Source organism: Micromonospora sp. NPDC047548 (assembly GCF_040642975.1).
In the GTDB taxonomy this organism is placed as follows: Bacteria; Actinomycetota; Actinomycetes; order Mycobacteriales; family Micromonosporaceae; genus Micromonospora.
The window spans coordinates 1-46,505 of the sequence record NZ_JBEYTI010000043.1; the positions used below are offsets into that span (position 1 = coordinate 1).

The following is a 46,505-nucleotide window of genomic DNA, read 5'->3' on the forward strand; positions in this document are numbered from 1 at the left end:
CCGCCGCCAGAGTCCGACGGCGCCCGATCCTCGGCGGGCTGATCAACGAATATTCGCAGGCAGCGTAGCCGAACCGGCTTTACGAGCCCCACAGGTGGCCGCCAACCGCTTCGACCAACCGGTAACATCGTGCACGCGAAAAGTGCCTCTCGACATGGCTTCCTTCTGACTTCGACACTCAGATTCGCCCAGATCAGAGACACTTCTCTATGTCTGCATGAGACGTAGCGCGTCAAGATCCTGAAACGTCAAGGCATGGCCCGCCCCCTCACCCGACACCAACACACCTGAAACCCTTATTTACCAGGCTCTAACGACGCCGCAGGCTTCGCGTCATGCTACGGACCGCTCGGTCGCTCCCCCTGAGGCGACAGACAGGGACCGAGCCGCCGGCCTGCTACCGGGCCTCCTGGCAGCTACTCGGATCGGACTCACACCGGCAGGCGATGACGAGCTTGCGACTCCAGATGAGCTACGCACTCACCTCCAGGTCCGCTGGGCGCACGAAGGGCCGAGGTTAACGAGGGTTCAGGTTTGGCCCTGAACATCTTCCATTTTTCATCCACGGCAGGTTATATAGACGGGCATGGTTCTGGATCTCGCCACGTGTCGTTTCTGTTTGGAGGAAGTTGTGAAGAGACCGATCGCGGTGGCCAGCGTCGCGTTCCTCGCGGGCGCGTTGCTGACCGGTGCCGCTACGTCGGCGTCGGCGGCGCCGCCGGCCGAGCCAGGCCCTGCTAACGCCCTCAGCCGGGCTGAGCAGGCGTTGCAGTCGAACATGGGTGTGGTGCGGGCGTCGAACGCCGACCGGTTCGCTGTCTACAGCTCGCGGGTCGATGCTGATGGGGCGGCGCATGTGCGTTACACGCGTACGTACCAGGGTCTGCGAGTGCGTGGTGGTGATGTCGTGGTCCACACCGGCGCGGATGGCACGTTCACCGGCAGCTCGGTGGGGTTGTCCGCTCCGTTGACGTTGGGCACCACGGCGAAGGTGTCGGCGGGCACGGCGAAGAACGCCGCGAAGGCGAAGTTCTCCGGCAAGGTGGCCGAGGTTGGCGCACCGGAACTGTTTGTTGAGGCGTCGAACGGCTTCGGCCAGTTGGCGTGGGAGACGGTGGTGTCGGGCATGGCGCCGGACCGTCAGACCCCGTCCCGGCTGCACGTCATCTCCGACGCGCTGACCGGCAAGTTCATCGGTTCGTACGACGAGATCGAGGCGGTGAACGGCACCGGCAACTCGGTGTACGCCGGCACGGTCACCGTCTCGACGACCCAGTCGAGCAGTACGTACCAGATGATCGACCCGACGCACGGCAACAACAACACGTGCAACATGAACAACGGCACCACGACGTGTACGACGTTCACCGACGCGGACAACGTGTGGGGCAACGGGTCACAGTCGAACAATCAGTCAGCCGCGGTGGATGCGCACTATGGTGCGGCGTTGACGTTCGACTACTTCACGAACACCCACAGCCGTAACGGCATCTTCGGCAATGGTCAGGGCGTCCCGTCGCGGGTGCACTACGGCAGCAACTACGTCAACGCGTTCTGGGACGGCTCCCAGATGACCTACGGCGACGGTTCGGGTAACTCCAACCCGTTGGTCTCCATCGACGTGGCCGGACACGAGATGAGCCACGGTGTCACCGAGAACGTCGTGCCCGGCGGTCTGACCTACTCCGGTGAGTCCGGCGGGCTCAACGAGGCGACCAGCGACATCTTCGGCAACATGGTCGAGTTCTTCGCGAACAACACCAGTGACCCCGGCGACTACGACGTCGGCGAAGAGATCAACATCAACGGTGACGGGACCCCGCTGCGGTACATGTACAACCCGTCGCTGGACGGCGCGTCGCACTCCTGCTGGTCGACCAGCACGAAGAACGTCGACGTGCACTACTCCTCCGGTGTGGCCAACCACTTCTACTTCATGCTCGCCGAAGGCAGCGGCACCACGGCGTACGGCACCTCCCCGGTCTGTGGGTCGGCGCCGGCGGTCACCGGCATCGGCCGGGCCAAGGCGGAGAAGATCTGGTTCCGCGCCCTGGACAGCTACTTCACCTCCAACACCTCCTACGTCAACACCACCAACCCGAGCAACACCGCCCGCGCGTACGCCCTGACCGCGGCCACCGACCTGTACGGCCTGTGCTCGACCGAGTACAAGGCCGTCCAGGCCGCCTGGACCGCCGTCAACGTCGCGGGCAATGACACAAGCTGCGCGGCCAACGACTTCACCGTGTCGGTTTCGCCGTCCGCGGCATCGGTGGACCCGGGCAACTCGGCCACCGCGACCGTGTCGACCGCCCTGATTCGAGGCTCGGCGCAGACCGTGGCGCTCTCCGCTTCCGGCCTGCCGTCCGGTGCCACCGCCAGCTTCAACCCGTCGTCGGTCACCTCGAACGGTGGCTCGTCGACCATGACGATCAGCACGGCGGCGTCGACCCCGAGTGGCATGTACACGGTCACCATCACCGGTACGGGCACCGAGGCGACACGCACCACGACGTTCACCCTGACCGTCAACGGCCTGCCCGGCTGCTCCGGCAGCAACGCCACCGATGTTGCGATCCCGGACAACACCACCGTGGAAAGCAGCATCATCATCTCCGGGTGCGCCGGCAACGCCTCGGCCACCAGCACCGTTGAGGTGCACATCGTGCACACCTACATCGGTGACCTCGTGGTGAACCTGGTAGCGCCGGACGGCAGCACCTACCTGCTGCACAACCGCGCTGGTGGCAGCACCGACAACATCGACCAGACCTACACGGTCAACCTGTCCACCGAAGCCGCGAACGGTGCGTGGCGGCTGCGGGTGCAGGACGCCGCCGGCGGTGACACCGGCTACATCAACTCCTGGACCCTCAACCTGGGCGGCGGTGGCGTACCCGGATGCACCGGCACCAACGGCACCGACGTGAGCATCCCCGACAACACCACGGTGGAAAGCGCCATCACCATCGCCGGCTGCACCGGCAACGCGTCGTCCACCAGCACCGTCGAGGTGCACATCGTGCACACCCGCATCGGTGACCTTGTGGTGACCCTGGTTGCCCCGGACGGCAGCACGTACCTGCTGCACAACCGCACTGGCGGCAGCGCCGACAACATCGACCAGACCTACACGGTCAACCTCTCCTCGGAAACCCGTAACGGCACCTGGAAACTGCGGGTACAGGACGCAGCCCGCAAGGACACTGGCTACATCAACTCCTGGACCCTGAACCTGTAACAGCACCTCGGTGCCCCGGTGCGTGTCACTCGCGCACCGGGGCACCGAGCCGTAAGGGCTTGAGACCGAGCTTCATGCCTTTCATGGGTGGCTTCGATTGCCAAGGGGTGCGGCTCCCTTGGAGGGAACGTCTGATGTGGTTTGACGTGCGCTGTTTGCGTTGCGCCGTACGCTGAAGGGCTCCTTCTGACTATGTTCTTGGTTGTCTACGCCGAGAACGAGAAAGAAGGAGCCCGATGTCATCCTACGTGCCGGTGGACGAGATGGTGTTGTTCGGGGCGTCACGGCAGCGTTTCGACGAGACGGTGTCGTGGTTGGCCGGGCCGCAGGCCGGTGGGCTGTCGCACGCCGATCTGGAGCAGCGGTTGCAGGATGTCGGGCGTGAGCTGCTACGGCAGCTCCTGCAAGATCACCTGGATTTGCGGGCGGCCCGTGAACGGCGGGTGGTCGAGGTCGTCGGGGACGATCTGGTCACGCGGCAGTATGCCGAGCCGGGACACGCTCGCGGGCTGGCTACGGTGTTCGGGAAGGTGACCGTGACGCGGATCGCGTACCGGGCCAAGGGTGTGGCCAACCTGGTCCCGGCTGACGGGGTGCTGAACCTGCCGGTCGGGTTGCATTCGCATGGGCTGCGCCGGCTGGCCGCGCTCGAGACGGCGCGGGGATCGTTCGAGCAGGCCACAGCGGCGATCCGGCGGGCGAGCGGGGTTGGGGTGGGCAAGCGTCAGGTCCAGGCGCTGGCCGAGACGGCCGCCCTGGACATCGACAACTTCTACGCCGCGCGTCGGCCTGCCGACTGCCCGGACGGCGACATCGTCGTGCTGACCTGCGACGCGAAGGGGATCGTGATGCGCCCGGACGCGTTACGGGCCGCGACGGCCAAGAGGGCCGCATCCAGCAGCCGGAAGCTGGCTACCCGCTTGTCGCGGGGAGAGAAGCTGGGCCGTAAACGCATGGCCGAGGTCGTGGCCGTCTACCACTGCACACCCGCACCGCGCACCCCCGCCGACGTGATCGGCGCACCCAGCGCCGCCGAGCGCCGCGACAGTCGTGGCGGCCCGAAGGCCGCAAGCAAGTGGCTGCACGCGTCGGTCACCACCGACACCGCCGGGCAGATCACCGCCATGTTCGACGAGGCGACCCGCCGCGACCCGCACGGCACGCACCCGTGGGTCGTCCTCGTCGACGGCAACGCCCACCAGATCGAGACCATCCGCGCCCACGCCAAAGCCCGCGATCAGCCCGTGACGATCGTCATCGACTTCGTACACGTCCTCGAATACCTGTGGAAAGCCGCCTGGTGCTTCCACACCGAGGGCGACCCGGCCATCGAGACGTGGGTCGCCGCGCAGGCCCGGCTGATCCTGGCCGGACGGGCCCACCGCGTCGCCGGCACAATCCAACGCAAGATCACAGCAGCGGGGCTGGACCCCGGCCGGCGCAAAGGCGCCGAGGCGTGCGTGACCTACCTGCTCAACAAGGCACGCTACCTGCGCTACCACGAAACACTCGCGGCCGGCTGGCCGATCGCCACCGGCGTCATCGAAGGCGCCTGCCGCCACCTCGTCAAAGACAGAATGGACATCACCGGCGCACGCTGGGGACTCAACGGCGCCGCGGCCGTCCTCAAACTACGCGCACTGATCAGCAACGGCGACTTCAACGACTACTGGACCCACCACCTCGACCAGGAACAACACCGAGTCCACGCCAGCCGCTACGCCAACGCAGCCATCCCCAGTTGATCAATCCCTCCAGGGGAGCCGCACCCGTGTCCAATAGCGATGAGCGGCGCATACTCTGGTGATGTCGATCCGGCGACACGACGTCACGCCCACCCATCCCGCCGTTATAGGCAGCCGTGGCGTGTCCGGCAGGCAGGCCGTGGCCGCAGGGGCAGACCAGTCGGAGGCGGCGTGGCGGCCGGCGACAGTGGCTGGCGGGTTGGTCGACCTGCCGGAGCACCGGCGCGATGCGCTGCTCTGGCACTTCGCCTACGAGAGGATGTACTGCGGCCTGGACTACGACGCTGTCGATGAGCTGGTCCGAGAGCAGTCACCCGTCCCGTGCCTGAGCCAGGCACCCGGTCCGGAGCGGGAGAAGAACATCACCGCGGCGCTCGGCAGCGACGGCCGCTACCACCTCTGCCACGGGCCCGTACCCGTTTGCGGGAGCAGGCCGTGCCGCGGCAACGGCTCCGGCGTCTATCGCCATCAGGAAGAGGTCCGCTGGTGGCTGAGCGCCGCCGGGTACCACATCAGCATTCCACCCGGCGCCGCCGCTGTACGGCAGGTGCGGGTCGTACGGTGGCTGGTGGAGTTGGTGGAGGTCGGCATCGATCCGGCGTTGGTGCGGGGGCGGCAGCGCTGTCGAGAGCGGGCGGACTGGCCCGGCTACCAGGGGCCCGACACGCCCCTCGGAAGGGTGCGCGCCGCCCTCGTCGCGGCGGCCGGCCCCTGGTGTCACGCCTGCGACTGTCGGGTCGGCACCTCGATCGATCACGACCACCTCACGAACCAAGTCCGTGGCCTGCTGTGCCTGCCCTGCAACAACCAGATCGAGCACTGCATGCACGCGGCTGGCTGCCGGTTCGCCGACTACCTCAACGACCCACCAGCCCGCCAACTGGGGCTTGCCTACCCGCACCCAGACAGGATCCGACACACCACCCTGGATGCCCTGCGCGTCGCATACCTCGGGTTTGACCCCCGACACGGCCAAGGCCGCCGACGGAGCCGACACGAGCCCTTCCGCGTCGCCGAACACCCTCCGACGCCCCCAAATCCGGCCTGATACACCTGGTCAACACCAGGGCGTAGAGGAGAGCGCATGGTCCGGTTCTGACGCCCACCCACCGGCCACGCTAATGGCCACCCGGGCTGAGCCTGCCGTCGATCACTCCCGCCCTGACAGGAACACCTACCGGCCGCCGCATACGTGATGACCTGCGGCGTTGCCGTCTGCCTCGGATCCGATCGGCAAAGCCGATGGTGTCCACCAGCTAGCCGGTCGCGAGCCCAGGAGACGAATCCTCTCCGCTGTCTTCGAGCGCCTCGCTGCCCGATGCGACAGCTAGGTCCATCACCCGCCTGTCGGGTTGCCCAGCCTCCGCCGGGTCTGCGCGTATCCGGCTATGCATCGGCACGTCGAGGAGCGCACTACCGCGTTCTGCGGTTGTCGGGCTCGCCGGTCGCGGGCGAGGCGGTCGGGCAAGCGTACGGGCGATCATGCTGGCCGGGGCACCCTCGGCGTCGGGTCCAACGATCTGCAGCAACGCGCGGCGGAGGTCGCGCACAAGGTCGTCGTCGGCGGTCGCGGGGCGCCAACGGGGAACAGCTCGGTAGACCAGGGAACCGACGGGACGCTGCATGACAGCAGCCCCTCTCACCAGCAGCTTCCGCCGCTGCACCGCCACGCGCAGGCCCCGGTGCAGGGTGGCGGCCAGCAGCAACACCTCACTGCCCAGCCGCGCCATCGCCCTCGCTTCCTGCCGCACGCCGTCGTGCACGGCGGGGTCCAGCAGCGAACGGGCCCACCGCAGGCACTCCCCCAACTCGGCGACGGCATCTTCGGCCGGTCCCACCGCCGGCGTGGCGCGCAGGCCCAGACCAGCCGCCCGGTGTCGTGATCGACGACGATGGTCAGGTACTTGTGGCCCCGCCGGAACGAGATCTCGTCGATTCCGATGCGTCGCAGCCCGGCGAACCGGTCGGCGGCACCGCCGCCATCGGCCCACACCCGGGCCACGATCGACCCGACGGTCTTCCACGCCACGCGCATCAGCTGGACCACCGCGGTCTTCGCGCAGGCGGTGGCCAGCCACGCCACCGTGTCGTCGAAGACCCGGGTGTGCCCGGCGTCGTGGCGTGCCCACGGCACCGCCGCGACCACGATCCCGTGCTCGGGGCAGGCCACCCGCGGCGCGTCGGCCTCGATCACCGCCCGCAGCACACCCAGGTCGAGGGCCCGCCACCGCCGACGCCCCCGACCGGCGTCACAGCCGGCGCACCGGCGCCCACAACGCCCACACCGGCCCCGGGTGCCCTTCGACGGCCGCGCGTGCACCACGATCCGCACCACCCCGGCCCCGTCCCCGTCCCGGTCGAGGTGTTCCTCCTGCTCAACCCGCTCGACCACGGTGGTCTTGTCGACCCCCAGCAGACACTGCCATAGACTTGCAGAACGCACGCCGTTTCCCGATCTTCAGACTTCGGACCTCAGAGACCCGAAATCCTAGACCGGAGACGGCGTGCACGTGTTTCAGCAGGTCAACCCTGCCCACACATCAGTACGAAGAGCCACTTTTCCCTTCGAGGCGGCCCGCTGTAGGGCCATGGGGTCTCAGAAGAGATCCCGACGCGAGGACATGTCGAGCTTACGAAGCAGGCTGCGTACGTGCGTCTTCACCGTCGTCACCTCGACCGTCAGCTGGGCGGCGATCTGCTTGTTGGTCAAGCGATCCAGCATCAGGGCGAGGACCTCACGCTCCCGGTCGGTGAGCTGCGGGTGGGTGAGCAGGCTCGAGTTGGCCGGGGCGGCGCAGGGCGCGGGGCTCGGCCCCGGCAGCCAGATACGACGGCCGCGATGGATTGAGCGGATCGCGGTGAGCAGACCCTCGATCGACGCGTTCTTGCCTACGAGCCCGTCGGCACCGGCGAGCATCGCGGCTTCGACGTCCTTCGGCTCCGTGAACGAGGTGTAGATCAGCACCTTGGCGCTGGTTGTCGCGGACAACTCACGACACAACTCGATCCCGGCCAGCCGATCCCCCAGCCTGACGGGAAGCACGATCAGGTCCGGCTGGGTCCGGAGGGCCGCCGCTGTCGCAGAGGCGACATCCGTGGCTTGCCCGACCACAGTCAGGTCCGGCTCAGCCGACAGGACCACGGCCAGCCCGAAAAGAATCATCGGGTGGTCATCGACCGAGAGAATCCTGATCTGCGAAGCCATGCCGTACATTGTCCTGCTCGACAGGCGGCGGCGAAAACCATCCCCGAGGGATGGGGCGTCCTCCGCCGAATCCCGGCAGGCTCGCTGATGATGAGAGAGAAATACGACGTCATCGTGGTGGGCGCCGGCGTCGTCGGCACGACGGTGGCCTACGAACTCGGGAGCAGCGGGGCCCATGTTCTGCTCGTTGATGCGGCGAGCGACATCGGCGGTGGCTGCTCCTACGCGAACGCCGGCATCATCGCCCCGTCGCACGTCGGTCCCCTGGCGACGACCTCGCTCCTTCTCGAGGGAGCGCGTCAGATCTTCGCCCGTCCGCCGGCCGTCCGTGTCCGGCCGCAGCCTTCCCTCGGGGGGTGGCTCGCACAACTCGTCGCTTCCGCGCGACCGTCCCGAGTCCGGGTGGCGACACGGCGGCTGCAGGAGCTGGCTGCCACCAGCGCCCAGCTGCACGAGGACTACGCCAAACGGGGAATCAATCCCAGCTACCGCAGGACCGGGGCTATCGACGTGTGGATGCGCACCCCCGCCCCGGATGGTGCGATGTCCCCGCAGCAGGCACGGCAGGCGGTGCCGGCCCTTGGCGCCCTCACCGGCGCACTGCTCGACCCGGACGAGTCCGTCATCGACAGCCGCGCCTACCTGCGCGGCCTGCTCGACGCGGCACGATGCCACAACATCGAAGTCCGCTTCGGACAGCGCGTGCGTACACTGCTCACCCAGCGGCGCAACATCGTCGGCATCCGCTGCGAGGCAGGCGACTTCGCCGCAGGTGTAGTGGTGCTCGCGGCCGGTCTCGGCATCGCTCCGCTCGCCGCCCAGGCCGGCGTCCGTGTACCGTTGCGCGGCGGGCGCGGCTACGTCATCGACCTCGCGGTCTCTGGCCACGTGCCGACCATGCCGGTGCGACTGAAAGAGCGGCGTATCGTCATCACGCCGTTCGGTGACCGACTGCGGGTCTGCGGCCTGATGGAGTTCGGCGCGGAACGCCGCCCGCTCGACCCTCGCACGGCCGACGCCATGGTTGCGGTTGCCGCCGAGGCGCTGCCGGGTGTACACATCGACGATCGAATCGACACCTGGTGCGGCGAGCGTCCATGCACCCCCGACGGGCTGCCAGTCATCGGGGCGAGCACCCGCGCTCCGGGGCTCGTCGTCGCCGGCGGCCACGGCATGTGGGGCCTCATCCTGGCACCGGTCACGGCCCAGCTGCTGACCCAAGGTCTGCAGGGCTACCTACCGGCCACGTCCGGACCACTGGCCGATCCTCTGCTCTCCCCGGACCGTTTTGGCCCCATGCGCCGCGGCGTGGGCCGCCCGGGTGCGGAAGAACTGCTGCCCCAGTCGCACCGATTCTGACCCGGATCCGTGGATAGGAATACGACCACGGCGTGGCGCAGACGAACGGCACCTTGCCAGCAGGGACAATTGGGGTTGTTGAAGCACTAATCGGCCGCTGTGGGAAGGGCACCCGTTTGGTGGAGAAGATACCTGTTTTGGCCGGGCAGGTGTGTGGGCGCTCCGGACGTGTCGTTGACCCCGGTCTCGGATGGCGGTGGTGGCCGAGTTGGTCGGTCGGTTGGGTGTGACCGCCGCGTTGGACGATGCGGTCGGTTCGATCAAGCAGCGGGATCGGGGTCTGTCCGCGGGCTGGTTTCTGGTGGCGGTGGCGCAGGCGCAGATGTTCGGCGCCGATTTCTGGTCCGGGTTGGACTGCCGCCGCGCGGATGCGGCTGGGGAGGAGCTGTTGGCGGTGGCGACGCCGGCGTCCTGCCTGCCAGGGGGTATCAGCGCAGCGAATCCGCACCCATTTGTCTAAAATGATCGGTCCTCAAAGAGTCCAGCGCCGAGCGCGACAGCATCGACGCGTACGGCTACCCAGGCGATTCACAGCGGAAGCCACCGAGATCGGCTCGATAGACCGCCCGAGTCAAGGGTTCAAGCAGCGGCTTGCACGACACGATATCGAGCTACAGCAATCAAAAATGGACTTCCCACAAGCCTGCTACCTGCGGAAACCCTTCACGCTGTTGGGACGACGGGATTTGAACCGACGACCCCTTGACCCATCGTCACGGTCGGGATGGCTTCGAGGAGCTGCTTCGTGTACGGGTGCTCGGAACGCTCGATGACGTCCTCCGTCGTACCGTGCTCGACGAGCCGGCCGGACTTCATGACCGCGATCGAGTCGGCCATGTAGCGGACCACGGCGAGGTTGTGCGAGATGAACAGGATCCCGACGCCGGTCCGGGTCTGGATCTCCTTGAGCAGGTTGAGCACGGCACCCTGGACCGAGACGTCGAGCGCCGACGTGATCTCGTCGGCGATCAGGACCTCGGGCTCGGCGGCGAGGGCGCGCGCGATGGCGACGCGCTGCCGCTGTCCGCCGGAGAGCTGCCGGGGGCGCTTGTGGACGTCGCCAGGATCGAGCCGGACCATCTCGAGCAGCTCGGTGACCCGGGCCGGCCGCTCCCGCCGCCCGCTCGCCCGGGGCAGGCCCTCGGCGATCGACGCGCCGACGCTCATCCGCGGGTTGAGGGACGCGTACGGGTCCTGGAACACGTACTGCAACGGCGGGCTGCCGTGTGCGTCGAGCGCCGCCCCCTTCCAGAGGATCGTGCCCGAGGTGAGCGGGGCGAGGCCGACCGCCGCCCGGGCGAGGGTCGACTTACCGGACCCCGACTCGCCGACGAGCCCGACAATCGAGCCGGCCGCCACGGTCAGGCTGACCTCGTCGACGGCCGTCACGGCGCCCTGACCGTGGCCGTACCGGACGACTATGTCGCGGAGCTCGAGCATGTCACGCCTCGCTTTCCAGGGCCGGCAGCAGCGGATGCCAGCAGGCGACGGCGCCGCCACCGCCCGAGTCGGCCAGTTCGGGACGCGCCTGCCGGCATCGGTCGTCCGCCCGGCCGCACCGGGGCGCGAACGCGCAGCCCAGCGGCAGGTCGGAGGCGTGCGGCGGGCGGCCGGGAATGTTCGCGAGCGGCCGCGACCGGTCCGTCGACATGTCCGGGATGCTCGCGATCAACGCGCGGGTGTACGGATGCGCGGCCTCGGCGAGCCCGCTGACCGGCAGTTCCTCGACCACCCGGCCGGCGTACATGACCAGGACCCGGGACGCGTTCTCAGCCACCACCGCGATGTCGTGGCTGATCAGCAGGACGGCGGCGCCGGTCTCCCGGGAGATGCGCCGCAGCAGGCCGAGCACCTCCTTCTGGACGGTCACGTCGAGCGCGGTGGTCGGCTCGTCGGCGACGATCAGCGCAGGCTGGGCCATGAGGCCCATCGCGATCGACGCGCGCTGGCGCATGCCGCCGGAGAACGCCATCGGGTACTGCTTCGCCCGCGCCTCCGGGTCGGTGATCAGTACTGCGCTGAGGCGGTCGACGGCTCGCCGCCACGCGTCCCGGCGGCCGAGGCGTTCGTGGGTCTCCGCGACCTCGGCGAGCTGGCGTCCGACCTTGAGCGTCGGGTTCAGCGACGACATCGGGTCCTGGAACACCATCGCGAGCGAGGTGCCGAGCAGCCGCTCGCGGTCGCGGGGGCGCATCCGCCGCAGCTCGTTGCCCTTGATCCGGTGCACGTCGGCCTCGGCGACGTTCGGGTACGAGGTGAGCTGTGCGGCCGCCATCGCGGTGAGGCTCTTGCCCGATCCCGACTCGCCGACCAGCCCGACGATCTCGCCGCGGCGAAGGCGCATGCTGACGTCGACGACTGGGGAGAACGGCGCGGTCTCGCCGGGCACGGTGACGGTCAGGCGCTCGAGCCGGAGCACCTCGTCACCCGGTGGCGGCGTCTCGGCCGGGGCCGGATCCCGGCGCGGGGACCTGAGGGACGGGATCCGGAGGTGACCGTGCTGGCTGCCGCCGAGGACCTGGGTCAGCAGCTCGCCGGCGAGGACGAACGCGAGACCCGCGACGACGATCATGATGGACGGCGCGAGCGCGGCCGCCGGGTTGGTGTAGATGGCCGGCAGCCCGTCGGCGAGCATGCGTCCCCAGTCGTACTGGGGCGGTTGCACGCCGAAGCCGATGTAGGACAGCGCCGAGATGCTGAGCAGCGCCGCCCCGACCTGGCTGGTCGCGTTGACGACGAGGGGTTCCGAGATGTTCGGGACGACGTGGCGGGTCAGGATCCGCCACCGCGGGACCCGGAGCAGTCGCGCGGCGGAGACGTAGTCGGCGTTCGCGACGCCGCTGGCGGTGGTGTGGGTCAGCCGCGCGAACGAGGGCGCGAAGGCGATCGCCATCGACAGCACGGCGCCGCGCGCCCCCACTCCGAAGATCATGGCGAGGAACAGGGCGAGCAGCAGCCCGGGAAAGGCGACCATCAGGTTCAGGCCGGCGACCACCGCTCGGCCGGCGCGCCGGCCGAGCACGACGGGGACGGTGCCGATGATCAGGCCGCAGGCCACGCCAATGCCGACGACGAGCAGGGCGAGGACGAGGGACAGCCGGGTGGCCACCAGTGTCCGCGCGAGGACGTCGCGTCCGAGGGCGTCCGTGCCGAACGGGTGCGCCACCGACGGTCCCGCCTGGAGCGCGCCGCCCGCAATCTCCGTGGCCCGGTCGCCGAGCAGCAGCGGCGCCACGACGGCGGTCGCGACCAGGAGCAGCAGCAGGACGACCGTGACCACGCCGAGCGGTGACAACAGGTGATGGCGGGTACGCGACCAGGACACGTCAGCTCTCCTTGATCGTCGAGCGCGGGTCGATGACGGCGATCGCGATGTCGACCGCGAGGTTGATCAGCAGGATGCCGGCGCCGAAGAAGAGCGCGACCGCTTGGACGACCGGGTAGTCCTTGGCGAGCACCGAGTGCACGAGCTCGGCGCCGACGCCGGGCCAGGCGAACACGTTCTCGACGAGCACGGTGCCAGCCACCATCGACGCGAGGATCATGCCGGAGACGGTCAGCGTCGGGGTCAGCGTGTTCGGCAGCGCGTGCCGCAGGTAGATCAGCCGCGCCGGGAGGCGCTTAGCGCGGGCCGCCCGGATGTAGTCCTCGCCGAGCACCCGCTGGGTCTCGGCGCGGACGATCCGCGCCAGGTAGGCGGCCGGCCCCACGACGAGGGCGGTCACCGGCAGCACGAACGACGCGGGACCGGACAAGCCCGCGACCGGCAGCGCCTCGAGGGAGACGGCGAAGACGAACACGAGTCCGACCGCCACCAGGTAATCCGGCACGGACAGCGCGAGCCCGGTCACGCCGCCGAAGCCGAAGTGCAGGCCGCGGCCCCGGCCGTCCCGGGTGGCGATACCGAGGAGCAGGCCCACCGGTATCGCCACCGCGAGGCAGACCACGAACGCGGTCAGGCCGAGCTGGAGGGTCGCGGGCACCAGTTGCGCCATCTTCTCCCCCACCGGCGTCTGGGTCTCCAGGGACGTGCCGAGGTCGAGGTGGAGCAGGTTCCAGAGGTAGTCCAGATACTGCCGCCACAGCGGGTCGTTGAGCCCGAGACGCTCCCGGGTGGCCGCGATGGTCTCCGGCGGCGCCATCAGGCCCAGGGCTCCGCGTACCGGGTCGCCCGGCAGCGCGTGGACCATGGCGAACGACGCGGTGACGACGACCGCCAGCGAGACGACGAACCTCCCCAGCCGCCGGATCAGGAAGACCGGCCACGGGTGCCTGGTGCGGAACGACAACCTCACAGAACCTCCCATCCTCCCCGCCGGACCTAGCGCAGAACCCGGAGCGAGGTGGGCTCCAGCACGCGGGCGACGACGTCGAACTTGGCCCCGTTGCCCCAGTAGAGGTAGGGCGAGACGGAGATCGGGGTGATGTCCGCGTCCTTGATCAGGGCGCCCTCGCCCGCGTTCCAGTCGGCGCAGCCGCCGGTGCCGGACTTCGCCTGCGCCGCCTTGATCGAGCTGTCGTAGACGTCGTTGTGCATCGAGCCGTAGTTGATGCCGCCCTGCGCGGGGGTGGCGCCGGAGAAGAACGGCACGAGCGTGGCCGGGTTGGACACGCCGAGGCCGATGAGGGTCGCGGTCCACGGGCCCTTGCCGCCGAAGACGACATCGGACCGCGCGTTGAACGACTGTCCCTTGAGGTCCACCTTGACGCCCAGCGCCGTCCACTTCTGGCCGATGTACTCGGCCGTCGCCGCGGTCGTGGTGTCCTCGTTGTCGTAGACGAACGCGACCTCGAGCGGCTTGCCGTCCTTGGCCCGGGCGCCGCCACCGGCGGCCGGCCAGCCGGCCTGGTCGAGCAGCGCGGCCGCGGCGGCCGCGTCGTACGCCGGCTTGTTCGGGGTGACGGTATCACCGCTGCAGATCTTTGGGTCGGTCAGCAGCCCGTTGGCCGCCTGTCCGAGGCCGCCGGTGGAGACCTGGGCCAGTTCCTTCATGTCGAGGGCGCCGACGAGCGCGCGCCGGACGTTGACGTCGGCGGTCGGCAGACCGGCGGCCTGGTTGAAGGTGAGCTCGTCGCCGATGATGCTGCCGCCGTCCGAGAACACCTTGGCGGCCTTGAGCCGCTGGGTGTCGGCACCGGACAGGTACGAGATGTTGACGCCCTTGCTCAGCAGGAGGTTGGCCGTCGTAGTCGCGCTCGTCACGAGCTTGAAGGTCACCTTCGCCGGCATGCCCTTCTCGGCGGTCGAGGCGCCGTTCGGCCCCCAGGCGTACCCGTCGCGACGGGTGTACGTGTACTGATTGCCGGCCCGCACGTCGGAGAGGACGAACGGACCAGAGCCGGCGGAGGCGGCCTTCAGGGAGTCGCGGTTCTTGATGGCGCTCGAGCAGACCAGCGGCAGCTCGGCCAGGTTCTGGAAGAAGAAGGGCGCGCCCTCCTTGAGCTTGACCGCGACGGTGCCAGCGGCGTTGTCGGCCGTTGCCGTGGCGTCAGCGGGAACGGCGGCGCCGCGCATGGGCGAGCCGTTGCCTTCGGCGGCCACGTAGTTGATGTTGTCGGCCACCGTCTGCGCGTCCATCGGCGAGCCGTCCGAGCAGGTGACGCCTTCGCGGACGGTCAGCGTGTAGGAGGTGCCCTCGCCGGTCCACGACTTGACGACGCTGGGCGCCACCTCGCCGGAGTCCAGCAGCTTGACGGGCGTGTCGTAGGCGAAGACGGCCATCATCTTGTTGACGCCGTTGACCGAGCGCTGCGGGTCGAGCGCACCGGGGTCGCTGTCGATCGCGATGGTGAGCGAGCCGCCGTCGGCATAGTCGTCGCCGGACGAGCTGCCGGTGCTACCCCCGTTGGAGCAGGCAGCCAGCGCGACCGTGGAACACAATACGGCAACCGAGACGCGAAAAGGGCGATTTCGGACCATTGGCGTGTGACTTCCTCTGCGGCCGGCGGGACGAGCCAGCTCGGCGCCGGGTGATTTAACCCACGATTGAAGCCACGGCGCGGCGGCGATTCTTGTCCAAGCCCACAAAGGTGCCTGTGCTCGATCGTGGCCAGACCCAAGCGCCACGGTCGCCCCTCACTTTAACGTCGTCCGTCAGACCGTACGCGACCAGGTGAAGCATTGGTCAATTTGACGGAGGGGTCCGGGTTGGTGGACATCGGAGGCCTCGGCAAGCGGTACCAGGAGCTCCGGTACCGCACGGCGCCCACCTGGGCGCACCTGATCGGTGAGTACTCGGTGGCAGGGCACTTCGAGGACGTCAGCGCGATGGCCGAGGCGGCCGAGCTCGGCGAGCTGCGCGAGGTGGCGCATGCCGCCGCCGCGCTCGCCCGTACGCCGGACGGCACACCCGCCTCGCTCGACGGCGCGGTCCTCGCCTGGCATGCCGCGACCAGCACCGACGTGCTTGAACTCCGGTTCGCCGAGCTCGACGTCGACCCGCTCTTCGGGCCGGTGGCCCAGTTCCCGGGCCGGGTCGCCAAGCTGGCGCTTCCGTCCGCCGAGGTGGCCGGCGCCATGCCGGAGAAGTACCGCGGCTTCGCGCGCAATCTCCGCGACAGGCTGGAGCGTCTCGCTGCGGGCCGCGCGGCCGGCCGTACCCCGGTCGCCTTCGCCGTGGCAGACACCGTGGACGGGGTGCGGAAGTGGCTTCATACCCCGCTCGACGACGACCCGCTGCTGGCCGTCGACCGCGCCGCGCGCACGGATCACCTGCGCGCGGTGGTCGGCGAGGTGGTGCGCCCCGCGCTGGCCGACTATGCCGACGCGTTGACGCGGGAGGTCGCGCCGTCCGCGCGGCCCGACGAGCGGTGCGGGCTGTGCTGGCTCGACGACGGCGACCGCGTTTACGCCACCCTGGTCCGCTCGCACACCACCACCGACCTCTACCCCGACCGTATCCACGAGCTCGGGCTCGCCCAGGTCGCGGCCCTGGACGAGGAGTACGCCGCCCTCGGCCGGGAGGTCTTCGGCACCTCAGACGTGCCCGCCGTCATGGCCCGGATGCGCGGCGACCCGGCCCTGCACTTCGACGACGCCGCCGGCCTCGTACGCGCCGCGGAGGTCGCCCTGGCACGGGCGACCGACCGCGCCCGGGGCTGGTTCGGGCGGCTGCCGCGCGCCACGTGCGCGGTCGAGGCGGCGACGAGCGGATCGCTCGGCCAGTACATGCTTCCGCCGAAGGACGGCTCGCGGGGCGGGACGTTCGTCGTCAACGTCTCCGATCCGCGTGCCTGGGCCCGGTACGAGGTCGAGGCCCTCGCCTTCCACGAGGGCGTGCCCGGGCACCACCTGCAGATGGGCCTCGCCGCCGAGCTCACCGAGCTGCCGGAGTTCCGCCGCACCACCACGGTCACCGGCTTCCTCGAGGGCTGGGGCCTGTACGCCGAACGGCTCGCCGACGAGATGGGCCTCTACAGCAGCCCGCTGGACCGGCTGGGCATGCTGTCGTTCGACTCGCTGCGGGCCTGCCGCCTGGTCATCGACACCGGCCTGCACGCCAAGGGCTGGAGCCGGCAGCGGGCCAAGCGCTTCCTCGCCGACCACTCCCCGCTGAGCCCGGGGCACGTCGACGCGGAGGTCGACCGGTACATCGTGACGCCGGGCCAGTCCCTGGCCTACCTGGTCGGCCGGCTCGAGATCGTTCGGATCCGGCGGGAGGCGGCGCGCCGGCAGGGTGCCGGCTTCGACCTGGCCCGGTTCCACGACGTGGTGCTCGGCGCCGGGCAGCTACCACTGCCCATGCTGGAGGCGCACGTCGCCGCGGCACTACCAGGCGTCGTCGGGTAGCGCGCCGGGCGGGCGGCGGCGATGCCAGTCGCTGACCGCCTGCACGGCTTCGCCCACCACGAGCAGTGCCCGGTCGGCGCCGCGCCGGCCGACCAGCTGTGCGCCGACCGGCAGCCCGGCCGGCGAGGGCGACACCGGCAGGCCGAGGACGGGCAGGCCGGTGAGCGACCAGCAGCCGGTGAGCTGGTTGATCCGCCGGCTGACGAGGGTGAGGTCGCCGTCCCCGGCGACGGGCGCGACGAAGGGTGTGGCCGGCACGGCGATGACGTCGGCCTCGGCGAGCATCTCGTCGACCCGGGCCCGCCAGGCGAAGGCCACCGCGAGCGCGTTCTCGATCTCCTCGGTGGTGACCCGGCGGCCCGCCTCGATCCGCCCCATGATCCCGGCGGAGACGCGGGCGTCGTGCCAGTACGGCCGGAGGTGGCGGATCGCCTCGGAGTTCTGCAGCGAGGCCATCGCCTGGTGCACCCGATCGACGTCGCGCAGGGCCACCCGCCGGACCTTCGCGCCGTGCGCGCCCAGCAGGTCGAGCAGGTCGCGGAAGCCGGCGGCGACCGCGGGCTCCAGGTCGTCGAGAAAGTACTGCTCGGGTACGGCCACGGTCAGGCTGGACAGGTCGCGCGGCGGAAGCGGCCGCGACCCCGTGCCGGCCATGACCTCCAGGGCGACGCGGGCCTCGGCCGCACTGCGCGCGAGCGGCCCGACGACGTCCATGCTGGGGCTCAGCGGCGTGACGCCCAGCGTCGGCACCAGCCCGTGGCTCGGGCGCAGCGTGGTCACCCCGCAGAACGCGGCCGGGTTGCGCAGTGAGCCGCCGGTGTCCGTGCCGATCGCGAGCCGGACCAGGCCCGCGGCGACCGCGACGGCCGACCCGCCGCTCGAGCCGCCGGGGATCCGGTCCGGGTCCCACGGGTTGCGGCAGCCGCCCCACGTATCGTTCTGCGTGGTCGCGCCGAAGCTGATCTCCTCGAGGTTCGCCTTGGCGACGATCCGCGCGCCGGCGGCCCGCAGCCGGCGCACCACCTCCGCGTCAGTCACCGCCGCGGGCGGATGCGGGCCGCGGAGCCCGTCGGTGCGCACCGTCCCGGCGACGTCGATGTTGTCCTTGACCGCGACGGTCCAGCCCGCCATCGGGCCTTTCTTCTCGGCCGCGATGCCGTCCTCGACCAGCTGGGTGAAAGCGTTCAGCCGGGCGGCGAGCGCCACCACGGCGGCGGGAGCGCCGGTCACCGCTCCCCGCCGAAGGCGCCGCCCCGCGCAAGGTCGGCCAGTTCCGCGGCGCTCATGCCGAGCTCCTCCCGGAGGATCTGGTTGTGGTGCTCGCCGAGGCCCGGCGCGCGGTCCGGCGCCGGGTTCTCCCACCAGCCGCGTCCCGCCGTGCGCACGTGCCGCACCGTACCGAAGCTGGGGTGGTCGGTGTCGACGACCAGGCCACGCTCCGCGGCCTGCGGCTCCTCGAATGCCTCGCGCAGCCCGTTGACCGGGCCGCACGGCACGCCCGCCGCCGACAGCAGGCCGACCCAGTGGTCGGTGCAGTGCCGGGACAGGGCGGAGTCCAGCACCGCGTCCAGCTCGGCCTGGTGCGCCTGGCGACCGGCGAGCGTCGCGAACCGGGGATCGGCGGCGACCTCGGAGACGCCCAGCACCTCGGTCAGGCGCTCGAAGAACACCGGCTTGACGCAGGCGAGCATCAACCAGCCGTCCGCGGTGGGGTAGGCGCCGAACGGCACCACCGAGGGGTGCGCCGACCGGGCCTTGCGGTGGGTCTCGTGCCCCCGGGTGAGGAACCAGGTCGCCGGGTAGGAGAGCATTGCCATCGCCGTGTCGAAGAGGCTGACGTCGCACTCGCCGCCGACGCCGTCGCGCCGGGCGACGTGGATCCCGGCCAGCAGCGACATCGCCGCGATGACTCCGCCGCAGTAGTCGACCAGCGAAAGGCCGCTCTTGGTCGGCGGTCCGGCCGGGTCGCCGGTCAGGTCCATCCACGCGGCGTGGCCCTGGACGACGTAGTCGTACGCCGGCTCCGCCCGCCGTGGCCCGGTCATCCCGTAACCGGACAGCGAGCAGACCACCAGCCGCGGATTGAGGTGGCTCAGGTCGGCGTACCGGAGGCCGAGCTTGTCCGGCACGTCCCCGCGCAGGTTGTACATGAGCGCGTCGGCGCCCTCGACGAGGCGGTGCAGCACCGCCATCCCGGCTGGAACCGAGAGGTCGAGGCAGATGCTGCGCTTGTTCCGGTTGAAGCTCTGGAAGAAGAGGCTGTCGTCGTCCTCGGCGAACGGCGGGACGTGCCGCCCGATGTCGCCGCCCGTGCGCGCGTCCTCGATCTTGATCACGTCGGCGCCGAGCTCGGCGAGGTGCAGCGATCCGAACGGGCCGGCGCCGTACTGCTCGACGGCGATGATCCTGATGTCACTGAGTCCGGTCACGTCTGCTCCTGTGCTCGATGACCGCGTGGGTGCGCGCCATCTCGTTCCTGGTCACCATCACTGCCTCGTCGACGCCCATGCCGGGCCGGGCCAGCAGCACGTCCGCGCCCGCGCCCATCGCGACATGGGTGGCGACGCGGGCCGACAGTTCGGTCTCGGTGCACGACCCCCCGAGGTACGCCGCGACGCCCGCGGCCCGGCAGGCGAGGACGGACCGCACGGCGTCGTCGAGGCTGCCGACGTCGGGCATCTTGATCTGGATCATGTCGGCCGCCCGCGCGTCGAGAAAGGCCAGCACGTCCTCGTGGGTGTTGCACCACTCGTCGGCGACGATCTGGACGCCGGCTCCGTGTTTGCGCAGGCGCAGGAGGACGTCGATCTGGGCCTCCCGCGACGCCGCGCGCACCGGCTGCTCGACGCGCAGCGGGAACGGCGCGCACTTCTCGGCCAGCCGGGCGAGGAAGCCGGCCACCTCGGCCGTGGAAGGGAAGATGTCGCCGAGGGTGCCGTAGCAGTCGATGTGGATCACCGGCTGATAGTCGTCATCCGGGCGCCGCGCCAGCACCCGGTCGCGTACCCAGCCGACATAGTCCAGCAGCAGGTGGCCGCCGGGCCCGACGAGCTGATCGGCGTTGTTGATCAGCCCGTGCGGCAGGCTCTCGACCCGGCGCAGCACCATCCGGTCGACCGCGCCCCGCCGGTCCTCGCCGGACTGGGCGAGCAGCGGGACCGGACCGATCGGATCGGCGCCGCCGTACTCGGCGGCGACCACCTCGGCCATCGTGCGCCGGGTGGCGTGCGCGGCCGCATCGAGCAGGGCCTGGCTGACCCCGTACGCGACCGCACGTGGCAGCCCGAGCGGCGCGATCAGGGCCGAGGTCTCCCGGAACGAGTCCACGGTCGCGTCCAGCAGGACGTCGCGCAGCACCGGCAGCCAGCGGTCGCGGGCCGCCTCCGCCAGCAGGACGGGCTCGCGTCCGGAGCCGCCGGCGTACTGCACCGACACCCCGACCCCGGTGGCCACGCGGTCGTCGTCGAGGAAGAGCAGAACCTGCAGCGACTCGCTGGGCTGGCGGATCGCGCGGTAACCCGGGGTGAGCGCCGGGCCGTCGTAGAAGTAGCCGTCGCGTACCGCCCCGGCCTTGATCGCCGCCTGGTCGTCGTTGCTGTAGGTGCCGATGCCGGGCACCGCCAGGATCCCTGAGACGCGCATCAGCCGGCGTACCTCGTCACCCAGTCCACGACCCGGGTGTTGTAGTCGTGCCGGAACCGGGGCGGGCTGTTGAACAGCATGTTGTGCGACGCCCCCGGGTAGATCACGATCTCGGTCTCCACGCCGAGCTCGCGCAGCGCCGTGTGCCACTGCCTGGCCTGGTCGAGCGGGCAGCGGACGTCCGCACCGCCGTGCAGGAGCAGCGTGGGGGTGCGTACGTCGGTCACGTGGGTGATGGGCGACATCGCCGCGTAGTTCTCGGCGTCCGCCCAGAACGCGCCGCCCCACTCGCTGGTCGACAGTGCGCGCCGGTTGTCGGTCGTGCCGGCGGCGCTGCGCAGATCGCTGATGACGCCCCCGCCGACGGCCGCGGCGAACCGGTCGCTGCGGCTGGTGAGGTAGCAGGTCATGTAGCCGCCGTAGCTGAAACCGGTCACCGCGATGCGGTTGTTGTCGACGAGCCCCTCGGCGACGAGCTCGTCGAGGGGCTCGAGGAAGTCCGCGGCGTCCGAGGTGCCCCACCGGCCACTCACGGCGCGGGCGAACTCCTCGCCGTAGCCGTCGCTTCCCCGCGGGTTGAGCAGCAGTACGGTCCAGCCGCGCGCGACGAGCTCGTGGTGGTAGAGGTGCACGCCGTCCGCGGCGCCGTTCCAGGCGTTGTGCGGGCCGCCATGGATGTCCAGCAGCAGCGGCTGCGGGCCGCTGGCGTCCGGGTCGCGCATGACCCATCCGGTGACGGCCGTCCCGTCGGAGATGGTGAACGTATGCTCGACGCGCGGGGCGAGACGGCGGTCGCCGAGCCCCTCTCGATGGTTGGTCAGCTGGGTCGACTTGCCGGTCGTGAGTTCCAGGAGGTAGATCTCGCCGAACGTGTCCGGCCCACTGCCGAGGAACGCGACCAGTGTGCCGGCCACGCTCAGGCTCGAGACGTTCTGGTCGGGCGCCGCGAGCAACGCGGTGGGGGTGCCGCCGGTCTCGGGCATGGTGTATGGCACGACGTAGCCGCCCTCGCGCACGCAGAACAGGACCGTCCCGAGCTCCGGCACCACACGCGGCGTCGAGCCGGGATAACCGGGCGCGCCGTACATGACCTGCCGGTCCATCTGCTCGGTGAGGTGCCGGGTCGTGCCGTCCGCCGGATCGACGAGGAGCAGGCCGGTGAAGCGCGCGGGCCCCTCCGGGTGGCCGCAGACCAGCAGCCGGGTGCCGTCGCCGGTCCAGGCGAGCGGCCCGGCGCTGCCGGATTCCGGGCCCGCCGGCCGGGGGACCCGTCCGGGGTCGCCGAGGTCGATGACGTACGCGGCGGATTGCCGGGTGAGGTCGGCGTCCGCGGACATGGCGGCGGAGAAGGCGATCCGGGTGCCGTCCGCCGACCAGGCCGCCCCGGATGCGCTCCACTCGCCGGTGGTGATCTGCTCGCATCCGCCCGTGTCGACGTCGGCGACGTGGATGTGCTGCCGCGGGGCGCTCAGCACGCCGGCGCCGTCGGCGTAGTAGTCGAGGCGACGGCTCACGACCGGGGCGCCCCCCGCCCACGTGCCCTCGGACTCCGGGGGATCGGCCGGCGCGGTGAACAGCAGCCGCGAGCCGTCCGGGCTGAACGCCGGGGCGCCCGCTCCGCCGGGCCGGCGGGTGAGCTGCCGCGCCTCGCACGTCCCGACGTCGAGCAGCCAGATCTGGGGCCGGCCGTCGGTGGTGCGCAGGAAGGCGAGCAGCCGGCCGTCCGGCGACCAGGCCGGGGCGGAGTCGCCGGCGCCGTCGGTCAGGCGGCGTGGGTTCCCGCCGCCGGTGGGCACCAGCCACAGGGTCTGCTCGACGCGGTCCGCGTCGAGGTCGTCGGTCTGGACGACGTAGGCGACCGCGCTGCCGTCCGGGCTGATCGCCGGTTGCTTGGGTACGTCGATCCGCCGGATGTCGTCGACAGTCAGATAGCGGTTCACACCGGACCTCTCGTCGGTTGCCTCGATGCCGGACACCGCTGATCGTGGGGCTTGCGGCGGTGCCGGACACCGCTGATCGTCACAAGTCCGGGGGCGGCGGCGCTGGTGTGGCGGCACGAAATCGCGCGCGCCGGGTAGCGCCGCACGACGAGGCTGCCGGTCAGGAGCGCAGGAAGAGCCGGAACTGGAGCATCAGCGACAGCCGCTCGTCGCGGTCGTCCAGGTTCATCCCGGAGACCTCCGCGACCCGCTTCAGGCGGTAGCGGAACGTGTTGGGGTGGACGTGCAGCGACGCCGACGCGGCGATGTTGTCGCCGAAGTGGTCCAGCCACGCGCGCAGTGTCGGCACCAGGTACCCGTGGCGCTCGTCCTGCTCGACAAGGCGGGCGAGCGGTCCGCTGAGGCCCATCCCCCGCGCCGACACCAGGTCGGTCATCTCCATCATGAGCAGCTCGTACGCGTGCCCGACCGTCGAGCAGACGCGGTCGCCCTGCTGCACGCCGCGGGCCAGCCGCAGCGCGCGGTCGGCCTCCTCCCGGGCCCGCGGAAGGGCGTAGGCGTCGGGCGCGACGGCGCTGACCCCGATCACCGCGGCGGACCGCCGCCCGACCCGGGCGAGGAAGTCCTTCGCCATCCGCTGGCCGCGGTCCGAGTTCGGGTCGGTGGCCGGGGGCAGCGGAACGATCCCGTACACGATGTCGCCGACCAGCGCGGCGGAGGCGCCCGGCTGGCTGGTGCCGAGGTGCATGTCGAACGCGTCACCGATGCGCAGCAGCTCGGCCGCGCGGTCGCCGCGCAGGCGTGCGGGCTCGTCCTCGCCGTCGGGGAGCGCGACCGCGAGCACCAGCATCGGGCGGCGGGGCAGGCCCAGCCGGGCCGCGACCTCCTCCGCCTCCGGGCCGCCGGCCAGGACCTGGGCGGTAAGGTCCGAACGCATTCGGCGCTCCACGTTGGCGTTCGCGCGGTGGCTCAGCAGGTGCACGGCGACCGTGCCCTGCAGCTCGCGGAAGGCCCGCATCCGCTCGTCCGAGAGCAGACCGGGGACCGCGGCCCACACCGAGCCCAGGATCTCGTCGCCGGCCCGGACACCCAGCACGACGCGGGGCATCGTGAAACCGCCGTACCCGCTCTCGGGCGGATCGACGAAGAGCGGCTCCTGGGTGCGGTACAGCTGGCGGAAGATGCCGCGCTCGGTGAGATCCTGCGTGGCCCAGGGCGTGACCTGCCGGTTGAGGATCGCGCCGATGCGCGACTGGTCCGCCTCCTCCTGCCGGATCGAGAAGGCGAGCACCCGGGAGTCCCGGTCCTCGATCGTGACCGGCGCGTCGAGGATCTCGGCGATGGCGTTCGCCAGGGCGAACAGGTCGCCGGTCGGGACGCCGCCGAGCGGTGCCGCGAGCGCGGGGCCGGACGAGCCGCTCACCAGCGGCGTGAGGGTCGCGGCGAGCTGGATCCAGGAGTTCTCGTTGCCGAGCGCGAGCACCGGCGCGCCGGTCCGCGGGCCGGCCAGCGAGGCGACGGCGCTCTCGTGGACGATGAGCGCGCCGCCCTGGCGTGCCACCCGCTCACTGAGGGCGGTGAGCTGCTCACCAGCCTGGACCCCGACGGCGAGAACCAGGGGGCGCCGCGACCAGGCGACCTGGTCGGCCGGGTCGAAGATCACCAGGCCGTCGACGATCCGGTCGAGGTCCTGGCCGTCGAACGCCGGGCGGAGCAGGGTGTGGCCGGCGTCCTCCAGGATCCGGGCCAGCGTGGTAGACGATCCGTCTACCACGACGGACGCTTCCGGCTGTTCAGGGCGGCCCACAGCCATGATCCTAACCGCGGCTGGTCGGCCCGATCCTGTTCCGCGGCACCATCGGCCTACTCCATCTGGTGCGGCAGCACCATCTCTACGGGCTTCGGGGTCACTTTTGCTGGGACGGTGGGGTCACGTTCCGGGCAGGTGTTGGGTCACTCGCCCCTGGGTGTCTGCCAGGGCTTTCGCGGTCACCTTGCGGGTGTGTGGTCTGGCTTCCGCGCTTGTCGGTCGCGGTGGGTGGGTGCTCGGTCGGGCCAGCCTTCGTGGCGGGTCGCGCGAGCGCACCGTGCCGGTTGCCGTCAGCAGCTTGCTGTGGGTGGTGGGCCCGCAAGCCCGCGCCGCCCGCACCCACCTCGCCCCCGCCGCACCCCGACCCCACCCGGCGCGCCGCCGCACCCACACCGCCGCACCCCGCACCGCCGCTAGAGTCGATCTTCGTGAGCGGCCGTTCGCTGTGGACAGTAACTCCCCGTCTCTTGAGATGGGCGGTAGCGGTCGCCGCTGATACATGGCTACATATCCGATATGCGCCTTGCTGGAATCTCAACTGATGGAGGTTCTGTCCGTAGTCCAGGAACGTGGCCAACTTGCGGGAAACCGTCTGTGATCCGGGACTGACTGCCACGATGCGAGAGCGTCCGCGGGCGGACACAAGCCTAGCCGCGTTGCGGGCGAACGCGGCTAGGCAAAGGTGCGGAGGCCCTGGGAGGGCCGGGTCCTAGTAGACCTCCAACTGGAAGCGTCTAAAGGGGTAGCCACTCGGTGTGAACTGTTGCTGCGGCGAGGGCTTCGGGGTCGGGGGTGACGCCCAGGCCTGGGCCTTCTGGGACTGGCATGTAGCCATCGCTGAGTTCGAGGGGTGGGGTGATGTCCTGGTGGTAGAAGCGCGACGAGGCGGAGACGTCGCCTGGTAGCCGCATGCCGGGCAGGGCGGCCAGAGCGGCGTTCGCGGCGCGGCCCAGGCCGGTCTCCACCATGCCGCCGCACCAGACCGGGACGTCGTGGGCTTGGCAGACGTCGTGCACGCGCCGGGCCTCGAGGTAGCCGCCCACCCGGCCGGCCTTGATGTTGACGACGCGGCAGGCGCCCAGTCTGATCGCGTCGGCCGCGGCCCGGGCGGAGGTGATCGACTCGTCCAGGCAGATGGGGGTTCGCAGGTGGCGGGCCAGCTCGGCGTGACCCAGCACGTTCTCCTCGGCCATCGGCTGCTCGATGAGCAGCAGGTCGAAATCGTCCAGTTTCCGGAGTTGGTCGACGTCGGCGAGCGTGTACGCCGTGTTCGCGTCGACCTGCAACGGGATGTCGCCGAACGCGTCCCGGATCGCGCGCACCGCCGCGACGTCCCAGCCTGGCTCGATCTTGAGTTTGATCCGCCGGTATCCGTCGGCCAGGTAGGCGCCGACCGCGGTGACCAGCTCGTCGAGGGTGTCCATGATGCCGACCGAGACACCCGCCGGCACCGACGTGTGGACGGCGCCGAGCGCGCGGCTCAACGGCATCCCCAGGCCCCGTAACTCGGCGTCCCAGACCGCCATCTCGAGCGCCGCTTTGCTCATCCGGTGCCCGCGGAAGCGGTCCAGCGCGGCGCCGACGAGGTTGACGTCGACGGCGGGCAGGTCGCGCAGCGCGGGCACGAGGAAGTCGCGCAGGGTGGTCATCGCCGCGTCGACGTACTCCGAGGCGTACAGCGGGTGCTGCGCGGCGACACACTCGCCCCAGCCCTCGGCGTCGGCGGTGACGGCGCGGAGGATCAGCACGTCCTTGGTCGTCTGGGTGCCGAAGGAGGTGCGGAACGGCGACACCAGGGGCAGCCGGAGCCGCCGCATCTCGATGCCTTCCAGCGCGGATGCCTTACCCATCGGGGTCACCTCAGTCCTCGGTCCGGGTCAGGGGGATGTTGGCGTACGCCGGGCCGGCGTCGCCGACCGTCAGCACCTCGCCGGTCGCGGACAGGTAGCGTCCCGGGGCGGCGGCGGTAAGCTGCAGGGTGATCGGGTCGTCGAGGGAGCCCCCGCTGGGCAGGTCGATCACGGCGTGGTCCCCGTCCTGCCGCAGGCGGTACGGCGCCATCGGCACCTCCCCGACCCGGGACTCGTATTCGCCGGCCAGGCCGGGTTCGAGCGTCGACGGGCCGAGCTCGGGCACGACGGTCCGGTATCGCACATCGCCGGTGGCGGCGTCGAGCAGGTAACGGACGTGTCCGGCCGCGTCGCGCAGGAACACGGACCGGCCGTCGACGCCGTGAAGTTCGCCGTCGCGGGCGACGATGTCCCGGATGTCGCCGAGGCGCCCGACGTACCGGCCGGCCGCGTCCTGCGGGTGAGGCGAAGTCGCCGCCGGGGGTGGGGTGGCCTGCGAGCCGTGGCCGTCCGCGAGCCGCCGGACGATGTCGGCCGCCAGCTCGTTCTGCAGGTCGTGGTCCATGGAGTTGGTGAGCACCGCACCGCCGATGCCGAGGTCCGGCAGCCAGAACACCTGGCAGAGGAAGCCGAAGCCGGCCCCGCCGTGGTGCAGCACCCGGACCCCGGGCGCCCAGCGGTCGACGTAGAGTCCCAGCCCGTACCCCTGGGTCTGCTCTTCGGTCAGCCGCAGGAAGTCCAGGTGTTGCCGGCCCAACTCGGGCCGCAGGACGCCGTCGCCCTCGCGCAACTGGAATCGCAGGTAGCGCAGTACATCCGCCACGCTGGTGTAGAGACCGCCCGACGGCACCATCGGCACCCGCCGGGGCACGTCGCGACCCGCGCGGGCGAACGTGCGGGAGTGCCCGATCGCCCGGTCCTCGTCGCCGTCGAAGGCGCCGAAGTCGAACGTCGACCGGGTGAGACCGAGCGGCTCGAACAGCCGCCCGCGCATGAACTCGGCGAACGTCTCCCCCGCGGCGGTAGCCACCGCCTGGCCGGCGAGGTCGATCCCGAGGTTGGAGTACTCGTGGTGGTGGCCGACGGGGAACCGCAGCCAGGTCTCGGGGATGCTGGCGAGGTGCTCCTCGAACGTGGCGTCGCCGACCTCGTAGTTGGACCCGACCGGCGCCTCGTGGGTGAAGCCGGCGGTGTGGGTCAGCAGGTGGCGCAGTGTGATCCGGCGTTCGGGCCGCTCCTCGAAGTCGCTGTGCACGGTGAAGTCCGGCAGGTGGCGCAGGATCGGCTCGTCGAGGTCGACCAGGCCCTCCTGCACGGCCAGCAGCACGCCGGTCGCGGTGACCAGCTTCGACGTCGACTGGACGCTGAACATGGTGCGGACGCCGATGCCGCTGCCGAATCCCTCGGCCCACAGGACGCCGTCGGCATCACACAACCCTACGGCGACCCCCGGAATCTCCCGCGACCTCGCCTCGCGGGGAACGGCTTCGCAGAGGTACGCGATGAGCTCATCGACCCGCGACATGACCCGACCCTTCTTCGGTACGACCCCGCGCCGTCGACGATCCGGCCAGGACGGCCTCGTATCCGGCCGGATCGGTGACCCCCTCGGTATCGAAGAGGACGAGCGTGGAGCTGGGCCGCAGCAGCGAGCCCGCCCGCGAGTCGAGCCGCAGCCGCCGGAGACCGGCCAGGCCGGCCGCTCCGCTCTCGCTGGTCGCGACGCCGAGCACGGCGAGGTCGCGGACGGCCGCGGCCACCTCGAGGTCGGAGACCCGGGTGGCGGCACGGACGCCCCGCTGCAGCGCCGGCCATGCCACCAGCGAGACCTCGCCGCAGTTGAGCCCCGCCATCGTCGACTCGTGCGGTCCCGGCACCGTCACCCGTTCCCGGGCCGCCAGGGACTGCCATAGGCAGTCGGCCGCCGCCGGCTCGGCGGTGACGACGCTGCACGACCCGCTCGCGAGGCTGCGGACCGCGGCCGAGGCGAACGCGCCCACGCCCACCGGGACGAGCGCCAGGTCGATCGAAGCGTCCGGGCCGAGCGCCGCGGCGAGCTGGCGCCGGGTCTCAGCAAAGATCGTCGAGTAGCCGGCGGCCACTGCCTCGGGGATCCGGGTGTACCCGGGCCACGACGTGTCCGAGACGAGCAGCTCGCGCAGACCGTCGGGCCGGTCCCGCTCCGCGCTATCGGCCGACCGGCGAACGGCGTCGTCGTACGATCCGACGACCACCTCGACCTCGGCGCCCTCGCCGCGGATCGCATCGACGCGTGCCTCGGCCATGTCCGCGGGCACGAAGATCCGGCTGTTCAGGCCCAGCCTGCGCGCCAGGTACGCGACGGCGCGGCCGTGGTTGCCATCCGTGGCGCTCGTCACGACGATCGAGGCGCGCAGGGCGCCGGCCGCCTCGGCGAGCGCGTCGAACGTCGGGAAGGGCGCGCGGCCGACGTGATCGGCGATCGCCACGCCGACGGCCCAGCTCGCGCCGACGACCTTGAACGACGGCAGGCCGAGGCGCTCGACCTCGTGCTTGACGAACACGTGCCCGACGCCGACCTGGTCGGCGATCGCCGACGCCGGCACCAGCGCGGACTCGGCGAATCCCGGGATCGATCGGTGAAAGTGCTCGACCGCGTCCGGAGGGCGTTCCGCCCAGCCGTCGAGGGCCGACCACGCCGGGTTCCACAGGACGTTACTCTCGAAGTGGGCCATCTCAGTCCCCAGTTCCCCTTTTCTCATCGATGGCCGCGCCGGCCAAAATCCGGCGCGCGCGCTCGACGACCGGGGCGTCGACCATGACGCCCCCGACTGCGACCGCACCCTGCCCGGCCGCCGCGATCACCTCGCGCGCCCAGGACACCTCCTCGGGCGAAGGCGCGAAGGCGGCCCGGATCGCGCCGGCCTGGACCGGATGGACCGCGAGCTTGCCCGCGTAGCCCTCGCGGCGCGCCCGCCCGGCGTCGGCAAACGTGGCGTCGTAGTCCCGCAGCGCCATGGTCACCCCGTCCACCGGCGCGGGCTGACCGGCCGCGCGGGACGCCAGCGCCAGCCGGCTCCGGACCTGCCTGACGACGTCGGACTCCTGCTCGCAGCCGAGATCGAGGGCGAGGTCGACAGTGCCCAGCATGAGCCGCTCCACCCGTTCGACGGCGAGCATCTCGGCGACTCGCTCGACGCCGGCGGCGGACTCGACGAGGGCCGCCACCGGCACCGGGAGCAGGTCGCACACGCGTTGCAGGTCCGCCGCCGACTCGGCCTTGGGCACGACCACGCCCCGCAGGCCCGCGCAGCCGACCAGCGCGCGCAGGTCGTCCGCATGCCACTGTGATCCTGCCGGGTTCACCCGTACCCAGGCAGATCCGCCGGCGGCGAGCCAGCCCGCGACGTGGTCCCGGGCCGCCGGCTTGGCAGCCAGCGCCACGGCGTCCTCCAGATCGCAGATGACCTGGTCGGCGGCGCTCGCGGCCTTCGCGAAGCGCTCCGGGCGGTCGCCCGGGACGAAGAGCCAGGCCGGGCCTCGTACGGTGCTCATGCGACCAGCGCCGCGAAGGTCCAGTCGAGGACGGCTCCGCGGCCGGCCACCGACGCCTGGGTGTTGAGCACGGCGATCGCGGTGCCGTCCCGGTAGGGCGTGACGCCTCGCACCGTGACGCGGCTGCGCACCGTGTCGCCTTCGAAGACGGGCGCGACGTGGTCGCACGCGAACCACTCGGTCACGGTCACCAGCCCCGGGACCATCCGGCAGGTCTGGCCGAGCGCGAGCCCGATCGTGTGCCCGCCGTAGACGAGCCGGCGGCCGCCGGCGGCCTCCGCGTCGTGGTGCACCGCCGCGATGTTGACGGTGAGCCGCGCCAGTTCCGGCGCACTCGAGACGACGTCGCCGGCCGCTAGCTCGAAGGTGTCGCCGGCCGCGAGCGGACCGCCGGGCGAGCGCGCCAGCGGCTCGAGCGACCACTGCGCGAGCCAGTCGGGGGCCGTCGCCACGTCCGGCACGGACGGTGCGGTGAAGAGGCCGTCGACGTCGGGGCCCGCCTCCTGGGCCGGCCCGGTCCCGTCGCGGCAGGGCAGCAGCGCGCACCGGTCGAACGCGAGGATGACACGTCCGGTCTGGTCCCGGGTCACGATGCTCAGCACCGCCTTGCCGCGCTCGGGCCGGTCGAGCCGGGACCGGACCCGGCGGAGAGCGACGACCTCGGTCGAGGTAACGAGGGTGTCGCCGAGGTACGGCGTCGCCCGCGGCCGCAGCCCCCGGTAAAAAAGGTTCGCCACCACCTGGCGGGTCACGACGCTCGACTGGCCGACGGCCACGTCCCAGACCACGCCGGGATGCGCGAGGCCGGCGCGCCCGGTGACCCGCTCGGCGAGCGTCTCGTCGAGGCATAGCCGGAGCCGGTCGCCGAGGATCGCCCGGTGCTGGGCCTGGAGCCCGGCATCCAGCGTGACGGCCGGCGCGGTGAAGGTGTCGCCGACGGCGAGGTCGTCGAACCAGGGACCGTCCACGACGCTCACGCGTCCTCCAGTTCCGGCGCGCCGGCGGTCAGGTAGCGGGTGAGCAGGCGCACCCCGCGGCCGTTAGCGCCCGCGGCCCACCGGGCGTCGGCGGCCGGGCGCATCACCGTGAGCCCGAGGTCGAGGTGCGCCCACGGCACGCCGGACGCGAACGGCTCGAGGTACAGCGCTGCGGTGATGGCGCCGTACGGCTGGGGCGCGTCCGGGTCGAAGTTCCGGGTGTCCGCCACGTCGGAGGCGAGGGTGGCCCGGTAGGGCTCCCACATCGGCATCGCCCACCCGGGCTCGCCGGCCGCGCCGCCGGCGGCCAGCACCCGCGCCAGCAGGGCGTCGTCGGTGCCGAAGCCGGCCCACATGTCGGGGCCGAGGCCGGTGACCGAGGTCAGCGTCGCCAGGTCGACGATCGCGGCAGGGCCGGCCTCCACGGCGTACGCCATGGCGTCCGCGACCACGAGCCGTCCCTCGCAGTCGGCGTTGGTCACCTCGACGGTCCGGCCACCGCGATGGCGCAAGACGTCCCCGATCCGGACCGCATCCGGGCCCGGCATGTTCTCGGCGCACGGCAGGTAGGCCCGCACCGGCGCGTCGGAGCCCAGGCGGGCCAGCGCGACGAGGGCGCCGAGAATGGCGGCGGCGCCGGCCATGTCCGCCTTCATGGTGAGCATACCCCGGGTGGGCTTGAGCGACAGGCCGCCCGCATCGAAGGTGATGCCCTTGCCGACGAGCGCCGTGTGAGGGCCGTCGCCTCCGCGTCGCAGCTCGATCAGGCACGGCGGATGCACGCTCCCGCGGCCCACGCCGGCGATGCCGCCGAATTGCTCGCGCTCCAGCGTCGCGGCGTCGTGTACGCGTACCTCAAACCCGAGCGCCTCGCCGAGTTCCTGGCACACGGTCGCCAGCCGCGCCGGGACGAGTTGGCCGGGCGGCGTGTTGATCAGGTCCCGGGCGAGGTTGGCGGCCGCGCCGAGCGCGACCCCTTCCCGTACGGCATGCTCCGGTCCCCCGCGCCGATGCGGGCCGGGGTCGAGCCGGGCGAGCAGGTCGGCGACGGTCCAGTCTGGGCGGTACCGGTACGTGCCGAGGGTCCAGCCCTCCGCCGCGGCGACCGCGCAGTGCGGGTCGGCGTCCCAGCACCCGATCGCGTCGAGCACCGCCGGCACGGATCCGCAGCGCCGGGCCGCCGCCATCGCGGCCGCCCGCACGTGGTCGAACGCCAGACCCGGCCGGGGATCGCCGACGGTCACGTAGACGAGGTCGGGGCCGTCGAGGATGGGGACCCGGGCCACGTCGCCGGGCTCGGCCCGGCCGAGGCGAGCCCCGATCGCGTGCACGTCGACATCGACGCCGGCCTCCGCGAGGAAGCCGGCGACCGGGGCCGGCACCGCCCCACCGGTCCCGACCGGCACGACGACCACGTCCGCCACCCGTTCCGTCACCTAGTCCTCCTGAACACGCGGGCCGCCCGCTGCGACCCGTGCCGTTTGAGCAGGCTAAACCGGCGGCGACGGCCGCCGTCGGTGTCGGACGCCCAACCTCGGGGCCGCCTTTCATGTCGGGCCACAAGAGTCGCCACCCCACCCGATGAAACGTTGGCGGCGCCGTCCAAAGCGCCGGAGGAAAACCCCATGAACGCACCGTCCGTCGGCTCCCGATCCCGGGTCGCCGGCGTCGTCGCGGCGTCGGCCCGGATGATCCGCTGCGAGTCACCCTCCACCGACCTCGCCGCGGTCGCCCGCAGCGCCGACCGCGTCGCGCGGGTCGGCGAGGAGATCCTGGGCCGCCCCGCCGAGCCGATCGTCACCGCCGGCCGCACCCACCTGCGCTGGCGGTGGGGAAAGGAACCACCTCGCGTGCTCGTGCTGGGGCACCACGACACCGTCTGGCCGCTGGGCACGATCGACACGATCCCCTTCACGGCCGGCGACCGGATCCGCGGGCCCGGGTGCCTGGACATGAAGGTGGGCCTCGCCCTCGCCTTCCACGCCATCGCCGCGCTCGACGACCCGTCCGGGGTCACCCTGCTGGTCACCGGCGACGAGGAGCTCGGCTCCCCGACCTCCCGCGAGCTGATCGAGGACGAGGCCAGGGGCTGCGCCGCGGTCCTGGTACTGGAGGCCGGCGACGACTCCGGCGCCCTGAAGACCGAGCGCAAGGGCCGTGCCCACTACGAGCTGACCTTCGCCGGGCGCGCGGCCCACGCCGGCCTGGAACCGCACCTGGGCGCGAACGCGCTGGTCGGGCTGGGCGCCGCCGTCGGCGCCATCGCCGCGCTGGCCGACGACGCGGCGGGGACCAGCGTGACGCCAACGATGGCTTCCGCCGGTACGGCCGTCAACACGGTGCCGGACCGGGCCACGCTGACGATCGACGTTCGTGCCCGGACCACCGAGGAGCTGCGGCGGGTCGACACCGCGATCCGCGGCCTGGCGCCGGCGAACGGTGACGTCACCATCGAGGTAAAGGGTGGCATCGACCGTCCGCCGCTCGAGGCCACGATGACGGCCGGGCTGTTCGAGCGGGCCCGCGCCGTAGCGGATCGGCTGGGCATCGGCCCGCTCGCCGGTGTCGCGGCCGGCGGCGGATCGGACGGCAACCTCACGGCCGCCGCCGGGGTGCCGACCCTGGACGGCCTGGGCGGGGTGGGCGGCGGGGCGCACGCCCGCCACGAGTGGGTCGACGTGGCCCGGCTCGGCGACCGCCTCGCCCTGCTGACTGCGCTGCTCGACGACCTGCTCGGCGAGGCCCCGCGATGACGCCGGAGCATGCGGTATCGGTCCGCGAGGCGGCCGGGCTCGCCGACTTCGGGGCGATCGCCGCCCTCTTCAACCGGGTCTGGGACGGCGCGCCCGACTCCAGCCAGATCACCGTCGCGTTGCTGCGCGCCTTCAGCATGACCGGCAACTACGTCGCCGTCGCGTTCGTCGGGGAGCACCTGGCCGGCGCCGCGGTCGGGTTCCTCGCGCCGCACAACGGATCCCTGCACAGCCACATCACCGGGGTCGAGGCGAAGTACCGCGCCCAGCAGGTCGGCTACCTGCTCAAATGCCACCAGCGCGACTGGGCGCTGCGCCACGACATCGGCTCGATCACCTGGACGTTCGACCCCCTGGTCTGCCGCAACGCGTACTTCAACCTGGTCAAGCTCGGCGCCCGGGCGACGGAGTACCTGCCCGACTTCTACGGCCCGATGCACGACGGGCTCAACCGCGGCGAGGCCAGCGACCGGCTGTTCGTCGAGTGGGATCTGCTCTCCCCCGCCGCCGTCGCGCCGCCCGGGGGCGACCATCCGCCGCTGATCACGGTCCGCGACGACGCGCTCCGGGCGGCGCCGTGGACCGGCGGGCCCGCCTTCGTCCCGGTTCCCGAGGACATCGAACGGGTCCGGGTCGAGCACCCCCGCCTCGCGCGGGCCTGGCGTGCCCACGTCCGGGACGTGCTGGCCGGGGCCCTGGGCTGCGGCGCCGAGATCGCCGCCTTCGACCGGCGGCACGGCTACCTGATTACCTACCCACCCAAGGCAGGAGAACGATGACAGACCACCCGGACGTCGTGACGATCTGCTCCGACCTCATCGCGATCGACACCAGCAACTACGGCAAGGCCGGCAGCAAGGGCGAGCTGGTCGCGGCCGAGTACGTCACCGGCCTCCTGCGCGGGGCGGGGTACGACCCCGAGATCATCGAGTCCGAGCCGACCCGGGCCAACGTCGTCCTCCGGGTCCCGGGCGCCGACCGGTCGCTCCCTGGCCTGCTCGTCCACGGGCATCTCGACGTCGTCCCCGCCGAGCCGGAGCGGTGGACGGTGGCGCCGTTCGAGGGCCGGGTGGCGGACGGGTACGTGTGGGGCCGCGGCGCGACCGACATGAAGGACGCGGTCGCGATGATGCTCGCCACCCTGCTGGGGTGGGCGGCCGACGCGACCGTCCCACGACGCGACGTGGTCTTCGCCTTCGTCGCGGACGAGGAGGAGGACGGTGCCCTCGGCGCCGAGTGGCTGGTACGCAACCGACCCGAGCTCTTCGCCGGGGTCACCGCCGCCGTCGGCGAGGCGGGCGGGCGGGCCGTACCGGTACGGGCGCCCGACGGGACCGTACGGCGGTTCTACCCGATCGCCGTCGCCGAGCGTGGCTCCCTCCACATGCGCGTCCGCGCGACCGGTACGGAGGGCCACGGGTCACGCCCGAACCCGGACAACCCCGTCGCCCGCCTGGTGACCGGCCTGGCCCGGATCTCGGCGCACCGGTGGCCGCTGACCCTGACGCCACCGGTGCGCCGGCTGCTCGACACCGCCGTGCGGACCCTCGGCCTCGACGCCGACCTCTCCTCCGACGAGGGCGTCGAGGCCGTCCTCGACCGGATCGGGCCGCTGCGCGAGTACGTCGAGCCGTCGCTGCGCTGCTCGACGAACGTCACCGTGCTCGACGCCGGCTACAAGTTCAACGTGGTGCCGGGCGAGGCGCACGCCGAGATCGACGTACGCTCGCTGCCCGACACCGAGGACGAACAGCTCGCCATCATCGACGAGCTGCTGGGACCGTCCGTCACCCGGTCATTCCTGTCCTACCGCCCCGCGATCGGCGCCGGCTGGGACAACGCCTGGTACGACGCGATGGCCGCGTCGGTCCTGCGCCACGACCCGGACGGCGTGATCGTCCCGTTCTGCATGGGCGGCGGTACCGACGCCAAGCCGTTCGCCGAGCTGGGGATGGCGGGCTTCGGCTTCGCCCCGCTCAGCGAGGACCCCGACGGCCGCACGCCAACCGGCATGCACGGCGTCGACGAACGCGTGCCGATCGCGTCCCTGCGCAGCGGCCTGGACGTGCTGGATGACTTCCTGCGCACGGTATGATCCGCGTTCAACCTTCCCGACCTTGCGTACGGTGGGCGTCCACGCTGAGCAGGACGCGTTGCCGGGCTGTCACTCCTCGGCCACGCCGGACTGCGAGGCTTAGTGGTCCGGTCCGTAAGTCCTTCGGGGGTTATGTAGCGAGGGCCGGTGCGGCAGGCTGGTGGTCGCAGCCGGAGGGCTGTTGGGGGTTCTGCTCTTTCTGTTCGTGTCGCTCGATCCGGGCTATGAGGTCCTCGAGGTCGGCCGGGGTGAACTTCCATCTGAACGGCTGGGCGGTCGCGTTGTAGCGCTGCTCGAAGGCGGTGAGTCGGTCTTCGACCTGGTCAAGGCTGGTGAAGTCGTTGGGTGTGAGAACTTTGCGCCCGACGATCGAGAAGTAGATCTCGATCTGGTTGACCCACGAGGCATGGACCGGTGTGTGGACCATGACCGCGTTCGGGAACCGCTTCGTGAGGCGGTCGACCGCGGTCTGGCCGCGGTGGGACGAGCCGTTGTCGACCACCCAGAACACCCGTTCCGCGGAGGCATACGGTTCTTGGGTCATGACCTGTTCGACCAGGGTCATGAACGGGACAATGCCGGTCTTGGGCGAGTAGTGGCCGAAGACACGGGCCTGGTGGACGTCGTAGGCGGCCAGGTAGGTCAGGGCGTCTTGACGCTGGTATTCGTGGTTGACCCGCATCGTGCGGGCGGCGCCGGGTGACAGGGTGGGGTGGCAGCGGCAGCGGGCCTGGATGCTGGTCTTCTCGTCGCTGGAGATGACGTACTCGTGCGGGCCGAGCGCAATGCCCTGGTAGGTGCGGGGGCGTAGAGGTCGAGCACCCGGGTGGCCTTGGCGGCGAAGTCCGGGTCACGGATGAAGATCCAGGACTGGTGCTGCCAGGGTTTGAGCGTGTCGGCGGCCAGGATCCGGCGGATCGTGGACGCGGAGATCGCCGCCGTGATGCCCCGGCTGACGGCTTCGGCGGCCAGGACGGGGCCGCTCCACCTCGACAGCGGCGTACCGGTTTCGGCCGGTAACTGGCAGGCGAGGGCTTTGACCTCGGCTACCTGCGCCTGTGGGGTTCCATAATCCCGTCACCCTCGTTGGCCTGACCGGACGTGGTGCCGGCGATGTGCCTGGGGCATGATCGGGCTTCGTGTCATTGCGCCTGATCTACCTCGTGCTCTGCCGCGTCACCTCGTGGCTGGTCCTCCTCAGCCGAACCAGCGCGGCCAAGGACGTGGAGATCCTCGTCTTGCGTCACGAGAACGCGGTCCTGCGCCGGCAGCACCCGAAGCCACGGCTGAATTGGCCGGACCGCGCCGTGCTCGCCGCCCTGATCAGACTCCTGCCCCGGACGTTGAAGGTGCAGCGGCTCGTCACCCCGGCCACGGTCCTGCGCCGGCATCGCCGCCTGGTAGCCCGCCACTGGACCTACCGAACCGAGCCGGGCGCCCACCGGTCGACCCGATCGTGGCCGGCCTGGTTGAGCAGATGGCCCGCGACAATCCCGGCTGGGGATACCAGCGCATCCAGGGCGAACTGCTTGGCCTCAGGCACCGGATCGGCGCCTCCACGATCCGCCAGATCCTCAAACACCTGGGCATCCCGCCAGCACCGCTACGCCGGGACCACACCACCTGGCGCCGGTTCCTCCGCACGCAGGCGTCGACCATCCTCGCATGCGCCGGCGTTGACCAGTGAGAGTGAAGACACCTTGCGAGCTCACGCGTACGACGATGAGTCCGGCATCTTCATGAATATGAAGACGGGTGCCCGATGTCCAGCCAAGCGCGTGGACGATCACCCGATCGGCGATTCGGCCACTGATGTCGATGGCGGCCAAGCCATACACCATGACACCCACGCGTGGCGTCGGAAAACCTGGCAGCGGCAATGGCGGACGGCGTAGCGATCCGTCTGGTCGCCGGCCGTCCTCGCGGATTCGTTCCGACAGCCTCACAGGAGGCACGAGGGCGGCGACCATGACATCAGCCATGGCGATCAGCCCCACCACAGACAGTCACGATCGAGGCTGTCGCAAGGGTGAGATCCCCGTGGTCAAGCACGCTTGACCACCAGTACGTCAGATACAGCAGGGATGCTTCAAATCTGTGTCCGAGGGGGGATTCGAACTCTTGTACGTATCATCGGTGCTCCATTTCGGGTGCACATGCTCATAGATTACGGCACGTTCAGGGTTGGCTCAACCTCGCGCTCATTACCGGGCGTGAGCATGAATCGAAGTCGGGCCGCGTATGGTCCAATATTGCCAGCCAGCTGGCTCGGTTATCGACTGACCGAAATGAAGGTGCAGGCATCAAGCTGGAGCCCACCGCTTGGGTCCTGGTGAGTTTCAGTCGGCCGGCGTTGACGGCAACCCGTGCCGCTCGCGTTCTTCGGTAGCGAGCGCCAGAGCATCCAGCGCCGATCAGCGCGATGCAACGAGATGTTCCTGCAACGCGCGGATCTGCGCTCGCACCGCCACGGCGAGGGCCTGGATCCGGATGAGTTGCCCGACCGCTGCGGTGTCGGAGCTGCGGTAGACAGTCATGGCGACGTCATAAGCCCCGACGAGCAGGCTGGCAGACCAGGCCAGGGCGGACCTCGAGGCCACCCGCACCTGCTTCACGCAGAGCATCACTCCACTTGACCCTGCGCACTCTGATCGATACTTTCCGTGCATGACTCAACATACGTTGTCCCTGAGTAGAGGGGACCTCGATCGGGCCTCGGGCAGCATCCGCTCATGGCTCCCCCGCGCATCAGCCCTGAAGCGTTACAGCGAATGCAGTGGCAAATCCCCTCTGGACGCCGATCGGTGCCGGGAGCGTCCGCCACGGGAGGTCGCTACCCTTGGCCCACTGTGACGTCTGTTGTCTGCGTCTGAAGCTCACGAAGATCAAGACTTTGCCGAAGCATTACGGTGAAGAGACGTACGGCTTGTTCAGCTACGGCGCCCAGAAGGAATGCAATGGCTCGGGAACGACTCGTCACACTGCGGATCGTGATATCCCAAGACAGTGCAGGCGTCCACGCAGCCGTCAGATCTGTCCATCCTGCCGTCGCACGTCCCTGACGCTGAACAGGAACGGCAGATTCCCGAAGCACCTCTCCCCCGACGGCACCAACTGTTCCATGTCCGAGGCGAACAACCGCAGATAGGATTCTGAGCAAGCGCCCCGCTTTACGGTCACGTTTCACGCGCTTTTGGCGGACACGCGAGGATCCTGCTTAGAGGCCTGAGCCATCGGAAGTGATCACATTGACCGCCGCGCTGCATGGGGGATCCGAATCATCCGAAAAGTTCGCGGATAACTCCCATTGCTCGTGGCGAGATCGCTTCGTCGGGGTAAAAGTCGCTGCACAGACGTATAGCGTCGTCCACCGTCGTTACCTTGGCCAGCGCCGCCAGGGCGCGAAGGTCGTCCACGTCGCGGGTTCGCGCCGCGAGCGCTTTCATCGCGAAGATGTGCTCCGGAGAGGCGGCCATCACGCGCAGGCCAGGGTGGTCGAAGACTCGCCGCTTGCCAGGGTCGTCCTTGCCGGATACATACACGCTGGCCTGCTCGTTGAGCCACCACGGCGGTAGGCCCAGTTCGTCGGCCACTGCACGCGCCTCATCGAGGACGACTCCGTGCGGGACGAACATCGCGTCGACGTCCCTGGTAACCCGTTTCGCGTCGTAGGCGAGCGCCATCGCGGCACCACCCACGATGAATATGTCAGCGACGACTCCGCGCCGGACAAGCCGGTCGCCCAGGTGGGCGAAAGCGCGTTCGAGTTCCGCGCGCCCCATGAGGACGCCGTCTGATCCGCTCACGCCGCAGCCAGGTCGTGAACGGAGAGGTACACACCGTGCTTCCGGAATGCAGCCGGGGCCCATGCCAGGGCGTCGGCCCGGTGGATGGCCAGTTCGGCCGGGAACCATGCCCGGCGCAGCACACGTGCGTCGACCCATGCGGGCGGGGCAAGATCTGCCTGAGCCAGCAGGTGCTCCGCGAGCGCGGCAAGCAGCGCGTCCCACCGTGGGTCTCCGGTTAGCCCGGGCTCATCTCGTAACAGGTCGACCCTGGTTTCGGCGGGTTCCCAGCGGTACTCCTCCAGAAACTCCCATACGAGTTTCCAGCGAGTCTGGTCGGTGTCCGCGGATGCCAGATGGGTGGCCAACCTGGCCAGACTCATCGGTTCGTAGCTGGTACCCATCGGGCAAGCCTCACCTTCGAGCCGACGGCTTCATTCGTTGCAGACTATCGCGGCGCCGGCCGCGAACACCGCAGAGGTGAGGTGGCGACGGGTGCCCGATTTTGGGCCGCGACCCTGCTCGGACCGTTCACTCATGCTGCGCGCACGGCATCACCCTTGTGATCTTGGTTGTAGGCAGCGCAGTCTGTGACGTTGCCTGTCAACTAACAGGGGGTGCATGCGAGCGTGACTCTCAGTCAGGATGCGATCGAGAAGACGACGAAGTTGGTCGAGTTTCTCGCTGAGGTGACGGCCGCAGTCGAGCGGGACCCAGTGTGCGACATTCTAGAAGACCCGGACGCGCCTGATCCCGTCATCTGGCTCGATGCCCTACCGCGGGGCGTGCAGTGGATGGCTAGCCCTGCCGATGATGTGATCATGCGGCTGCGTCCGTCTCGGCCACCGACGGAGCCGACGCCGCCGGAGTTGCTGCACGAGTGGATCGACATGGACCCCGTGGGCAGGTTCGCTGGTTCTGCGCCGCGCCTGTTGGACGCTCGGCTGAGCGGTGATGACAGTCACGAGGCACCGCCGGGGCGGATTGTGCGTGCTTTCGACGCTTGGGTTGAGCAATGGCAGGCATGGTCCGACGAGGCTCGACGCCTGCACGCCGTTGGGCAGCTGTATGAGCAACTTGAGCGCGCTGCCAAGACGATGGAGCAGCAGGACGACGAGTACGAGTTCGTTCTCGGGATCGGTCTGCTTCGTTGGACGGCGCCGGACGGCACCCGTTTTCGTCGTCATCTTATGGCCGAAGGTGTAGTCGCTCGCCTGGACAGAGCGACGGCCGAGGTGTCGGTGTCGATGGGGACGGGACGCAGAAGGGTCGAAGACCGGGAAGTCCTTGGCGATCAGGAGCTGTTCCGGGGTGAGCGTGGGAGGTATCGCCGTCAGGAAATCGTCGACGGGGATCTGCCATGGCTAGCTTTGCTACCTCCGATCGTGGGCCTTCTCGAGGAATGTCTGGATACGGCGGTGCACCAGGAAGCCCACCCCGCGGTGGCGGATGAGGAGTTGCCGAGCATCCCGGTGATCAGCTTGTCGCCGGCGCTGTTGGTACGTCGGCGCAGTCGGGTGCTCCTTGCCGAGGCTTACCAGCACATCCGGGAGGCGCTGCGACAACCTGACGCACAGGTTCCCGTCGCGTTTGCTCAGCTTGTGGTGGACACGGAGCCCGAGCAGCGTAACGGGTGGCTGAGGAGTCAGGGCGCTGTCAACGGCGACGTGCTCGGTGGCGACCCTCTCTTTCCTAAGGCGACGAACGATGAGCAGATGCGCGTCATCGAGCTGCTTCGCTCCGAGACGGGGATCGTGGTTCAAGGGCCGCCGGGCACCGGCAAGACGCACACGATCGCCAATCTGGTGTCGGCGCTCCTGGCGCGCGGTCAGCGGGTGCTCGTCACGAGTCAGAAGGATCAGGCGCTGCGCGAGCTTCGCGAGAAGGTACCAGCGTCGTTGCGTGATCTCTGCGTGCTGATGACCGATGGCAGAAACGCCGCTACCGAGGTCGGCTTCGGTCTTGACGCTCTGTCCCACCTGACCGCGTACGCCCACACGGAGGAACTGACCAGAAAGGTTGAGGCGCTTCGCGGCGAACGGCACGAGCTGCGGTCTCGATCCGCTTACCTCAACCAGCGCATACAGCAGCTACGTGAGGCGGAGTTCATCGCTCACGACCCGGTCGTGCCCTGGTTCAGCACCGAGCTCTACCGGGGATCACTTGGTCAGATCGCACGTCAGGTCAAGGGCAACGCGAAGCAGTTCGACTGGATGCCGACGGCCGTACCCGACCTACCCGACAGGCCACCCTTGACGACCCCGGAGGCTACCGAACTGGTGCATCTGCTACGAACGACGAACCCAGCTCGACGCGCCCGCCTCGCCCAAGTGATCCCTGACCTGTCAGACCTACCTACGCCAGCCGCGCTCGCCGAGGCTTTCGACGCCGAACTCAACGCCACGGCCGCCGTTCAGGAACACACCACTGTGTGGGCGCCCCGCTTGGCGGCTGCCGGTGAGGACATGCTGAAGGACCTGGACCTGCTCGGGCAGCGCTTCACCGCCATCGTGGAGCGTATCGGGTTGGACCCGGACTCTGAGTCGTCGCGGAACTGGGTGGCACGTGCCATCGCAGATCACTTCTCGGGACGGCGGCAATCCCTGTGGCGGCACGTGGCCGAGGTCGCCGGACGCGCCGAGCGCCTGCAGGCCAAACTTCGGGTGCACACGTTGGGTGCGGAAGTGCGTTTCACGAACGCTGGTGAGCTCGACCTGGGGCAAGCCCGTCACATGCTCGCCGTGGGCCGCGAACTCCGCACTTACCTTGCAAGTCTGACCTGTCGCACGCTTCTCGCCGTGCAGCCGGCCCGCATCAAGGCCGCCGCACTGATCAGCGGCATGCGTGTCGATGGAAGGCCACCGACTACGGTGCCTCTGCTAGACGCCGCACTTGATCATCTCGAAGTTCATATCGAAACCACTCAACTCCTGCGGCTGTGGGCCGACGTCGGGGTAGTTATCACGCCCGGCCGCGTCACCGCGACCCTGTCCGAGCTGCAAGATTCGTACCGCCAACTTCAGCACGTCCAACAACTCGCCGGGGTCCACACCACCATCCGCGACCGCCTGGAAGCTGCTGGTCTGCCGACCAGGATGCCCACCACTGACGACGTCATCGCGGTGACCTCGTCCACCGCAGCCGCCCGCCACCACATCCGCCTGCGAGCAGCGCAGGCCGCCATAGCCGGACACCGCGACGCAGCCCGAAGGCACCTGACGCGCGAGAACCCGTGCCCTGAGGTTGAACTCCTCATCGCCGCCATCGACCAGCGATCCCTTGAGGAATACCACCACGCAATCGATGCACTGGACACCGCGCATAGCGAGCAGCACGCCGAGCGACGCCGCCTCAGCCTCACCCATCAAGTGGACAGTGCCCATCCGCAACTGCTTCGCCTGCTGCAAGACAGCTGCCTGGATTCTCACTGGGACGACCGCATGCGGGATCTGCCTGCGGCATGGGCCTGGTACCACGCGGACCGTTTCGTGCGGGCCCAGCGCACAGCTGGCACGGAACAAGTGGTCAGACGGGACTACGACGACGTCGAAGTACACCTAGCCCAGGTCACCGAGCAGCTTGCAGCGGCCGAAGCAACTCGGGCGTTCGTCAATCGCCTGACTGACGCCGATATGCGCGCCCTTCGCAGCTTCCGCGGGTTCCGCAAGCAGATCGGGGCTGGCGGCGGCCGTAAGGTTCGCGAGCTGCGTCAGGCAGCGCAGGCGGCGATGGGTAAGGCCCAGAGCATCGTGCCTGCCTGGGTGATTCCCCTGCCGAGCCTGCTCGAGAATCTGACCGTCGAACGCGATGCCTTCGATGTGATCATCGTTGATGAGGCAAGTCAGGTTGGTCTGGAACATCTCTTCCTTTTGTGGCTGGCACCAAGGATCATCGTTGTCGGCGACGACCAGCAATGCACCCCGGCACCCAATCGAATGGGCAGGACCTTCGACGAACACTTTCGGGCTATTGGGGATCACCTCGGCGACCTTGATCCCGAAATTCGATACCACTTCACCCCTAAAGCTCACCTGTACGGCCTCCTCTCGGCGCGATCCGGAAGAGACGCCGTCGTCCGTTTACGGGAACACTTCCGATGCATGCCTGAAATTATCAACTGGTCGAAGGAGCAGTTCTACCGCGGCGCCAGTGAGATCATTCCGTTGCGCGAGAGGAAAGCTACCGATCTGGAGCCGCTGCGCGTCGCTCACGTCGAGGGCGCCTACCAGGAGGGATCTGCACAGGCAATCCGCAACCCGGTAGAGGCGAAACGTATCGTGTCCCAACTGCTCGAATGCCTGAACGATCCCACGTATGCGGGCAAGACGTTTGGCGTTATCGTGCTGCACGGACACGGACAAATCAAACTCCTTGAGCACGAGATCAACGCGGCCATCGCACCGGAAGTCCGCGCCGCCCGCCAGATCAACGTTGGCTCGGCGCCCACCTTCCAAGGAGCAGAGCGTCACGTCATTTTCCTGTCCACAGTCGTCACTGCGGCGCCTCGACGGGTCGGCGAGAACCTATACCAGAACTACAACGTCGCCGCCAGTCGCGCTCGTGATCAACTCTGGCTCTTCACCTCCGTTCCGCCCAAGGACTACAAACCCGATGACCTTCGCGCATCACTGATCAACTACATGCTGAACCCGCCGTCCGTGTACGGACCCTCGCCAGACCTCAAGAGTGTCAGCGCCGACCGCCAGTGTGCTCCGTTCGAATCCTTGCTCGAACAGCGCGTGTTTCGGATCCTCAAACGTCGCGGCTACCACGTCGTGCCCCAGTTCAAGGTCGGATCGCGCACGCTTGACCTCGTGGTCGTAGGAGACGGCGGCAGGCTCGCAGTGGAATGCGACGGCCACCGCTGGCACACCCGACCGACGGACGTCATCTCCGATGGGCGTCGCGACCGAGAACTCTTCCGCATGGGCTGGGAAGTCATCCGCATACGCGAAAGCGAGTTCGAGCTCGACGCCAACAAGGAGCTAGCGACCCTGTTCACCCGGCTCACCGAACGTGGGATCGCCCCGCGAACCGCATCGGACACACCTGCCAATGCCTGGAAGCCGATCGAGTTGCCTTCCGAACATGAGGAGCAGAATTTATGACAACTGATTTCATGAACAACAGCAGCGAGGTCACTGTCGAGCTCGACGGCAACGTCCTCGACCGACTCGCGGACCTCATTTGCGGCGACGACAGCACCCCCTACTATCGGACCGGCCGACAGATCACCGCCCTGTTCGAGGCCGCAGGCTGGCGCCGCGTAGGCGACGTCAACGGCGGTCGCCGTGAATGGGTCCTCCATACGTTGCGTCGCCGCCGCGACCCTGATGGGCTCCGCCGGCTGCTACTCCGCCTCGCCGACCCCCGCGAATATCTCGACGACGACGAGGCGCGGTGTCACCTCGTCGACGACCTCAACGGGCTACTCGCCGTGGAGGGCTACCAAATCCGCTACGCATCGGGCCGGCCCGAACTCGTCACGCAGACCCCGACGATGACGCGACCTACCATGCAAGTGCCGCTGGAACTCACCGCGAGCCTCGCCAACATCCTGAAAGACCCAGACTTCGGCCGCCACCTCACCGCCCGACTCAACGAGGCCCACATCTGCTGGCAATCCGGTGCCTGCACCGCCGCCGTCATCATGCTCGGAAGCCTGCTCGAAGGCGTCCTCTACGACGTGGCGCTCGCTCAACACACCGGAGGCCAGCGTCCCACCGATCACCTGGAGTCGCTGATCGATTTGGCTGCCGAGAAAAAGTGGGTCGCTCGAGACGTGACCGACTATGCTCACGTATTGCGCAACCACCGCAACCTGGTACACCCAAAGAAGCAGATCAAGCAGCATTACTCGCCCGATGACGACACTGTCCGGATCGCCTGGAACGTCGTCGTAGCCGCACTCAACGACCTCGAACAGCTCAAGGCGTAGACGCTGTTCCAACCGGGATCGGATCAACATGGGCGCGGGACGATCGGGCCATCCGGGGCCGCGCGATCACCATGCCGGCACCCCATCAAGGCGCTTGGCCCGAGCGCCTCAGGGTCCCCAACGCGACCCGCTCGAGAAGCCGCACGAGAACAACTCAACGACGGGGCAGCCGTGACGCGCTGCCGAAGAACCTTTCAGCTGGGACCGAGGGCCGAAGGCCGGTCCGCTCGCCTCGCCGCGTGCGGTGCATTCGGAGCGCGTTCCCCCGACACCGCACGCGGCTACTGTCCCCTACTCGGACGTGGACGATGCGACGTGATTCACCTGCGACCACGTGCCGGGGTGATCGGCCACCCGGGCCGGTGGATGGGGCTGGCTGGTCATGGCGGACAGCGCGTTGGCCACGTCGGGGAGATCGACCTTGATGTAGGTGGTGGTGGAGGATCCGGGGCTGTCGGTGTGGCCGGACTGTTGTACCGCTCGACAGGGACCCGGGAGGTCAGCCAAGCGGGCGGGCCTTGCCGATCTCCGTCTGCCCAGTCGCAGGTTTACCGACGGCCAGTCCGCCGCGCGGCGGGCTGCGGCATCGGGCTCATCAGAATCTGATGGTTTAGCCACTTATGCAACTTAAGGCATCCTGCCGGATAGGGTCCTCGGAGGCACCCGCAACGCCTTGACGCGGCTGGCTCATCGGTGAGGCATCATCGTCAGATGCCTGACGAGCCGGCAATTCCGCCACCACCGAACTGTTGCCTGGCGTTCTTGGTGAGGATGTAGCCGTCATCGGTGGTGCGGATGTAGGGGCATGAAGATGCCCCGCCGGCGGGTTGCCGGGCGGGGCG

At 69.9% G+C, this 46,505-nt stretch carries 33 protein-coding genes and 1 pseudogene; 13 read left to right on the forward strand and 21 right to left on the reverse strand.

Translation table 11 applies throughout. The features are described 5' to 3' along the window. Window positions 1-631 precede the first annotated feature (631 nt). The 3 genes from ABZ807_RS27735 (at window position 632) to ABZ807_RS27745 (ending at window position 6,034) form a co-directional block, all read left to right on the forward strand. Window positions 632-3,241, forward strand: coding sequence for a M4 family metallopeptidase (locus ABZ807_RS27735; protein ID WP_357164077.1), 2,610 nt, complete (start codon window positions 632-634; stop codon window positions 3,239-3,241). A 263-nt stretch (window positions 3,242-3,504) separates the two neighbouring features. Beyond that, the gene (locus ABZ807_RS27740) at window positions 3,505-4,986 is read left to right on the forward strand and encodes an ISKra4 family transposase (protein WP_357164164.1); all 1,482 of its coding nucleotides are present in this window, start codon (window positions 3,505-3,507) and stop codon (window positions 4,984-4,986) included. Between the two features lie 121 nt (window positions 4,987-5,107). Continuing rightward, window positions 5,108-6,034 carry an endonuclease domain-containing protein gene (locus tag ABZ807_RS27745; protein WP_357164080.1) on the forward strand — a complete coding sequence of 309 codons (927 nt, stop codon included), beginning with the start codon at window positions 5,108-5,110 and terminating at the stop codon, window positions 6,032-6,034. Window positions 6,035-6,805: 771 nt separating this feature from the next. On the opposite strand, the pseudogene ABZ807_RS27750 reads toward ABZ807_RS27745, so the two are convergent. Further along, window positions 6,806-7,429: pseudogene (locus ABZ807_RS27750) on the reverse strand (transposase family protein); the annotation flags it as partial. A 153-nt stretch (window positions 7,430-7,582) separates the two neighbouring features. Next, on the reverse strand, window positions 7,583-8,191 hold the full coding sequence (locus ABZ807_RS27755) for a response regulator transcription factor (RefSeq protein ID WP_357164083.1): 609 nt from the start codon (window positions 8,189-8,191) through the stop codon (window positions 7,583-7,585). 90 nt (window positions 8,192-8,281) lie between these two features. On the opposite strand from ABZ807_RS27755, the gene ABZ807_RS27760 reads away from it, so the two are divergent. Together ABZ807_RS27760 and ABZ807_RS27765 are read left to right on the forward strand one after the other, a co-directional pair. Then, the gene (locus tag ABZ807_RS27760) at window positions 8,282-9,550 is read left to right on the forward strand and encodes an FAD-dependent oxidoreductase (RefSeq protein WP_357164086.1); all 1,269 of its coding nucleotides are present in this window, start codon (window positions 8,282-8,284) and stop codon (window positions 9,548-9,550) included. Window positions 9,551-9,749: 199 nt separating this feature from the next. Next, window positions 9,750-10,010 carry a hypothetical protein gene (locus tag ABZ807_RS27765; protein ID WP_357164089.1) on the forward strand — a complete coding sequence of 87 codons (261 nt, stop codon included), beginning with the start codon at window positions 9,750-9,752 and terminating at the stop codon, window positions 10,008-10,010. Window positions 10,011-10,213: 203 nt separating this feature from the next. Here ABZ807_RS27765 and ABZ807_RS27770 read toward each other — a convergent pair whose 3' ends face one another. The 4 genes from ABZ807_RS27770 to ABZ807_RS27785 are packed head-to-tail and all read right to left on the reverse strand — an operon-like array spanning window position 10,214 to window position 15,431. Further along, complete coding sequence (locus tag ABZ807_RS27770) at window positions 10,214-10,990, reverse strand: ATP-binding cassette domain-containing protein (RefSeq protein WP_357164092.1); 777 nt, start codon at window positions 10,988-10,990, stop codon at window positions 10,214-10,216. A gap of 1 nt (window position 10,991) precedes the next feature. Further along, window positions 10,992-12,875, reverse strand: a complete 1,884-nt coding sequence (locus tag ABZ807_RS27775; RefSeq protein WP_357164095.1) for a dipeptide/oligopeptide/nickel ABC transporter permease/ATP-binding protein — start codon at window positions 12,873-12,875, stop codon at window positions 10,992-10,994. Between the two features lies 1 nt (window position 12,876). Then, window positions 12,877-13,845: an ABC transporter permease gene (locus tag ABZ807_RS27780; protein ID WP_357164098.1), complete on the reverse strand. Its 969-nt coding sequence runs from the start codon at window positions 13,843-13,845 to the stop codon at window positions 12,877-12,879. Between the two features lie 26 nt (window positions 13,846-13,871). Then, the gene (locus ABZ807_RS27785; protein ID WP_357164101.1) at window positions 13,872-15,431 is read right to left on the reverse strand and encodes an ABC transporter substrate-binding protein; all 1,560 of its coding nucleotides are present in this window, start codon (window positions 15,429-15,431) and stop codon (window positions 13,872-13,874) included. A gap of 270 nt (window positions 15,432-15,701) precedes the next feature. Between ABZ807_RS27785 and ABZ807_RS27790 the strand changes: the two genes are divergently transcribed. Further along, window positions 15,702-17,339, forward strand: a complete 1,638-nt coding sequence (locus ABZ807_RS27790) for a DUF885 domain-containing protein (protein WP_357164167.1) — start codon at window positions 15,702-15,704, stop codon at window positions 17,337-17,339. On the opposite strand, the gene ABZ807_RS27795 is transcribed toward ABZ807_RS27790, so the two are convergent. From ABZ807_RS27795 to ABZ807_RS27845, 11 genes are all read right to left on the reverse strand, one after another. Then, a complete protein-coding gene (locus ABZ807_RS27795) occupies window positions 17,319-18,569 on the reverse strand; it encodes an amidase (RefSeq protein WP_357164104.1) in 1,251 nt (416 codons plus the stop codon). The two genes, ABZ807_RS27790 and ABZ807_RS27795, sit on opposite strands and share 21 nt — an antisense overlap. Next, the gene (locus ABZ807_RS27800; RefSeq protein ID WP_357164107.1) at window positions 18,566-19,768 is read right to left on the reverse strand and encodes a CoA transferase; all 1,203 of its coding nucleotides are present in this window, start codon (window positions 19,766-19,768) and stop codon (window positions 18,566-18,568) included. The genes ABZ807_RS27795 and ABZ807_RS27800 overlap by 4 nt, the downstream gene beginning before the upstream one ends. Beyond that, the gene (locus tag ABZ807_RS27805; protein WP_357164110.1) at window positions 19,752-20,981 is read right to left on the reverse strand and encodes a methylaspartate ammonia-lyase; all 1,230 of its coding nucleotides are present in this window, start codon (window positions 20,979-20,981) and stop codon (window positions 19,752-19,754) included. The genes ABZ807_RS27800 and ABZ807_RS27805 overlap by 17 nt, the downstream gene beginning before the upstream one ends. Continuing rightward, window positions 20,981-22,957: a S9 family peptidase gene (locus tag ABZ807_RS27810; RefSeq protein ID WP_357164113.1), complete on the reverse strand. Its 1,977-nt coding sequence runs from the start codon at window positions 22,955-22,957 to the stop codon at window positions 20,981-20,983. The genes ABZ807_RS27805 and ABZ807_RS27810 overlap by 1 nt, the downstream gene beginning before the upstream one ends. 124 nt (window positions 22,958-23,081) lie before the next feature. Beyond that, on the reverse strand, window positions 23,082-24,695 hold the full coding sequence (locus ABZ807_RS27815; RefSeq protein ID WP_357164115.1) for a helix-turn-helix domain-containing protein: 1,614 nt from the start codon (window positions 24,693-24,695) through the stop codon (window positions 23,082-23,084). Between the two features lie 770 nt (window positions 24,696-25,465). After that, window positions 25,466-26,581 carry an o-succinylbenzoate synthase gene (menC, locus tag ABZ807_RS27820; RefSeq protein WP_357164118.1) on the reverse strand — a complete coding sequence of 372 codons (1,116 nt, stop codon included), beginning with the start codon at window positions 26,579-26,581 and terminating at the stop codon, window positions 25,466-25,468. Between the two features lie 10 nt (window positions 26,582-26,591). After that, window positions 26,592-28,106, reverse strand: coding sequence for a serine hydrolase domain-containing protein (locus ABZ807_RS27825; protein WP_357164121.1), 1,515 nt, complete (start codon window positions 28,104-28,106; stop codon window positions 26,592-26,594). Continuing rightward, complete coding sequence (locus tag ABZ807_RS27830; RefSeq protein WP_357164124.1) at window positions 28,090-29,295, reverse strand: pyridoxal-phosphate dependent enzyme; 1,206 nt, start codon at window positions 29,293-29,295, stop codon at window positions 28,090-28,092. The genes ABZ807_RS27825 and ABZ807_RS27830 overlap by 17 nt, the downstream gene beginning before the upstream one ends. Window position 29,296: 1 nt before the next feature. Further along, window positions 29,297-30,115 carry a CoA ester lyase gene (locus ABZ807_RS27835; RefSeq protein WP_357164127.1) on the reverse strand — a complete coding sequence of 273 codons (819 nt, stop codon included), beginning with the start codon at window positions 30,113-30,115 and terminating at the stop codon, window positions 29,297-29,299. Then, on the reverse strand, window positions 30,112-31,092 hold the full coding sequence (locus ABZ807_RS27840) for a hypothetical protein (RefSeq protein ID WP_357164130.1): 981 nt from the start codon (window positions 31,090-31,092) through the stop codon (window positions 30,112-30,114). The genes ABZ807_RS27835 and ABZ807_RS27840 overlap by 4 nt, the downstream gene beginning before the upstream one ends. Beyond that, window positions 31,089-32,528: a leucyl aminopeptidase family protein gene (locus ABZ807_RS27845; RefSeq protein WP_357164133.1), complete on the reverse strand. Its 1,440-nt coding sequence runs from the start codon at window positions 32,526-32,528 to the stop codon at window positions 31,089-31,091. Before ABZ807_RS27845 ends, ABZ807_RS27840 begins: the two co-directional genes overlap by 4 nt. 189 nt (window positions 32,529-32,717) lie before the next feature. On the opposite strand from ABZ807_RS27845, the gene ABZ807_RS27850 reads away from it, so the two are divergent. From ABZ807_RS27850 to ABZ807_RS27860, 3 genes are read left to right on the forward strand one after another with little or no spacing between them, the layout of a single operon-like run. Continuing rightward, window positions 32,718-33,845 carry a M20/M25/M40 family metallo-hydrolase gene (locus ABZ807_RS27850; protein ID WP_357164136.1) on the forward strand — a complete coding sequence of 376 codons (1,128 nt, stop codon included), beginning with the start codon at window positions 32,718-32,720 and terminating at the stop codon, window positions 33,843-33,845. Next, window positions 33,842-34,624, forward strand: coding sequence for a GNAT family N-acetyltransferase (locus ABZ807_RS27855; protein WP_357164139.1), 783 nt, complete (start codon window positions 33,842-33,844; stop codon window positions 34,622-34,624). The genes ABZ807_RS27850 and ABZ807_RS27855 overlap by 4 nt, the downstream gene beginning before the upstream one ends. Further along, window positions 34,621-35,940, forward strand: a complete 1,320-nt coding sequence (locus ABZ807_RS27860) for a M20/M25/M40 family metallo-hydrolase (RefSeq protein ID WP_357164142.1) — start codon at window positions 34,621-34,623, stop codon at window positions 35,938-35,940. The genes ABZ807_RS27855 and ABZ807_RS27860 overlap by 4 nt, the downstream gene beginning before the upstream one ends. A 130-nt stretch (window positions 35,941-36,070) precedes the next feature. On the opposite strand, the gene ABZ807_RS27865 is transcribed toward ABZ807_RS27860, so the two are convergent. Then, the gene (locus ABZ807_RS27865) at window positions 36,071-36,622 is read right to left on the reverse strand and encodes a transposase (protein WP_357164145.1); all 552 of its coding nucleotides are present in this window, start codon (window positions 36,620-36,622) and stop codon (window positions 36,071-36,073) included. Between ABZ807_RS27865 and ABZ807_RS27870 the strand changes: the two genes are divergently transcribed. Next, a complete protein-coding gene (locus ABZ807_RS27870) occupies window positions 36,612-36,737 on the forward strand; it encodes a hypothetical protein (protein ID WP_357164148.1) in 126 nt (41 codons plus the stop codon). The two genes, ABZ807_RS27865 and ABZ807_RS27870, sit on opposite strands and share 11 nt — an antisense overlap. A 659-nt stretch (window positions 36,738-37,396) precedes the next feature. Then, a complete protein-coding gene (locus tag ABZ807_RS27875; protein ID WP_357164151.1) occupies window positions 37,397-37,627 on the forward strand; it encodes a hypothetical protein in 231 nt (76 codons plus the stop codon). 727 nt (window positions 37,628-38,354) lie between these two features. Here the strand turns inward: ABZ807_RS27875 and ABZ807_RS27880 are convergent. From ABZ807_RS27880 to ABZ807_RS27890, 3 genes are all read right to left on the reverse strand, one after another. Continuing rightward, window positions 38,355-38,555, reverse strand: coding sequence for a hypothetical protein (locus ABZ807_RS27880; protein WP_357164153.1), 201 nt, complete (start codon window positions 38,553-38,555; stop codon window positions 38,355-38,357). 663 nt (window positions 38,556-39,218) lie between these two features. Continuing rightward, the gene (locus ABZ807_RS27885) at window positions 39,219-39,746 is read right to left on the reverse strand and encodes a DUF6036 family nucleotidyltransferase (protein WP_109817770.1); all 528 of its coding nucleotides are present in this window, start codon (window positions 39,744-39,746) and stop codon (window positions 39,219-39,221) included. Beyond that, window positions 39,743-40,129, reverse strand: a complete 387-nt coding sequence (locus tag ABZ807_RS27890) for a hypothetical protein (protein ID WP_139586411.1) — start codon at window positions 40,127-40,129, stop codon at window positions 39,743-39,745. The genes ABZ807_RS27885 and ABZ807_RS27890 overlap by 4 nt, the downstream gene beginning before the upstream one ends. 225 nt (window positions 40,130-40,354) lie before the next feature. Here ABZ807_RS27890 and ABZ807_RS27895 point away from each other — a divergent pair, with 225 nt between their 5' ends. Next, entirely contained in the window at window positions 40,355-44,833 is a 4,479-nt protein-coding gene (locus ABZ807_RS27895; RefSeq protein ID WP_357164158.1) for an AAA domain-containing protein, read from the forward strand. Next, the gene (locus tag ABZ807_RS27900; protein ID WP_357164161.1) at window positions 44,830-45,663 is read left to right on the forward strand and encodes a hypothetical protein; all 834 of its coding nucleotides are present in this window, start codon (window positions 44,830-44,832) and stop codon (window positions 45,661-45,663) included. The genes ABZ807_RS27895 and ABZ807_RS27900 overlap by 4 nt, the downstream gene beginning before the upstream one ends. The last annotated feature ends 842 nt before the right edge of the window (window positions 45,664-46,505 follow it).

Coding starts and splice junctions, on each gene's coding strand:
- ABZ807_RS27740 (WP_357164164.1), top strand. CDS start 3,505: ATGGTGTTGTTCGGGGCGTCACGGCAGCGTTTCGACGAGACGGTGTCG.
- ABZ807_RS27835 (WP_357164127.1), bottom strand. CDS start 30,115: ATGAGCACCGTACGAGGCCCGGCCTGGCTCTTCGTCCCGGGCGACCGC.
- ABZ807_RS27825 (WP_357164121.1), bottom strand. CDS start 28,106: ATGTCGCGGGTCGATGAGCTCATCGCGTACCTCTGCGAAGCCGTTCCC.
- ABZ807_RS27900 (WP_357164161.1), top strand. CDS start 44,830: ATGACAACTGATTTCATGAACAACAGCAGCGAGGTCACTGTCGAGCTC.
- ABZ807_RS27830 (WP_357164124.1), bottom strand. CDS start 29,295: ATGGCCCACTTCGAGAGTAACGTCCTGTGGAACCCGGCGTGGTCGGCC.
- ABZ807_RS27890 (WP_139586411.1), bottom strand. CDS start 40,129: ATGGGTACCAGCTACGAACCGATGAGTCTGGCCAGGTTGGCCACCCAT.
- ABZ807_RS27860 (WP_357164142.1), top strand. CDS start 34,621: ATGACAGACCACCCGGACGTCGTGACGATCTGCTCCGACCTCATCGCG.
- menC (WP_357164118.1), bottom strand. CDS start 26,581: ATGGGTAAGGCATCCGCGCTGGAAGGCATCGAGATGCGGCGGCTCCGG.
- ABZ807_RS27770 (WP_357164092.1), bottom strand. CDS start 10,990: ATGCTCGAGCTCCGCGACATAGTCGTCCGGTACGGCCACGGTCAGGGC.
- ABZ807_RS27755 (WP_357164083.1), bottom strand. CDS start 8,191: ATGGCTTCGCAGATCAGGATTCTCTCGGTCGATGACCACCCGATGATT.
- ABZ807_RS27760 (WP_357164086.1), top strand. CDS start 8,282: ATGAGAGAGAAATACGACGTCATCGTGGTGGGCGCCGGCGTCGTCGGC.
- ABZ807_RS27805 (WP_357164110.1), bottom strand. CDS start 20,981: ATGCGCGTCTCAGGGATCCTGGCGGTGCCCGGCATCGGCACCTACAGC.
- ABZ807_RS27855 (WP_357164139.1), top strand. CDS start 33,842: ATGACGCCGGAGCATGCGGTATCGGTCCGCGAGGCGGCCGGGCTCGCC.
- ABZ807_RS27850 (WP_357164136.1), top strand. CDS start 32,718: ATGAACGCACCGTCCGTCGGCTCCCGATCCCGGGTCGCCGGCGTCGTC.
- ABZ807_RS27865 (WP_357164145.1), bottom strand. CDS start 36,622: ATGCGGGTCAACCACGAATACCAGCGTCAAGACGCCCTGACCTACCTG.